Raw genomic sequence first — 57,671 nt, 5'->3', positions numbered from 1 at the left:
CAGCGGGTCCATCTCGGGGCTGATGGTGCGGAACTTGCCGGAACGCGGCTGCAGCTTGGCAACCAGGTCGGCTGCCTCCTGCTGAATCTGTGCCTTGGTCTTCTCGTCCATGATGCTCTCCTCTTTTGATTTGAACGGTTGTACCAATCGTTGGTTAATGAATCAGGTGTAAATGGGTACCGAGCGATGCGCTCGGCAAAAGATGCTTAGCCACGCGAACTAGGCGAAGAACGAAATCACCAGGGCGCAGGCAAGACCCGAAAGGCCGATGAGAGTCTCCATAACGGTCCAGGACTTGAGGGTGGTCTTCTCGTCAATCTCCAGGAACGAGAAGCACATCCAAAAACCGGCATCGTTGACGTGCGAGAGGGCCGTGGCACCGCCGCAGATAGCACGCATGGCGGCCGAGCACGCAGCCAACGACCAGGTCGTCTGTATCAAAGAGCTCTGCGACGAATCCGAGCGCCTGGCCGAGGCCGGTGAGGATTACTCCGCCGCCGACACCGCGTTCCACAATGCCATTGCCGAGAGCTCCGGAAACCTCGTCGTTCCCCGCCTGATGGGCGTGTTCAAGGCATCCGTCCCCCTCTTTATCGACGTGACCGGCAAAAAGCTCGTCGAGGAAACTATCCGCACGCACCGCGATGTGGCCGACGCCATCGCCTCACGCAATCCCACCGCCGTGCACGACGCGATGTATCTGCACCTGGTGTATAACCGCAACATGATTGCGGAGGGAGCAGAAGCAAAAGGCATTTAGGGCCCGACAATTATCTTTCTTTGGCAAAACGCAGGCGGCGGCTGCCCAACACACAGGGCAGCCGCCGCTTTTTGCAATCGATTGGTGCAAAGGGGTTGACTAGAGCTCGCAAGCAACCTTGTAGCCATCGCCGATGGCGTCGCGGATGTTGCCGCACTTGTTGGCATCGCCCAACACGTGGGTGGTAACGCCGGCTGCAGCAAGGTCGTCGGCCAACTTGGTATTGGGACGATAGCCCATGGCAAGTACCAGCGTATCGGCATCGGCGATGGTGTGGATCTCGCCGTCCTTTTCGTAGCTGATGGCATCCTCGGTAATCTCGGTCACCTTGGCCTCGGTCAGCACGTGAACGCCCTTGGAGAGCATGCGCGTGATGAGCACCGCGCGACCGGCGCCGCCCTCGTTGGCGGCGAGCGTCTTGGTCATCTCGATGACGGTGACGTCGCGGTTGGCCGGCGACAGGTCGTTGACCAGCGGGGCCAGGTAGTCGGCCGTCTCGCAACCGACGGTGCCGCCGCCGACGATGACGATCTTCTTGCCCGGGAAAGCCTTGCCACCAAGCAGGTCATCAGCCGTCATAACCTGCTTAAAGCCCTGCATAAAGGCCGGAGCGATAGGCTCGGCGCCATAAGCCAGGACAACCTCGTAACCCGCGTAGTCACGCTGAATGTCCTCGGCAGTAAGCTCGGTGCCAAATACGCACTTCACGCCGGCCTCGGCCAGGCGACGGTACTGATACTTGATCACGCGGGTGAGCTCCTGCTTTGCCGGCGGAACGGCTGCGATGCGCATCTCGCCGCCCGGCTCATCCTGCTTATCCACGAGCACCACGTTGTGGCCGCGCTTGGCGGCAATGTAGGCTGCCTCCATGCCCGCAGGACCAGCACCCACAACGAGCACGTTCTTGGCCTCGGCGGCAGGCTCGTAGCCAGCTTCGTCGCGCTCCACGTCCGGATTAACGGTGCAAGAGATGCGCTTGCCGAACATAATGCCGTTCAGGCAGCGCAGGCAGCCAATGCAGGGGCGAATATCGTCGGCGTTGCCGGCAGCGGCCTTATTGCAGAACTCGGCATCGCACAGATTGGCGCGGCCCATCATGCAGATGTCGGCAGCGCCGTCCTCGATCAGCTCCTCGGCGATCCAGGCCTCGTTGATACGTCCGACGGTGGCGACGGGAATGTTGACGTGCTTTTTGATCTCGCGCGAGCAGGCGGCATGCGAGGCCTGCTGAGTACCGGCGGCGGGAATTGCGGAACCGCGCTTGATGGTGGTACCGCCCGAGACGTGAATCATGTCGACGCCGGCCTTCTCCAAGCGACGCGAGACATAGATCATGTCGTTGAGGGTCAGGCCGCCATCGGTGTACTCGTCGCCCGAGATACGGACGTCGATGATAAAGTCCTTGCCGCAGCGCTCGCGAATCTCGGCGATGACCTCGAGCAAAAAGCGCATGCGGGCGTCGAGCGAGCCGCCGTACTCATCGGTGCGCTTGTTGTAGAGCGGAGTCAAAAAACCGCCGAGCATGCCGTGGGCGTGCGCCGCATGGACCTCGACGCCATCGACACCGGCCTTCTGCATACGCACGGCAGCGTCGCCAAACTGATGCGTGAGCTCGTGAATCTCATCGACCGTGATAGGACGCGGTGCCTCACGGGCATAGGACGGTCCCACGAAGGACGGAGCGATCAGGCGCGGCGTGCCCGGAATGTTAAAGGCCATGTAGGCGGGGTGAAAGAGCTGCGGCATGATCTTGCAGCCATACTCATGCACGGCGGCGGCGAGCTTTTCCCAGCCGGGGATAAACGTGTCGTCGTAGCAGCACATGTCACCCGGCAGATAGGTATAGGTGGGCTCGACCGTCACGACCTCGGTAATGATGAGGCCAACACCGCCCTTGGCACGGGCACGGTAATGAACGACCAAGTCATCGGTCACATAGCCATGATCGGCCAGGTTGGTGGACACCGGCGGCATAAAGACGCGGTTCTTGACCTCGGTCGTACCGACCTTGATCGGGCTAAAGAGCATCGGATAGGCGGAGGACTCCATACAGGCTTCCTTTCGTTTGAGCCGCTCGGCGGCAGTTGCTAACGTACTTATCGTATCAGTATCCGCCGCATTCGCACTCGCTCGCACTCCCCACCTTCAATCCCGACCCTCACAAAAAAGTTGCGGTGGAATACGGAGTAGATAAGGCCTTTGACAGCCAAAACAGTCCGTATTTCACCGCAACTGATGGGCGGGGTGGACTTGAGGGCTCAGATAGTCAGTCATGCCCTCATCCGCCACTCCCTCACCTACAGCGCGCCGTCCAGCATAAGGTTCACCTTGAGCACGTTGACCGTGGGCTCGCCGAACACGCCGAGGAAACGGCCCTTGGTGCACGCGGCAATGATGTCGCGCACCTCGTCCTCACTTTTGCCCGTGGCCTTGGCGAGGCGCGGGACCTGGTACTCGGCGGCATCGGGAGAGATCTCGGGGTCGAGCCCTGAGCCGGAACACGTCACCAGGTCGACGGGCACAGCGTCCATATCGGCATCGGGGTTGGCGGCGCGGATCTTCTTCACGCGCGCATCCACAAGCTGCCGATACTCCTCACTCGCCGGGGACAGGTTGGATGGGGCACCATACGCCATGAGCTCGCCATCTTCGCCTTCGAAAATTGACACGTTCTGGATGCGGCCCCACATGTGATCCTCATCCTCGAAGTTCTGGCCGATGAGCTCGGAACCCACAACCTTGCCGTCGACCGTAATGAGCGAACCGTTCGCCTGATACGGGAACGCAACCTGGGCAATGCCGGTCACGACAAGCGTATAGCCCAGGCCGCAGACAACGGTAAACAGCGCGAACACGCCCAGTGCGCGCGATGCAACACCTTTGAACATACAAACCTCCACTTACATAATGCCGCAGAACGCGAGCAGCATGTCGATGAGCTTGATGAATACGAACGGGGCAACGATGCCGCCCAGACCCCACACGAGCAGGTTGTGGGTCAGCAGCTGTCCGGACGGGACCTCGCGGTACTTAACGCCCTTCAGCGCGGCCGGGATCAGCGCGACGATAACGAGCGCGTTATAGATGATGGCCGAAAGAACCGCGGACAGCGGGCTTGCCAGACCGAGGATGTTGAGTGCGCCAAGGCCCGGGTAGATCGGCGAGAACAGGGCCGGGATGATAGCGAAGTACTTCGCCATGTCGTTGGCGACCGAGAAGGTCGTAAGCGAACCGCGGGTCATGAGCAGCTGCTTGCCGATACGCACGACCTCGATGAGCTTGGTGGGGCTGGAGTCGAGGTCGACCATGTTGCCGGCCTCCTTGGCAGCCTGGGTGCCCGTGTTCATGGCCACGGCGACATCCGCCTGCGCCAGCGCCGGCGCGTCGTTGGTGCCGTCGCCGGTCATGGCGACCAGGTGGCCCTCACGCTGGAACTCGCGGATCTTCTCGAGCTTGCCCTCAGGGGTGGCCTCGGCCAGGAAGTCGTCAACGCCGGCCTCGGCGGCGATTGCCGCGGCGGTGAGTGGGTTGTCGCCCGTCACCATGATGGTCTTGATGCCCATCTTGCGCAGGTCGGCGAACTTCTCCTTAACGCCGGACTTGATGATGTCCTTGAGGTACACAACGCCCAGCACGCGGCAGTTCTTGGTCACGACCAGCGGGGTGCCGCCGGCCTTGGCGATGCGCTCGACGGCCTCGTCGCACTCCTGGGAGAACACGCCGCCGGCTGCCTCCACATAGGTGCGCACGGAATCGGCAGCGCCCTTGCGAATCTCATTGCCCTCGTAGTTCACACCGGACATGCGGGTCGCCGCGGTGAAGGGGATGAACTCCATACCCTTATCCTCGAGTGTGCGGCCGCGCAGACCGAACTGCTCCTTGGCGAGCACGACGATGGAACGGCCTTCGGGGGTCTCGTCGGCCAGCGAGGAAAGCTGGGCGGCATCGGCCAGCTCCGCGGGATCGATGCCGTCGACCGGGATGAACTCGGCGGCTTGGCGGTTACCCAGGGTGATGGTGCCGGTCTTGTCGAGCATGAGGATGTCGACGTCGCCGGCGGCCTCGATGGCGCGGCCGGACATGGCCAGCACGTTGGCCTCGTTCAGACGGCTCATGCCGGCGATGCCGATGGCGGAAAGAAGGGCGCCGATGGTAGTAGGAGCCAGGCACACGAGCAGCGCCACGAGCGTGGTCACGGCCGTGGGGTTGTCCATGTCGTTAAGACCGACCGAGAAGCAGGAGTAACAATACAGGGCCAGCGTGACCAGGATAAAGACGATGGAGAGGGCCACCAGGAAGATCTCCAGAGCGATCTCGTTAGGGGTCTTCTTGCGCGCGGCACCCTCGACCATCGCGATCATCTTGTCCAGGAAGCTCTGGCCGGGCTCACTGGAGATCTTGACGATGATCCAGTCGGACAGCACCGTGGTACCGCCGGTAACGGCAGAGCGGTCGCCGCCGGCCTCGCGGACCACGGGGGCGGACTCGCCGGTGATGGCGGACTCGTCAACGGAAGCAGCGCCCTCGATGACGTCGCCGTCGCCGGGAATCTGCTCGCCGGCGCGTACGATCACCAGGTCGCCGCGCGTGAGCTCGGTGCCGGGAACGACGGTGAAGTGCTCCTTGTCCTCAACGGACTCGATGCGATGGGCCTCGACATCCTTCTTGGCCGCACGCAGGGAATCGGCCTGGGCTTTACCGCGGCCCTCGGCAAGCGCCTCGGCGAAGTTCGAGAACAGGTCGGTAAGCCACAGGATGACCGCGATGGCGACCACATAGTAGGTGGGCACACCCGCGTCCTGCACGCCGAAAATGGAAGCGACGGCCAGGACGGAGGTCATGACGGCGGAAAGCCACACCAGGAACATGACCGGGTTTTGAATCTGGACGCGAGGATCCAGCTTGGCAAACGAGTCGCGGACCGCGCGGCCCATCATGTCTTTTTGCATAGTCATAAATCTGCGCCCTCCTTTACGCAATCATCTGGAAGAACTCGGCAACGGGGCCAAGCGCCAGGGCCGGGAAGAAGCTCAGGGCACCGATCAGCAGAACGATGAACACGAGCAGGAATACGAACATGCCGTTAGTGGTAGACAGGGTACCGGCGCTCTCGGCGACCTTGCCCTTCTTGGCCAGCGAGCCGGCGATAGCCAGCGTACCGATGATAGGCATGAAGCGGGCGAACAGCATCTCGAGGCCGAGCATGACGTTGATCCAGGGAATGTTGCAGTTCATGCCTGCAAACGCCGAGCCGTTGTTGCCGCCGCATGAGGTGAAGGCATACAGCGCCTCGGAGAAGCCGTGCGCGCCACCATTGTTGAGCTGGTCGGCAAGACCGGGCACCATGCAGGCGATGGCCGAGCACACCAGAATGGCAAACGGAGTTGCCAAGCACAGGACAACTGCCCAGCGCATCTCGCCCGGCTCGATCTTCTTGCCCAGGAACTCAGGCGTGCGTCCGACCATGAGGCCGGCGATGAACACTGTGAGGATGGCGAAGCCGATCATGCCGTACAGGCCGCAGCCCACGCCGCCGAAGACGACCTCGCCCAGCGCTATCTGGAGCATCTGGACAAACCCGCCGAGCGGGGTGTAGGAGTCGTGCATGGAGTTGACCGAGCCGTTGGAAGCAGCCGTCGTGAAAGCGGACCAGGTGGAAGAGGAGGCGATGCCAAAGCGGCTCTCCTTGCCCTCCATGTTGCCGCCGGCCTGGCCGTCGGTCATCTCGATATTGACCGCTCCGCCATCGGCCAGCTGCGGGGTGCCCGCATGCTCGTTGACGGCAATGATGCCGGTGAAGACCACCAGCAGGATAAGCATCGCCGCGAAGATGGCCTTGCCCTGCTTGGTGTTCTTGACGCCGATACCGAAGGTGAAGCAGCAGGCGGCCGGGACCAGCAGCAGGCTGGTCATCTCGATGATGTTGGTGAAGGCACTGGGGTTCTCATACGGATGGGCGGAGTTCACGCCGAAGAAGCCGCCGCCGTTGGTGCCGGACTGCTTGATGGCGACCTGAGGAGCCGCGGGACCCTGGGGCAGGAACTGCTCGGTAACCACGCGCGCACCCTCGACAACCTTGCCGTCGACCTTGACCGTGTCGCCCTCGATCTGGGCGCCGTCGATGACGCTCCAGCCGCCGTCTGCATTAGGCTGGACAGCGACGGGCTCTACGAGCTCAGCCTTCTGAGCCGGCTGGAAGTTGGAGATGACGCCACCGGCAGCCAGGCAGATGCCGAACACGAGGTTCAGTGGAATGAGCACATACAGGACGGTGCGGGTGAGGTCGGCCCAGAAGGAACCCAAACCCTGCTCCTTGACCTGACGGAAGCCGCGGATCAGCGCGAACATGACCGCGATACCGGTGCCAGCGGAAACGAAGTTCTGCACGGTGAGGCCCATGAACTGCACAAGGTAGGACAGGGTGGTCTCACCGGAGTAGGACTGCCAGTTGGTGTTGGTTATGAAGGAAGCAGCCGTATTGAACGACAGGTCCCATGACACACCCGGCAGGTGCTGGGGATTGCCCGGCAAGAAGGACTGAAGCGTCTGGAGTGCCACAAGAACCACGAGGCCGATCCCCGAAAAGACCAGCACGCTCGCCAGATAGCGCCTACACCCCATCTGCTCTGCCGCGTCGATGCGAAGCAGACGATAGACGCCACGCTCCACAGGAGCAATCACAGGCGACAGGAACGTATGCTCACCATCCATGATATGGGCCATGAACCGACCGAGCGGAACGGCCAGGACGATGAGCACGGCAAAGTACAAGATGTACTGAATCGCAGCGTCCATAGTTTACGAATCACTCCTCATCAGAATGTAGATGTAATAGATAAGAAGTCCAATGCAGACGACTCCGATGATGGGAATGAGGATGTCCATTTACCGCCCCTTTCACGCGCGGTCCGATGTCTCGGACGCCTACCCTCGCAAGCGTCTGGGGACAGTAAACGCTTCTAGGGATTAAAGAGGCGTGAGGGCCGGGGCTCACGACCTTAAGATGCCGTAAAGATGCAGGTAGAAAGCACTATTGCGGCTGCAGTGCGCCTATACTCGACCTCGCGAGCATACAGTGGCGTCCTCGCCGCGTATGCACGCATGGACAACGCTTCAGAAAGGCTACGCTATGCAGCGCGTCGCATCGGACACTCGCGTCAATCCAGACCTCATCCTCAAGGCAATTGAGAAAGGCGAGGTCGCCGATGACGCTCGAACCAGCCGGGGACACCTCAAGATTTTCTTTGGCTACGCTGCTGGCGCAGGCAAAACCTATGCGATGCTTCAAGCCGCCCACGCCGCCAAGCGGCGGGGTGTCGACGTCGTCGCGGGATACATCGAGCCGCACGAACGTCCGGCAACTGCCCATCTTGCACAAGGGCTTGAGAACGTGCCCTGTAAACTCATCGAGCACAACGGCATTACGCTCGGCGAGTTCGATCTAGATGCGGCTATCGAACGCGCCCCTCAGCTCATCCTTGTCGACGAGCTCGCCCATACGAATGCGCCGGGGTCTCGCCACGACAAACGCTATCAAGACGTCGAGGAACTTCTACATGCGGGCATCGACGTCTATACGACCGTGAACGTTCAGCATATCGAGAGCCTAAACGACATGGTTGCATCCATCACCGGCGTTGTCGTGAGCGAACGAATCCCCGACCGTATCTTCGATGATGCCGACCAGGTCGAGCTCGTCGACATAGAGCCCGAAGACCTACTTGAGCGCCTTCGCGCCGGCCTCGTCTACCGTCCCGCACAAGCCGACCGAGCGCAACAGCATTTTTTTACCGTCGAAAACCTCACCGCACTCCGAGAAATCGCGCTGCGCCGCTGCGCCGATCGCACCGGCCACCTCACGGACGCCGCACGCGTGCTGGGAAACCGTGACTACTACACCAGGGAGCGTATCTTAGTCTGTGTCTCCCCGGCGCCGACCAATCCCCGCATCGTCCGTGCCGCCGCACGCATGGCGAAAGCGTTTCGCAGCGAGCTCGTCGCCCTGTTCGTAGAGAGCCCGCGCACGCAAGCCATGAGCGATGATGAGCGCGCCAAGCTTACAGCCAATATCGCCCTAGCCGAGCAGCTCGGAGCACATATGGAAACCGTCTATGGCGACGACATCGCGTTTCAGATCTCCGAGTTCGCGCGCCTGTCGGGTATTTCGAAGATCGTCATGGGGCGCACGGGCGAGCGCAGCAGCGTCCGTCAGGCCCTCTTCGGCCGCAAATCTCTCGTAGAACAGCTCATAACATTCGCCCCGAACCTCGACATTTACATCATTCCAGAACAGTCGACTCCGCCCTCCCGACCCAAAGGACGCCGCCATGCGCTCGCCCTGCAGCCGCCCAGCAGCCGAAACGTGCTTCGCACGCTGGCCCTCTCTCTTGCCGCCACGGCGATCGGCACGGCTTTCCGCCATCTGGGATTTGCCGATTCCAGCATCATATCCCTCTATATCCTCACGGCCCTGCTGACCGCCGTCACCACGACGGGGCGTATCTGCACGATCGTATCGAGCGTGCTCTCTGTAGTGCTTTACAACTTCTGCTTCGTCACGCCTCTGTTTTCGCTCGCCAGCTACGACCGAAGCTATCTGGTCACGTTCGGCATCATGTTCGCTACCGCTATGGTCGCTGGCGAGTTAACTGCGCGCATCGCCGACAACGCCCGTACATCCGCCGAGAACGCATTCAAAACGCGCGTACTCCTCGAAACGAACCAGCTCTTGCAGCAAGCCCATAGCGCGGAGGAGTGCGCCCGCGTCGCCATGAACCAACTCGTCAAACTGCTAAAACTCGACGTGGTCTTCTACCCCGCCGAACACGGCACGCTCGACAAGGCGCTCTATGAGTCCGCTGGCACCGAAAACCGATCCGCGTCGCTGCTCACCGACTACGAGCGCGCCGTTGCAACCTGGACCTACACCAACAACAAGCGCGCGGGCGCAAGCACGCGGACCCTGCCTGAGGCGCGCTGTCTCTACCTCGCGGTTCGCACCGGCGACAAGGTATTCGGTGTCATCGGCATCGCCCTGGAGGGGCGCGAGATCGAAGCCTTCGAGCATTCGATCGTCCTATCTATCGTAGGCGAATGCGCCTTGGCGCTCGAAAGCGACCGGGCGGCGCAAGAGCGCGAAGAGGCTGCGGTTTTGGCGAAAAACGAGCAGCTGCGCGCCAACCTTTTGCGCTCCATCGGCCACGATTTGAGGACACCCCTCACGGCTATATCCGGATCTGCGGCAATCCTTCGGAAGAGCGACGAGAAGCTCAGCCTCGAACAACGCTGCGATCTTGCCGATGCCATCTACGACGACTCCCTCTGGCTTATCGATACCGTGGAGAACCTCCTCGCCATCACACGCGTCGAGGACGGCACCATTCGCCTCAACTTAACATCCGAGCTCATCGACGAGGTCATCGAGGCCGCTCTCAGCCATGTCGCCCAAGCATCGCATGGACGTGCCGTCACCATCGAGCATACTGACAACATCCTGCTGGTACGCATCGACGTCCATCTCATCATGCAGGTGCTTACGAATCTCATCATGAACGCCTTCAAATACACGCCCGAGGACTCGACTGTCACCATTAGCGCACGTCGCGAGGGTGAGTTCATCGTGGTGGACGTCGCAGACGATGGGCCGGGTGTAGCAGACTGCGACAAGCCTCATATCTTTGAGCGCTTCTTCACCTCAAGCAATACGCGGCCCGTGGATTCGCGTCGAAGCATCGGCCTTGGGCTGTCGCTCTGCCGCTCCATCGTGGAGGCGCATGGCGGCGTCATCGAAGTTCGCGACAACCACCCCCATGGGGCCGTCTTCCGTTTTACCCTGCCTGCCGAGGAGATCGAGATTCATGAATAATGCCGCTAAGCCACGCATTCTCCTGGTCGAAGATGACCTGACCGTTCAAAACCTCGTTTCGACCGCGCTTGACCTCCACGGCTATGTCGTGAGCAAGGTTTGCGACGGCCAGGCCGCCATCATGGATGCGGTGTCGCACGGCCCCAGCCTCATCATGCTCGATCTCGGCCTTCCCGACATTGACGGTATCGAGGTCATCACGAAAATCCGAAGCTGGTCGGCAGTCCCCATTATCGTCATTTCGGCGCGCACCGAAGATTCCGACAAGATTGCAGCACTTGACGCAGGGGCAGACGACTACCTCACCAAGCCCTTTTCTGTGGATGAGTTGCTCGCGCGCGTCCGTGCGAATTTGAGGCGCTCCTCGATGGCGTCAAGCGAGTCGACAGAAGCGAGCACGTTCGACAACGGTCCGCTGCATATCGACTACGCCGCGGGATACGCGACGAAAGACGGACGCGAGCTCTCGCTTACCCCAACCGAGTACAAATTGCTCGTCCTTCTAGCGAAAAACGTCGACAAGGTGCTCACCCACACCTTCATCACCCGCGAGATATGGGGCACGAGCTGGGACAGCGATCTGGCGAGCCTGCGCGTGTTCATGCGCACCCTGCGCAAGAAGATCGAGGCAGACCCCTCTCACCCCAAGATGATTCAGACGCACATGGGTGTCGGGTACCGCATGCAGCGTCTCTAGCCCATCCCAAAAAAAGTTGCGGTGGAATACGGAGTAGATAAGGCCTTTGACAGCCAAAACAGTCCGTATTCCACCGCAACTGATTTAACGATACCCCAAAAATACTCTTCGACTCGCCGTACTCTCCCTCAAATGCACAAAGCGCCCCGCGAACGGATGCCCGCGGAGCGCTTGGATGTCCGGACCTTATTTGATACCGCGACCCAAGTCTTCGGCGATTTTGTCTACGCCCTTAAGTGCAGCGCACGTCTTTTTGTTGGAGCAATGCCCCGTGCAAACGCCACCCTGAGCGCAGTCGGCGCAGGTGCCCTTGCGGTAGATGCGCACGCACACGGCGACAAACGCAACGCCGATAACAGCCAGTACAACAATATCGATAGGTGCCATAGCAAGCCTCCTCTAGTTAACCAGCACTTACTTTACCCCATTCTCCACCTACCAAATAGGGACAGGTTTATTTTGGTCGGTTTTATCTGCGGAAACGCCACATCTTACTTCTGGAGCAAAGCAATCTGTCCCCCATTGCGTCAAAAAGCCCGAGTGTCACTGAGACACCCGGGCTCGTGGAAAGGGGTTGATCCTTATTCGGACTTAGGCGGAAACTGCAGCGGAAGCAGTGTTGGTCTCGTCCTCGTCGGTCCAAGCGTGCTTGGGCATAGGACGGAAAATCTGGAAGAGCATCGCGACCAGCAGCACGATAGCCACAACCGTCCAGAAGCCAAACTGCCCAAGGACAAGCAGGTTATAGAACTGGTTGATGAACAGGCCGATCACCCAAGCGAAGGCGCACTCGTAGCCGAGGGCAATCGCGGTCCACTTGCCGGAATCCATCTGGTTGCGGATGGTACCCATAGCGGCAAAGCACGGAGCGCACAGCAGGTTGAACGCGCCGAAGGCAACGCAGGCGCCCATGGTGGGGAACATGCCGGCAAACGCGGTCCACAGGCTCGGGTCGGTCTCGCCCGCGTCGGCGACGGACAGCAGCGAGCCGGCGGTGGCGACGACGTTCTCCTTGGCGACGAGGCCAGAGACAGTCAGCGCGGTGGCCTGCCAGGTGCTAAAGCCGAGCGGGGCGAAGATCCAAGCGACCAGGTTGCCCAGCATGGCGAGCACGGAGTAGTCCATGAACTCCTCGGGGATGCCGTCCATCGCAGGCAGGAAACCAAAGGAACCGTTGTAGCTACCAAAGTTGGAGAGGAACCAAACCACGACGGTGGACGCGAAGATGACCGTGCCGGCCTTCTTGATAAAGGCCCAGCAGCGCTCCCACACGTGCAGCGCCCAAGAGCGGATCGCCGGGAAGTGGTAGGCAGGAAGCTCCATAACAAACGGCGTCGGGCGACCGGCGAAGAGCTTGGTCTTCTTGAGCATGAGGCCCGAGGCGATGACGGCAAAGACGCCCAAGAAGTAGAAGAGCGGGCTGATCCACGCGGCGGTGGTGGAAGAATCGCCGATGATGGAGCCCATGAGCAGGGCGATGATCGGCAGCTTGGCGCCACAGGGAATGAACGTGGTGGTCATGACCGTCATGCGGCGGTCCTTCTCGTTCTCGATGGTCTTGGTGGCCATGACGCCGGGGACGCCGCAGCCCGAGGACACGAGCATGGGGATAAAGGACTTACCGGACAGGCCAAAGCGGCGGAACACGCGGTCCATGATGAAGGCGACGCGGGCCATATAGCCGCAGTCCTCCAGGAAGGACAGCATGACGAACAGCAGGAACATCTGCGGGACGAAGCCGAAGATGGCGCCCAGGCCGCCGACGATACCGTCACAGACGAGCGAATCGACCAGGCCGCCGTCCTCGGTGCCACCCGCCACAAGGGCGTCGTGCACCACGGTGGTGATACCCGGGACATAGGGGCCGTACTGTGCCGGGTCGACCGAGTCGGCATTGTCACCCGCAGCCTCGACGGCCGCGTCGTAGGCGTCGCGACCCTGGCCGAGCACATACCAACCGTCGGTACCGAAGAGCTGGTCGTTGGTGAAGTCGGTCACCGTGCCGCCCAAGGTAGAAACGGCGATGTAGTACACGCAGAACATGATGACCACAAAGATCGGCAGGCCCAGGATACGGTTGGTAACCACGCGGTCGATCTTCTCGGAGGTGCTCATCTTTGCCGGAGCCTTGGTGAGGCACTCGTCAATGATGTGGGCAATCACGCCGTAACGCTCGCCGGTGATGATGGACTCGGCGTCGTCGTCGCAGTCCTGCTCGCACTGGGCGACCAGCTGCTCCACGCGAGCGGCCTTCTCCTTGGTGAGGTTGATGAGCTTGCAGGCGTCCGCGTCGCGCTCGAACAGCTTGACGGCGTAATAGCGGCGCTTGTTGGCGGGAACGCTCGCCGGAAGGTTGTTCTCGATGTGGTCCAGAACGTCCTCGATGGAGGAGTCGAACTTGTGCTCCGGCACCTGGCCCTTGGAAGCAGCGGACTTCTTGACCTGCTCGAACAACTCCTTAATACCCTTGTTCTTAAGGGCCGAGATCATCATGACCGGGCAGCCGAGCTTCTTGGAGAGCTTGTCCGTGTCGATCTTGTCGCCGTTCTTCTCGACCAGGTCGGCCATGTTGAGGGCAACGACCACGGGCAGGCCGGTCTCGATAACCTGAAGCGCCAGATACAGGTTGCGCTCGAGGTTGGTGGCGTCGACAACCTGGACGACAACATCGGACTCGCCACTCATGAGGTAATCGCGCGAGCATTGCTCCTCGGGGCTGTAGGGGGAAAGCGAGTAGATGCCAGGGAGGTCCGTGATGGTAACGTTCTTGTCGCTTAGGAGCTTGGCCTCCTTTTTCTCAACCGTGACGCCGGGCCAGTTGCCAACGTAGCCGTTGGCGCCGGTGATCAGGTTGAAAAGCGTGGTCTTGCCGCAGTTGGGGTTACCCGCCAGCGCGACATGGATCTGAGAATCCGCCATTCAATCCTTCTTCCTTGTGTGCCCGCGCTGCTTTCTCCGCACGGGCTGGATAATGTGCTTCAAAAATGCTGCATTAAGTTAGAAATACCTAACTTTATCTGCAGAAACATACGCCGCGAGCCCTTATTGGACCTCGACGACGGCCGCCTCCTCCTTGCGGATGGAAAGCTCGTAGCCGCGCACGTTGATCTCGACCGGATCACCGAGCGGTGCAACCTTCACGACCTTGAACGAAGTGCCCTTGATGAGCCCCAGGTCCATAAGGTGGCGGCGAAGCGCACCCTCACCGTGAAGCTTGACGATGGTGGAGCTCTCGCCCACCTTAACGTCACCCAACGTCTTCATCCTCTTGTCCCCCTTTCGGTTTTTATGAAATGCTGCAGACTAACCGACGGTCATGATGTGCATGGCAACCTTGGAATCGATACCAAAGCGTGCGCCCAGCACAGTGACGATGATATTGGCGCCACTCGAGCTCACCACGTGGATTTCGCTGCCCTCGACAAAGCCGAGGTCCTTGAGGTGGTGCTTCATATCCTCATTGCCCTTTACACGAGACACGCGCACGGTTTCGCCCGCTTTTACCATCGAAAGCGGCATTGCCGGCATCTGCGGTCCGCAAGACATGAGTGGCTCCTAACGTCAGTTCGTCCTCAACATCGACGCGGTAAAAGTTAACCACGCCTATGTTCGCTTTAGTAAACTAACACGTGGTTAACTTTTTGGAAAGGGTCCCCATTCAGATTTCGAAAAAGTTTCCTATACGAAACAAAAGGGCACGGCAAAGGACCATCCTTTACCACGCCCTATCATGCTTAGAGTGAGAGATTTCTGATCGACGTAACGCAGGAAGCCTCGTCTACGCCCGAAACGCGGAAGATGATGTCCTCGCCGCACTCGCCGTAGAGAGCCATGAGTCCCATGACATCGCGGCCATTCGTGTGGCGATCGCCGATACTGACTGACACGTCGCAACGATGCTTGGCAATGATGTCATAGAGCAGCGCAACCGGGCGGGCATGTAATCCCAACGGATCATTAATCGTCTTTGTAAACTCGACCATGTCCCCTCCCACGACATCGTACATTCGGCTGGCAAACCCAGCCATGTGGTAGTTATTGTAGCGTTAGATGCTTGTCGAGGACCCTTTCGGACACCCCGTGGACAAAAAGTGGCAAATATGAGTACTGTCACAAATTTAGTAGCAGCAGAATTGAGAGCAAATTGGCCGATTTGGCCGATTTTAATGTTTTGGAAGCCATCGAATCGCGTCTATAGGGGGTTAGATAAATTGATTATGAGCCCATTTTCGCTCAGAGCAGGCCGAAAAATATGACACCTCTTTTGCAACAGTACTCATATTTGGTATTTTTTGACCACAGGGTCCAAAACCATGCTCCAAAACACAAAAGGAGGGGCCTCGTAAGGCCCCTCCTTAGGAAAGGGAATCGATTTATTCCACAGCCGTAGATTAATCCTAGCCGCTACTCCATCATGTCGAGGACGGAGGGGCGAAGCTCGTTCTCAGCAGCCTCGGGATCGGTTTCGCGCAGGCGGTTGATGTAGCGGTTGTACCACATCACGGCAAGGCCCAGGAAGACAACCACGCCGCCGACGTTGTAGACCAGCGTCAGCCACAGAGGCTGATCGAGCGGAATGGTGCCGCAGATAAGCACGAAGCAGAAGACCACAAGCAGGAATGCAGCAATGACCAGGCCAAAGGTGCGCGAACCCATGCGGAAGCCACGGGGAGCAGCGTCGAAGTTCTTGCGCAACATAAAGTAGGCAAGCAGGATCAGCAGCGGCGGGAGCAGAGCGGTGGCAGCCGTCATGTTGGTGACGATCATGAGCAGGTCGTCGAGGTTACCGGAGCCCAGGGCCGGGATGATCAGGATGGGGACGACGATGGCGAACTGCAGCCAGGCAGCGCGGGCAGGAATGCCGTGCTCGTTGAGCTCGACGATCTTGCTACCAAAGACGCCCTTGGGGATCTCGGTGAAGAAAACCTTGATGGGAGCCGAGGTCCACATCATGAGGGAGCCCAGCGTGGCAGCGAGAAGGATCAGGCCAATGACGCGCGTGGACACTTCCATGGGAATGCCAAAGTGGGCAAAGACAGCGCCGAATACGTCGAAGATGCCGGTGGAGATGGCAACGCTGCCCTCGGGGATGAACAGGTTAACCAGCAGCGAAGCGCCTGCATACAGAAGGCCGATGGTCAGGCCGGCGATAACGACGGTGCGCACGAAGGCCTTGACGCCACCCTTAAGGTCGTTAAGGAACACGCCGACAGACTCAGCGCCGCCAACGCCCTGGATGATCCAGGCAAGCGTACCGAAGAAGCCCCACGCAGTTGCGAAGTTGCTCATGTCGGGAGCCATGTTAGCGGGAGTAGGAGCCGTAGCGAACTCAACGCCGCCAAAGGCAGCAGCCAGGGACAGCAGGATGAACACGGCGGTCAGGCCGAGAGCCGCGGTCGAACCGAAGGAGGAAATGGAGCCGATCCACTTAGCGCCCTTGGTCGAAACCCACGTGGCGATAGCAAAGACGACGATCTCGATAATGGTGATCCACAGCTGCGAAAGCTCGGCGTTGGCACCAAAGAACACGTAGCTCGCGTAGATGATGACGTTGGGCAGGACGGACGCAAAGAAGAACAGGTTAACGAACCAGTAGCTAAATGCCGTCAGGAACGCCCAGCGGCCGCCCATCGAGGTCTTAACCCATGCGTACACGCCAGACTCGGAGTCCTTGTTGAGGCCGACGAACTCGGCGGTAACCAGGGTATAGGGGACAAAGTACAAAAGCGTGGCAAAGAAGAACGACGGCGCAGCTGCCAAGCCGATGGCCGCGTTGTTGTTGATGATGTTCTTGATACCGAACACGGCGGCGACCGTCATGCCCAGCAGAGCGAACGAACCAATCGTTCCTCGTTTTTCAGAGCTCATAAGCCCTCCCAATCATCTATTAAATGTCATCTAAACCCGTCCGAGCTGCAAGTGCAAACACGGACGGTGCACCTGCTAAGGGGAATGGGGAAAAGGGAGTCAACAAAGCCATCCCCCTTAACGGCGCGAAGCAAACGTCCAGGCGGACGAATACTACTTGTTGGGGAAGGAATATCCTTCAACCGTCACGTGCAGTACCACGACGCGGGGATCCGCGGCATCAGCCACGACACGGTAGGCCTCGTCGATCTCGACGACGGCAACGCCGCCGGCAGGAATCGTCACGGTCTCCCCCGCTCCCTCAAAGCGCTCACGATCGTCGATATCGCTGTAGGCGCGCGTACAGGTAAGATCGGCCTTAGAAGCCACCTCGACAGTCAGGTCGCCGTCGAGCGGGGCGAGCACGGCATGATAGCGACGGTGACCGACCAGATCGGCGGTAGCGGCCTCGTGGGCGTTCACCCACCAATACACCAACGAGTCGCCGATGGAGTAAGCCACGTCGTGCTGCAGGTCGGCAACACCATCGAGCGCCTGTCCGGTACGCATCCACTTCTTGACGGACTTCATCTGAGCATCGAAGTCGGCACGTGAGTTAAAGACATGCATGACTTATGCCTCCTTAATGGGTGCCAGCGCCTGAGCCAGATCGGCAGACGTCAGCGGTCGCAGGGACACCTCGAAACTGAAGCTCTCAAAACGGGTGCGATAGGAATCGAGCACCTCGGAACCCCAAGAGTTCGAGCCAAGGCCGAGCAGCTGGTCGTTGATGTTGACCGTGACCGTGTCGCCCTTGACAAGGTCGTAGACGTGCTTGGCATTATCAATAGCCTCGCAGCTATAGGGCCATGCCGAGAACGAGAACGGGTTGGAAGCGGCGTCGGACGGACGCGTCACCAGCACGCCGTCACCGTGGCTAGAGCGCAGGGCAACCCAGCGGGTACCCTCGCGGTTGGCACAGTCCTGAGGCATAACGTAGGGCGTGAACATGTCGTCGACCGTAGTGCGGTAATGACCGACCGGGTTGGCGCGCAGCGAGTCCGGATAGTTCTCGCCCGGGCCGTGGCCATACCACTCGACGGCACGATCGCAACCGGGGACCTCGAAGGAGATGCCGATGCGCGGGATGATATCCGAGTAATCGCCGTAGGGCTCGCCGGAAACCTTGAGGTCGACGCGACCGCTCGGAAGCACGGTGTAGACAAGCTCGACGCGCATGCCGAACGCGCGAACGGGAGGAGCGATGCGCTGGCTCACGGTAACGACGACCGCATTGCCATCCTGCTTCCAAGAAACCTTGCGGGTAGACGTCTGCATCACATCGATGAAGTTGTCCTTCCACAGGGAGTCATACTCCTGAGCGTGGTTGTCGACGAGCGGATGCCAAAAACCAACCTGGGGACCAGAGGCCATGACGTCGCGGCCGGATGCCTTCCACTCGCTCACGGTACCGTTGACTTTGCTGAAGGCCAGCTCGCCATTGAGGGAGTGAATGCGGATCTCCTGCTCGGTCTCCTCGACCGTAAGCTCAGGACGAGCGGGGGCGGAGATGGCCGGCGCCGGATGGTTGGCGATGGCAAACTGGCTTGCGCCCAGTTGGAACATCGGCTCGCACCAGACGTGAGCGGCCATGGTGTAGGCGCGCACGGTCAGCAGGGTCTCGCCTACCGCGGCCTCGTGAATCACCAGTGGCAGCTGGACGGACTCGCCGGGGGCAACCGTACCGGGCATGAGCGTCTTGCGGCAGACCACGTCGCCGTCCACCAGGGTCTCGGCCGACAGGCAAACATCCTCGAGGGTGGTAAACCAACGCTTGTTGGTGACAGTCAGCTCGCCCGCCTCGGCGTCATAAGCCATGCGAACCGGGCAGATGACCTGACCATACTCAGTGAGGCCCGGGCTCGGCTGCTGCCAAGGGAACACCATGCCATCGATGCAGAAGTTGCTGTTGTTGGGGTAATCGCCGTTGTCGCCACCGTACATATCGTAGGCAACGCCGTCCTCGGTCACAGCAGCCAAACCGTGGTCGCACCATTCCCAGATAAACTGGCCTTGGATGCAATCCCAGCGATCGAAGACCTCCTGGTACTCGGACAGGCCTCCGGGGCCATTGCCCATGGAGTGACCGTACTCGCAGTTAATGCGCGGCTTGGGGAACGGATGCTCGCCAAAGTCGTTCATCTGCGACACACGGGAATACATCGTGGAAATGACGTCGACGGTATCGGCGTTGCGGTCCTCCTCGTAATGGACCGGACGACCGTCGAGCTCGTGAGCCTTGGCGTACATCGCGCGGATGTTGCAGCCATAGCCGCTCTCGTTGCCCATCGACCACATAATGATGCAGGCGTGGTTACGCTCCTGCATCACCAGGCGCTCAATGCGGTCGACGTAGGCCGGCTCCCATGCCGGGTCGTCGGTGACCAGGGCGATATTGCCGATATTCTCGAAACCGTGGCTCTCCATGTCGGTCTCGGCGACCAGCATGATGCCATACTCATCGCACAGCTCGTAGAAGCGCGGGTCATTGGCATAGTGAGAGGTGCGCACCGCGTTGATGTTGTGCTGCTTCATGAGCTCCAGGTCGTGGCGCATGCGATCGAGGCCCACGGCGCGGCCCTTGTGATCGTCGTGATCGTGGCGGTTGACGCCATGCATCTTAAAGTAGGTGCCGTTGAGGTAGATATGATTGCCCTCAACCGTCACCTCGGCAAGACCCTGGCGATGCGGAACGTACTCGCTGACCTCGTCACCGTCGTAGACCTCAAACGTAAGGTCGTAGAGGAAGGGGTCCTCGGGATTCCAGAAGTGGGCATCGGTCACGCCGCACTCGGCATGGCCGTCGACGCACTCGCCCGCAGCCACCACGTTCTCGCCATCGCTGAGCGTAAACACAACGCGGGAAGAGCCCTCGGCAACCGTATCGAGCGTAATCAGAGCGGTATCGCCCTCGCGGTGCGTGCGGAACCTAAAGTCGACCAGGTGCGCGGCGGGACGCTGCATAAGGTACACATCGCGGAAGATGCCCGAGGCCCACCACATATCCTGGTCCTCGATATAGCTGCCATCGCTGTACTGCAGGACCTTGACCGCAAACAGGTTGTCGCCCTCGACAAGCGCGTCGGTCACGTCGAACTCGGCAGACAGGCGCGAACCCTTGGTCATGCCGATATACTGACCGTTGACGTACAGCTCGCCATAGCTCTCGATGCCGTCGAAGCGAATGATCTCGCGAGCGCCAGCAGGAACGGCGGGAAGGTTGACGATGCGCTGGTAGACGCCCGTGGGGTCGTCGGAGGGAACGAACGGCTGATCAACCGGGAACGGGAAACCCTCGTCGGTGTAGGCAAGGTTGCCATAGCCGTCCACCTGCCACAGGTGCGGAACCTCCACGTGATCCCACTCGGGCTTGTACGTGGAGAGTTCCTCGTTGGAGACGGCAGCGGGGCCCTCAAAGAGGCGGAACTGCCACGAGCCGGACAGCTGGACAAACCCGCGCGACAGCTCGCGGCTGTACGTTGCAGCGAGATCGGCGGTCTCGTAACCCATAAAGTACGCATGGGGTGCCAGGCGGTTCCTGTGGGTGAGCGCTTGGTTTTCCCAATCGTTAATGGCGTCCATGGTGATGCTCCTTCATCATCGTAGTGATTCTTGTGCAACCGGTTGTCCTTATCTTACGGGCGATGCAAAAAACTGTGCAACCGGTTGTCCGCTGAACGGTCGATTTGGCCGGGTTAACTGTGCAACCGGTTGTACAATCGCAACACTTATGTCACCCTGAGTATCGAAACTCAGCACAAGACATCGTTCTTAAGCTCGTAGGCAACCTCCACGCCCGCTGATATCTCACCCACACGAGACGTATTCGATTTCGGCTTGGTTGCAAAACGACACCGGTCACCGGATATCATGAACGCTGTTCAGGCGCACTATAGTAAGCTGTATCCGCACTAGCCCGTATCAGTGACAACATCGACCGCATTTTCCAGGAGACGCCATGACACAACCAGTTCGCACCGCACCTACGCTTGCCGAGGTTGCCGCAGCTGCCGGCGTGTCGCGCTCCACGGCATCGCGCGCCCTCAACGATTCGCCCCGCATTAGCGAGGAAACCAAAAAGCGCGTCCGCGCGGCGGCCAAGGAAGTCAATTTTGTCCCCAACGCTCGTGGCCGAGCGCTCGCTGTCGGGCGCACGGAAATCATCGCCGTGCTCGTGACCGAGCCTCTGAGTGAACTCTTCAGCGACCCCACCTATAGCGAGTTTTTGAGCGGCATTACCGAGGAACTGTCGGAGTCGTCCTATCTGCCCGTTATCTTGCAGGCGTCTTCTACGCATGAGCGCAACCGCGCACGCGAGCACTTTGAGCGCCGCTCGTTCGACGCCGTGATCGACGTCTCTCCCTACAAAGGCAGCGAGCTGCTCGAGGTGCTGCGCGAGCTGGGCGTACCCACCGTGTTGTGCGGCCAGCTCGAGGGCCACCCCTATCGCGATGTGTTCTCGACGGTCTACTCTGACGACGAAGAGGGCGGACATTTTGCGGCACTCGCCATGAAGGATCGCGGGCGCAAAGATATCGTCGCCGTGTTGGGACCGCAAGACAACCCCGCTGTTGTCGACCGCCTGCGCGGCTACCGCGCCGTCTTGGGCGAAGACCTCCCAGACGCAAACGTTATCTATACCGGCTGGAACAGCGGAGACGGCTATCAGGCCATGCACCAGATCCTCGCGCGCGAGATTGCTTTCGATGGCGTGCTCTGCGGATCGGACCGTATCGCGGCTGGCGTCATCACCGCACTCAACGAGGCAGGCCTATCCGTTCCTGCGGACGTTTCTGTCGTCGGCTTCGACGATCACGAGATTGCGGCGCGCTGCGTCCCCGCGCTCACGACCGTCCGCCAGCCCCTGCGCGAAGAAGGACACATGGCCGCCAACATTGCGCTCGACATGATCAAGGGTGCCGAGCCCACCACCACCGTCATGCACATGCAGCTCGTTCAGAGAGACTCGCTATAAGAAACTGGGGCAGGCTTTCCGCCAAACAGTTGTTGCGGAAAGCCTGTCCCGTTTGAGCGCTCATTCTGGGGCACAGTTTCCGTTAGACAGCTCAACCGGAAACTGTGCCCCATTATTTTGCCGAATACTGGGTCGCGCTTTCCCAGAGGACCCCCTTTGGGAAAGCGCGACCCCTTCTGGACGCAGATTCCGGGTTGTAGTTTCCCGGCGCACGACGGCAAGCCTCCAAACCATGACGTCACGACATAAAAAAAACGAGGGAAGGCACGCGTCCTTCCCTCGTTGCGGGCAATATGTAGCCACTCGCCTACATCAGGCGCAGGCTGACGTCCTTGAGCTGGGCGCCACTAACGGCACTCGGGGCGCCCGACATGAGGTCGGAGCCGCTGGCCGTCTTGGGGAACGCCATGACGTCGCGGATGGAGTCGGAACCGGTGAGCAGCATGCACACGCGGTCCAGGCCCAGAGCGAAACCGCCCATCGGGGGCGCACCAAACTTGAGGGCCTCCATGAGGAAGCCGAACTGCGACTCGGCGCGCTCCTCGGTAAAGCCCAGGAGCTTGAGCATGGACATCTGCATCTCGGCGTTGTGGATACGCATACCGCCACCGCCGGCCTCAAAGCCGTCCATGACAAAGTCGTAGGTGCAAGAACCGGCCGCCAGCGGGTCGGCCTCGATCTTGGCGATGTCGGTCTCGGTCGGCAGCGTGAAGGGCTGATGCTCGGCAGCGTAGGCCTTGCGGTCCTCATCCCAGTGGAACAGCGGGAAGTTGACGACCCACAGGAAGTCGTGGCCCTCACGCTTGATCTCGAGTGCGTTGGCCATGTGGGAACGCATGCCGCCCAGGATCTCGTCAGAGAGCAGGCGCGGACCGGCGGCGAACATCACAAGGTCGCCGGGCTCGACGTCCATGCGCTCGCGCAGGGCAGCCATCTCCTCGTCCGAGAAGAACTTGACGATGGGGCTGTTGATGGAGCCGTCCTCGCGGAAGGCAATCCAGGCCAAGCCCTTGGCGCCAAACGTGGAGGCCACGCCGGCAAGCTTATCGATCTTGGCACGTGCCCAGGCACCAGCGCCCTTGGCGTTGATGGCCTTGACGACAGAACCCTCCTCGTTTGCGGCGGTCGCAAAGACCTTGAACTTGGAGTTGGCAAAGATGTCGGTCAGGTCGACCAGGTGCATGCCATAGCGGGTATCGGGCTTGTCGGAGCCATAGGTGTCCATGGCCTCCCAGTAGTTCATGCGACGCAGCGGCGTGGGCATCTCGACACCCATGCGGCCGAAGGCATCGGACAGAACTTCTTCGAGCGCGCTCATGACATCGTTCTGGTCCACGAAGGACATCTCGATATCGACCTGGGTGAACTCGGGCTGACGGTCGGCACGCAGGTCCTCGTCGCGGAAGCACTTGGCAACCTGGTAGTAGCGCTCGACGCCACCGACCATGAGCAGCTGCTTCAGGAGCTGCGGGGACTGCGGCAGGGCGTAGAAGTTACCCGGCTGAATACGGCTGGGAACGATGAAGTCGCGAGCGCCCTCGGGCGTGGACTTAAACAGGGAGGGCGTCTCGACCTCCATGAACTCACGGTTGTGCAGCGCCTCGCGAATGGCAAAGGTGAAGTCGGAGCGCAGCTTGAGGTTGGCCATCATCTCGGGACGACGGAGGTCCAGATAGCGATAGCGCAGACGGGTGTCCTCGCTCGTCTCGATGCCGTCCTCGATCTGGAACGGCGGAGTGACGGACGTGTTAAGCACCTCGGCGTGGTCGGTCAGGACCTCGATCTCGCCGGTCGCGAGCTTGGTGTTGGTGGTCTCCTCGCCACGAGCGCGCACGACGCCGTGGATCTTGATGGGCCACTCGGGACGCATGGTCTCGGCAATCTTAAAGGCGTCGCCGTCGGAGTGCTCGGGGTCGAAGGTGAGCTGCGTGATGCCCTCGCGGTCGCGAAGGTCGCAGAAGATAAGGCCGCCGTGGTCGCGGCGACGGCTCACCCAACCGGTGAGGGTGACCTCTTCGCCCACGTTCTCGAAGCGAAGCTCGCCGCAGGTACGGGTGTGCATGGAATGCTCATCGATGGGACGGGTCTGGCTCATACCAGTGATCCTCCTTTATGGATCTGTGCCGCCCCGTGTCGTTCCGGGCGGCGTCGTACAGATTTGCCCAGCCTGCGTAAACCGCGCAGCCAGACATGGCGTTCTATCTTATCGCACCCGCGTCGATGTGCCGCGAAAAAGTAGCTCTTGCCCAAAGACTTGACGGAGACGAAACAATTGACGCGGCCTGGCCGTCGCCAAGGCGCGCCGCGTGCGACAATGTGCCCCAATACAACCGCACTCGGAAAGGCCCGTCATGACCGCACGCCTCCTCGTTATGGATATCGATTCCACGCTCATCAACCAAGAAGTCATCGACCTGTTGGGCGAGGAGGCCGGCGTGGGCGAGCAAGTTGCACAGATCACCGAACGCGCCATGCGCGGCGAGCTCGACTTTAAGCAGGCGCTCGAGGAGCGCGTGGGGCTGCTCGCCGACCTGGACGAGAGCGTATTCGAGCGCACCTTTGAGCGCGTGACATTTACCCCCGGCGCGCTGGAGCTTGTGCGCTCGGCACACAGCAAGGGCTGGAAGGTTGGCGTGGTAAGCGGCGGCTTTCACGAGGTCGCCGACAAGATCGTGGCCGCCGCGGGCATCGACTTTTGCCTCGCTAACCGCCTGGAGGTCGTGGACGGCAAGCTCACCGGCAAGCTGGCGGCAAACATTGTGACCAAGGAATCCAAGCTCATCCAGCTGCTGGATTGGGCAGTTGAGTGCGGTGTCGACATGGCCCACACCGTCGCGATCGGCGACGGCGCCAACGACATCCCCATGATTCAGGCCGCGGGTACGGGCATCGCGTTTTGCGCCAAGCCCAAGACGCGCGAAGCCGCCCCGTTTGCCATCGACGAGCGCAACCTGATGCTCGCCATGGACATCATCCTGCGCGACTAGCAAGTTCGCCCAACAATTGAATCAGTCTGTCCTATAGTTTCCGAACAATTTTGTCTTAGTGTTCGGAAAAATACCTTTTGAGTGCTAGACTTTGCGCCGTCGAAGGGAACATATATGGATAAGCGAGATCTTGAGCAGCTGCTGAGCGATGTTGCCGGCGGATCAGTCGCCCCTGCCGACGCGCTTACGCGCATCCAGACGGCGCCAACCGCCGATCTGGGCTTTGCGCAGCTCGATCTTTCGCGCGGAGTGCGCCAGGGAGCCGGCGAGGTCGTCTACGGCGCCGGTAAAACCGCCGAGCAGATTGCCGCCATTATCGAAGCGCTACACGATGCCGGCCAGGAGCGCATCCTGGTCACGCGCCTGGACGCCGAAAAGGCAGACCGCACCTCGGAGCTCCTCGACAACGGCATCGACCTGGGATATGTCCCGGACGCACAGCTCGCCCTCGTGGGAGGCAAGCCCTCCCCTACCGGCAACGGACGCATCGTCGTCGCCTGCGCCGGCACGAGCGACCTGCCCGTCGCCGAGGAAGCCGCATTGACGGCCGAGTTCTATGGCAACGAGGTCGACCGCCTCTACGACGTGGGTGTCGCCGGCCTGCACCGTCTGCTCGCGCATGCCGAGGAGCTTGCCCAGGCACAGGTGGTCATCGCCATTGCCGGCATGGAGGGCGCACTGGCGAGCGTTGTCGGCGGCCTGGTGAGCTGTCCGGTCATCGCCGTTCCCACCAGCGTGGGTTACGGCGCGAGCTTTGGTGGTGTAGCCGCGCTACTCGCCATGCTCAACTCCTGCGCCAGCGGCGTTTCGGTCGTCAATATCGACAACGGCTTTGGTGCCGCCTACCAGGCAAGTCTTATCAACCATCTGAGCGCCGGCACACCCCGCGCCCGTTAAGGAGCATTCCATGTCCAACCATCAGCATACGCTTATCATCGACGGCACCTCGGGCATCAGCGGCGATATGACCGTCGCGGCCCTGCTCGACCTGGGCGCCAGCGAGGAACACCTGCGCGAACAGCTCGCCACGCTGCCGGTCGACGGCTTTTCGATCGCCGTCACGCGTGCAAACAAGCATGGCATCGACGCCTGCGATTTCGACGTCCAGCTTGCAGAGGAGCTCGAGAACCACGATCACGATATGGCCTGGCTCTACGGCAACGAAGCAGCTGCCGAGCACACGCACGAGCATGAGCACCACCATCATGACCATGATGAGCACGAACACGAGCACTGCCACGAGCATGACCATGAGGGTCACCATCACGCCCACCACCATCACCACCGTTCTTTGGCGGATGTCACCGCCATCATCGATGGCTCACGGCTAAGCGATGGTGCCAAGCGTCGTGCCCTCGCCATTTTTTCCGTACTCGCTGATGCCGAGGCAAAGGCTCACGGCAAAACGCCCGACACCGTCCTGTTTCACGAGGTGGGCGCCGTCGACTCCATCGTCGACGTCTGCTCTGTCGCCATCTGCCTCGACGACCTTGGTATTGAGGACATCGTGGTCGAGTCGCTCTCCGAGGGTCACGGCACCATCCACTGTGCCCACGGCCTCATGCCCATTCCCGTCCCCGCTGTCGTCAACCTGTGCCAGGCGGGCAATATCGCCCTCACGCCTGCACCGGTCGCCGGCGAGCTCGTGACGCCGACGGGCGCCGCCATCGTCACCGCGCTGCGCACGTCCGACCAACTGCCCTCACGCTACCGCATCGAAGCCGTCGGCTACGGCGCCGGCAAACGCCCCTACGAAGGTTGCTCCGGTACGCTCCGCTGCCTGCTCGTTCACGCGGACGCATAGCCATGGATGCCCGCAAGGCAAAAAGCCGCGCTGCCATCGTTACGGCGTTCTCCGAGCTCCTGTGCGAGAAAGACTACGGCAAGATCACCGTCGGCGACATCATCGCTCGTGCCCACGTAGGTCGGGCCACGTTCTACGGGCTCTTCAAGAGCAAAGATGACCTGCTCGCTGAGCTCGTGCGCGATATCTGCACCCATGCCCTCGACGATGACGGTACGCCCCTCGATGACCCACTCGTACAGGTCGAGCATATCCTCAACAACCTCTGGAATCGTCGGCAGGGTGTACGGGCACTGGTAGCCGGCGCCGGCTCACGCGTCTTCGCCGACTGCTTACGCAAGACCATCATGTCACGAGCAGCCGAAACCGTGCCCGTCGACCCCTCAGGCCCCGCCGGCACCATGGACCGAAGCTTCCTACTACACCACATAGCCTCAAGCTTTGTAGGAATGGTCCAATGGTGGGCCTGGCACAATTTCCAAGCAGATAAAGCCGACGTAGCCAAAGACTACCTCTCAGCCATAAAGCCCCTCTTCACCTAAGTAAGAAGCTCATCCCAAATCATCGACCCAACCCAGGGCTCCGCGCACCCCAAAGTGTCACTCGCGCCTCAACGCCCCCACCAGCAACAAGCCCCTCCCATCCAAATTCTGATATATATGTTGGGTTGCTTGCTCGAGCGCAGCAAAGACCCCGCAGCCGTCCGCATGGGGTAACTTCCCAGCGCACTCCGCAGGACGAAAGAACCCCCGCCGCACGAAGTGCGCAGCGGGGGTTCTTTCATGTCCGAGGACGCGCTGGGAAGTTACCCCATGCGGACGGCGGACAACCTATGTAGCCTCAGACTAGAACATGCCCAAGAAACCATGCACAAACAGCGCAGCCAGAGCAGCGCCGACAAACGGAGCGATGCCAGGAACGAGCAGGCCGTACTTCCAGTTGTTGTCAGCCTTGTTCTTGATCGGCAGCACCTGATAGGCCATGCGAGGACCAAGGTCACGAGCCTGGTTCATGGCGAAGCCGGTGATGCCGCCCATGCCCATGCCAACGGCCCAAACGATCAGGCCGACGCAGATGGCGAGCATCAGAACGTTCTCGCCGGCGCGGTTAGCGGCAGCGAGGATGGCGCTGATGAACACAAAGGTGCAGATAGCCTCGCAGAAGAAGTTACGGGCGTAGTTCGTACCCTCGGTGGTGGGGTTGGTCGAGAAGATGTTGCGCTGGGCAATGGGGTCGACGACGCCATCGGAAGCCTTGAACTCATCGGCATACATCAACCACGCGATCACGGCGCCCGCAAAGCCGCCGAGCATATCGGCAATCATGAAGGGAATGCAGCTGCTCCACGGCACCAGGCCTACGATGCACTGGGCAAGCACCATGGCGGGGTTCATGCACACGGCGCCGCCAAAGATAAACAGAGCGACCGAGATGCCAAAAGACCAGGTGGTGATGGCAAACATGTGGCCGGAGCCCTGATACTTGGTGCCCTTAAGCACGGTATCGCAGTGTACGCCCACGCCAAAGATGATCATGAGGGCCGTTGCGCCGAATTCGCAGAGGAGTTTGGTAAGCATAAAACCTTATCTTTCTTGTCGGTTATAAACGATTCGTTTAGGCCGCGCGCTAGTGCTGAGCGACGACAACGCCCAGGCCATCGGGAATGACGGCCACCTTGGCATCGGCACCTTTCATCTCAAAGGCGAGCTTGAGCGCCTCCTCGAGGGTGTTGACCGGCGTCATGTGCATATCCTTAATCATCTGGTGATCGCACAGGTCGGTAACCATGATCACAGGGTGATGTGCCAGGATGCGGGCGAAAATCTGGCTCGTCCACTGATCGGGCAGGGTCTCGTCCTTGGGACGATCGATGCAGGCACGCTCAAACTCTGCCGGATCGTTGTCGGCGATGTTGTGATAGAAGCCCTCGCCACCGTGACCGTCGGCACAACCGGCAACGTCGATAATCACACCGCCCTCGGGAAGCGTGGCCTCGGCAGAGCACATGCCCTTCACGGCCTGGTAGATGTTCTGGTCGAGCGGGTAGCCGCCGTTGGTGGTGATGGCAATCTCGCACTCGACGGGCTCAACGCCGGCAAGGCTCTTTACGAACTCGCAGCCAGCCTCGTGTGCCTTGTGGATGTCGCCGGCGAAGGAGCCAATGACCTCGTGCTTGCCGTTGAGCACCACGTTCAGCACAAAGGCAAGGTGAGCCATCTCGGCAGCGGCAAACATGTCCTCGCTCACGTGGTTATGGCACAGGTTGCCGGCACGCGAATGGGAATCGTTCACAAACTGGCCGTTGTGGTTGTACATGATGGTCTTGTAGCTGGCGATGCCAGGCAGGACGGACTTGCGGCTGCCGGAGAAACCAGCAAAGAAGTGCGGCTCAATAAAGCCCTCGGCAAGCAGCAGATCGCAATCGACGGCAATCTTATTGATGATGCACTCGCCACCAGAAGGCAGGGTGCCGATCTTTTTCATCATGCTGTCGTCAGTCGCGACGTGCATAACGATTTCCTCGTTGGCAACAATTTCCTCGCCGTACTTGTTGACGAGCTCCTCGTGCGTCGACGGACGATGCATACCCGTAGCAACCAAAATACGCACGCGAGCCTCGGGCGCAGCGGAATGGATGTGATGCAGCAGAATAGGCATCGTCACACGCGAGGGAACGGGGCGCGTATGGTCGGAGCTAATAATGACAATATCCTTCTTGCCAGCGCAAAGCTCCTCGAGCGAAGGCGAGCCATAAGGGTTGGCAAGCGACTCCTCTACCAGCTCTTCCTGCGATTTTGTGGTCTTAAACTCGTTTTGGTGACCTTCCATCACACCCGCGAAGTTCTTATCCTCGAGCTCCAAATGCAACGTCTTGTGGTCAAACGGCAGTTCACATTCAAACAATGTCGAGCGCCCTCTTCCTTTCAACTGACACACTAGATTAACCGTTGGAAGGATACGCCGCTCACCGAAAAACTCCACCGTCCACCGACTCATTAACACAACGTTCATATTTGACCCACAACAAAACGGCCGTGATCCCAAACGGGACCGCGGCCGCCTGTCAAAGACACTATAGACAGGATGATTTACGCAGCGCCGAGGCAAACATCTAGTCCGAGACGTACGCACGTAAGCCATTTTGCATAAATTCGTTAATTAATTGCATAAGATGGCGCATGGATTTCTGGCCATAACTGGGTAGTACCCTCCGGAGCGTGCATTTTTGCGAGTATTCAGCATCGCGGGATAAGATTTTGGTGCCAAAAATCTTTCAAAAGGTAGATAGTCCTCATGACTCGACCCATCTGGATAGCATGCGGCGAGAAACCAGCCATATATGATCGTCGCCAAAGCCCAATCGTCGTGCAAAAGCATCAACAAAGGCAGCGAAAGCCGGCTATGGCCTTATGCATCAATCTTTGGCTGCTGAAAACTCCGTTTTTTGCACGTCGCCCCAAGCACCACCCTCACCCAGCGGCTGATCCGCCGAAGACCGGACATCGCAGGGCCCGCCATTAGTTTACTTTTAGGCACACTCCGCAGGACGCAAGAAGCCCTCGCCGCACTCCACGCTATGCGCGAAGCGCGCCTTATTCCCTTCAGCTTTAATCCCAGAAGACCGAGGACGAAGGGGCCCGATGGGTTTCCCTCTGAATGCATTCCGCAGCACGAAGCCCCCCTATCCACAGCTCCGAAGGAGCAGGATAAGGGGGCTTCAAGTGCGAGGACGCATTCAGAGAAAAACCCATCGGGTCCCGGTGAGAGCCACAGGGCTATCGATTACCCCGTGTTCTGCAATCCTGCCGAGACGCCGGTCACAGTCGAAAGAATCAGGCTCATGTACTCGGCCTTCTTCTCCTCGGCCATCTCGTCCTGGTTCATACGCACCTCGCGAAGGGCGCGGACCTGGGCGATGGACAGGGCGTCGACGTAGGGGTTGCGCACGCGAACGGCACAGCCAAGCACACGGCGGCGCTGCAGCGGCCACTCGTCACCGACGATGGCAAGGACCCACTTACGAGTGAGCTGCATCTCGGTGAAGACCTTCTCGGATAGATCCTGGCGGTCGCCCAGATGCAGATACATCTTGGCGATGCGCTGATCGGTCTTAGCAATCGACATCTCGATGTTGTCGATAAAGGTGCGGAAGAACGGCCACTCCTGGTAGGCAGCCTTGAGCTGGTCAAGATCGCCAAGCTGCTCGCAGGCGGTGCCCAGACCGTACCAAGCGGCCAGGTTAATGCGCGCCTGGCTCCAGCTGAAGATCCACGGGATGGTACGCAGGTCATCGAGCGACTTGGCGCCCAGACCGCGCTTGGCGGGACGCGAGCCGATCGGCAGCAGACCGACCTCGGTCAGCGGCGTCACGGTCGAGAACCACGGTGTAAAGTCCTCGGTGTTCAGCAGGTCCAGATAGCGTTCGTGGCTTGCAGTGTTGAGCTTCTCGGCCATATCCCAGAACTTCTGCGTGGTCTCGGTGTTGGTCTTCTCGACACTCGGGGCCGACTGCAAAAGCGTTGCGGCGGCAACGGACTCAACATGGCGCTGAGCCAGCGTGCGGTTGCCGTAACGGGCAAAGATGACTTCGCCCTGCTCGGTAAGCTTAAAGAAGCAGTTGACCGAACCCTTGGGCTGCGCCAGCACGGCCTTGTTGGCCGGGCCGCCGCCACGGCCCACGGCACCGCCGCGACCGTGCATGAGCACCAGGTCGATATCGTTCTTCTCTGCCCACTTGGCGATGCGCTCCTGCGCGGAGTGCAGCGCGAGCATGGCCGTGGTAGGACCGGCATCCTTGGAAGAGTCGGAATAGCCCAGCATGACCTCCATGCGGCGGTTGGTCTGGGCAAGGCGCTTTTGCACCACGGGCAGCGTAAGCATCTGATCGAGCACGTCGACGCAGCCCTCGAGGTCCTCGAGCTGCTCGAACAACGGGATCACGTCGAGCTCGGGGACATCCTCCTCGTGTGCAAAGGACAGGTGCGCCAGCTCAAAGACGTCGGCCACATGCTGAGCGCTCTTGGTAAACGAGATGATGTAGCGGTGCGCCATCTTCTTGCCGTAGCGCTTTTGGATGGAGCCGATAGCGCGGAAGGTATCGATGACCTCGCGCGTCATGGGCTGCAGGTCGCCATGGATACCGTTCTCGTGGATATCCTTAAGGGCGCGGGCATGCACCACGGAGTGCTGACGGAACTCCATCTCGACCATATGGAAGCCGAAGGACTCGACCTGCCAGATGATGGTTTGGACCGGGCCGTAGGCAGCACGGACGGCACCGCAGGCGGCCAGCGAACGCTGGACGACGCGCAGGTCATCCAGGAACTCGTCGGCGCTGTGGTACATGGTGTCGGTGATACGACGGACGGTGGCGTTCAGGCGGTCGGCCATGACGAGCATGACGGCGCGATGCGGCTCGTGCTCGGAGATCAGCTCGGCGCGGGCCGTGTAACGAGGGCTCATCTCGACCTGATGGTTCCACAGGTTAATGAGCTCGGCCGACGGCTTGCTGTAGGTAGCCTCGAGCGTGAGGTTGCGGCCGATGTGGCGGCACTTGTCCTCGAGCTTGAGCACCATGTGCGTAAAGTACTTGGCGGCGACCTCACGGCTCACCTTGGCGGTGACGTTGGGGTTACCGTCGCGGTCGGAACCGATCCAGCTGCCGGGATGGAAGAACGCCGGGCACAGCGGCGGCACAGTACCGGCCTTGTCGCCCAGCACCCAATCGTCAAAACGACGATAGATAACGGGGATAACGTCGAACAGCGTGTTATCGAAGATGTCGATGATGGTATCGGCTTCCTCGACCGGCGTGGGCTTCTTGAGCGCGATGGGACTCGTACGCACCAGGGCGTCGATCTCCTGCAGCATATGGCGCTCGTTCTCCACCAGGTCGGAGCCGCCCAGACGCGGACGCTCCTCCAGCAGGTTGGAGATACGGCGGATCTTGCCCTCGACGGCCTTACGACGGGCCTCGGTGGGATGTGCGGTAAAGACAGGGTGGAACTCGAGCTTGTCGAGCAGCTCGTTGGCACCCTCGACACCCAGCTCATTCACCAGCTGGTGATAGGCAACGGTAAGCTCGTTGGCAGGATCGACCTCGGTATCGGTCGACGCACCGGCCTCGCGCTCGCGCAGCTGCGCCACACGGTAGTTCTCCTCCGACAGGTTTGCCAGATGGAAAAAGCTCGTAAAGGCGCGAACGATGACCTGCTGCTTATCGAGCGGCAGGCTGTCGATCAAATCGACGACCTCACGAAATGCCACGGCAGTGGGCTCGTCGGCGGTGGGCACGCCCTGCTCGTCGACGGCTTCGTCGGCAGCGCAGGTACCGGGGTTGCCGGCATTGACCACAATCTCGGCTGTCAAAATCTTGTCGAACAGGTCCGCGATCTCGGGATCATACTCGCTAAGCACACGGCGCTCCAGGCGCAAGAACAGCGCCAGATTGTCGCGCAGCTCCTCGGGGATCTCGATCTCGGCGAGACGCTCCCTGGACTCGGCATTCGAGCCGATTCGGTTAACGAGGCGGTTGACCACGGCAGCGACGCGCGCCGCGGCTTCGGGTACAGACTGGTTGCTTAGGTTCTCAGCCACGTTTCCTCCCATTCCTCCTTCTATGCACGTAACATGCGGTATTCATTATAGGCGCTTGAGAAATACTTTCGACACTGATTGCGCTTTACCACACAAAAGTATTTTCTGCATTGCAAAGGTTTTTGCCCTAAATGGTCGTATTTCTCGGTGGGCGGCATACGTAAACGGGGGCATTCCGCATAAAAGCGAAACACCCCCGTAACAATCGCTCTCCATGAGCAGGGCACGTTAGCAGGCCCGAAGCTCAAAAAGATGCGCTACAGGCGCTCGCGAACCGCCTCGACGACGTTGTCCAGATCGGCGAGCACCTCGTCATGGCTCTGCATGTCGCGCACTTTGACCTTGCCGGCGGCAAGCTCGTCGCCACCCAGGACCAAGATGAGCTTGGCGCCTACCTTATCGGCTTGCTTAAACTGGGCCTTGAGCGAACGACCCTGATAGTCGGCCTCGGTCACGATACCTGCGGCGCGAAGCTCCTGCGTAATGGCAAAGACGTTCTGACGCAGCTCCTTGCCGGCGTTGGCGACATAGACGCACGGGGCCTCATCGGCACCCAAATCGCTGCCAAAGGCCTGCAGGGCCAGCAGGGCGCGCTCAAAACCGACAGCAAAGCCGACGCCCGCCGTGGGCTTGCCACCCTCGAGCTCGACCAGGCCATCGTAGCGGCCGCCGCCGCCGATGGAGCCGACGCCGGCGCCAGGGGCCTCGACCTCAAAGACAGTACGGGTGTAGTAGTCCAGGCCGCGCACCAAGGTGGGATCCTCGACATACTCGATACCGGCGGCATCCAGATAGCGCTTGACCTGCTCGTAGTGCTCGCGGCACTCATCGCACAGGTTGTCACCCATCAGCGGAGCCTCGGCCATGATCTCGCGGCAGTGGTCGTTCTTGCAGTCGAAGGCACGCAGCGGGTTGAGCTCGGCGCGCTCGCGGCACTCATCGCACATCTCGTCGGCGTGATCGAGGATGAACTGCTTAACCTGCTCGCGATAAGCCGGACGGCACTGGGCGTCACCCATCGAGTTGATGAGCAGACGAAGCTTGGAAAGATCGAAGCCCAGGCGCTTGTAGAACTCCATGAGCATGATGATGCACTCGGCGTCTGCCGCCGGATCGGGAGCGCCGAGCCACTCGATGCCCACCTGGTGGAACTGGCGCAGGCGGCCCTTCTGGGGACGCTCGCCGCGGAACATGGCCTCGGCGTAGTAAGCCTTAAACGGCGTGGAGCCCTGGGGCACCAGATTGTTCTCGACGACGGCGCGCACCACGCCGGCCGTGCCCTCGGGGCGAAGTGCCAGGCGCTGCTTGGGCTTGAGTTTGGTGTCGGTGCCCTCGGTAAAGACGCGCTCCAGGTTGGCACCGCTGAACACGCGGAACATTTCCTTGCGCACGACGTCGGTCGACTGGCCGATACCGTGGACAAACACGTCAACCTGCTCGATCGCGGGCGTCTCGATGGGTTTAAAACCAAACGGCTCGAACACGCCGGCCGCAATCTGCTGCATCTTTTGCCAGGCGCGCATCTCGGCGCCGATAAGGTCGCGGGTTCCCTCCGCCTTCTGTGCCTGCATGGGCAAACACCTTTCTTTTGTATCGCGTCATAGGTAGTGGACATTATACGGCACAAAGCAGCAACGCGGCGGCGCGCCTGACCGAACGAGGGTATGGGGACTCGTTCGGCCAGACGCGCCGCCGCGGACGAAGCGGACAAGCGGCGATGCGCTTTGGCCTACCTACTCCCCCGCCACGCTCGCGCGCAGCTTGGCGGCGATGGGCTCGGATGCCAGCAGGAACACGAGCATGACCACGGAGCACGCCAGGCACACGATCCAGGTGCTCGCAAAGGAGCCCGTGGCATCGAACAGCACGCCCGAGACAATGGCGCCCACGGTGCCGCCGACCATCTCGAGCGAGGTAATGGTGCCCGTGACCTTACCGAGGTCGGCCATGCCAAACTGCTCGGACGCGGCGATGGTAGGCGTGATGGTGCCCATGCACGTTCCGATACCAAAGCTCACGGCAGCCACGATGGAACCAAGATCGGTCGCGGGGAAGCACAGGGCGACGCAGGCGATAATGCACGCAATGGAGCCAAGGATATTGCCAAAGCGCAGACCAAAGCGGTCATAGATCGCACCGAGCGAAATCTTGGCGATAACGACGGTGACCATGTAGGCCGAAAGCACGGTACCTGCCCACATGGGATCGTGGCCGCCCGTGACGATCTTGGCGCCGTTGACGGTAACACTCGTCATGTTGGTGACCTGGTTGGGCAAGATGGCGCCGTTAACGAGACCCATAAAGAGGAAGGCGACGACGAGCAGCCAAAACGCCGGGCTCTTCTTGATACGAGACCAGCCGACGCTAACCTCGGGCGCCGTGTGCTCGTCCTTATCGCCAGCCGTCGAGACGGACGGATCGCCCGGGTTCTCGCCGAGCGGCTTAAGGCCGATCTCGGAAGGCTTGGTGCGGAAGGAGTAAGCCGTGATGGGCAGTGCCGCCACCATGCAGACGGCAGCGAGTACCAGGAACGCAGAGCGCCAGCCCACACTCACGATAAGAGAGCTCACGATCGGCGAGAGAATGGCTCCGCCAAAGCCCGAGCCCGAAAGTGCGATGGAAATGGCAAGGCCGCGTTTAGCGGTAAACCAGTTGGCGGTCACAAGGCTAATGAGCAGACGGGTCGAGGCCACAGCGAAGCAGCCCGAAACGGCAAAGAGCACGTAGACCTGCCACAGCTCACCGACAAAGCTCATGCCGGCAAGCACCGCCGAGGTAGCGATAACGGTAAGCGAGCCCAATACGCGGCCACTCACCTTATCGGCAACATGGCCGATAACGAGCGAACCCACGACACTCACCACGGTGGAGATGGCATTGGAGACGTTGTACTGCGCAAGGGAAATACCCAGGTCGCTGACGATCAGCGGCTGGAACAGGCTCATGCAGTTGACGAAAATCGTGTAGCACGTGGCCATGATCACAAAGCCGGAGGTCACCACGAGCCAGCCGGGGAAGAATTTGCGTTGCTGGGACATACCGCTCCTTTTAAAAAACGAATAGCCTGCGCCGGGCGCCGGTAGTGCCCAAGATTGCCTTGAAAGACAAGGGCATAGGCCTTATGGCCATGCCCGCAGGCTTGAAAGGCAAGGTTGGGTGCTACCGGTGGTCGGCGATATAGCCCAAAGCGACGGCGGCATAGGCCGCGGCGCCGAGAGGAAGCTCGGCATCGTTAAAACGTGCCTTGGGATGGTGCTGGGCAAAGCGTTCGTCCGTATCGGTTACGGCCGCGCCCACGGTAAAGTACGCACTCGGAATCTTGCTCGAGATAAGCGCGAAGTCCTCACTCGCCATGGCATGGAAAAGCGGCAAGAAAGCCGCCTTGGGCAGCACTGCGCCCACGTAGCCAAGCGACGCCTGAGTCATATCGCTGTCGAGCACGAGCGGCGGAACGTCCGAAAGCGTCTCGATGGTTGCCGGCGTACGATATGTTGCGGCAACGCCGTTGACGACCTCCGCGATGCGGGTCTTAAGGTGAGCCATGAGCTCGACATCGAAGCCGCGCAACGTTCCCTCGAGCACGCAGGTGTCGGGGATGACGTTGGCCGCCAAGCCGCCAGCGAACTTACCAACGGTAAGTGCGACTTCCTTGGCCGCCGGCACCTCGCGGGAGATAAGCTCCTGGAGCGCCAGGTGCACGTGGACGCCGGCCGTGATGGGGTCGATGCAGATCTCGGGGCTGGAACCGTGGCCGCCCTTGCCCTGGAGCGTGATGCGGAAACCGTACACACCCGAGAGCGCCGGGCTGCCGTAGAGCACCAGGCCAAGCGGCGACTGGCTGTTGACATGCATGGCAAAGGCCGCCTGAGGGCGCGGGTTCTCGAGCAAGCCGTCGGCGATGGCAGCGCGTGCTCCCTCAAAGGTCTCCTCGCCCGGCTGGAACAGCAACTTGACGGTAGCGTTGGCCTCCACAAGCTCGGCCTCGCGGGCCTTGAGCAGGCGCGCCGCACCAAGCAGGGCCGTCGCGTGCATATCGTGACCGCAAGCATGCATGCAGCCATTGGTGGATGCAAAGGGCTCGCCGGATTCCTCGACAACGGGAAGGGCATCCATATCGCCTCGGAGCATGACGACCGTTCCGGCCTGCTCGTCCTTGCACGTGCCATTGCCCTGAGCGGCCGCACCGGCACCGATCAGGCCAACGACGCAGGAACCGTCGACTAGCGTGGTATGGGGGATGTCCATCTCGTCCAGACGTGCCTGGATATAGGCAGACGTCTGCGGAAGATTGTTACCCAGCTCGGGCATCTGGTGTAGATCGTGTCGCCATGCAGCGAGCTCGTCTGCAAAAGCCTGAGCTTCTGCGACAAGACCGTCACCGATAGCGGCCTGCGCCGCCGCGGTGGCCTGGGGCGCTGGTTGCGGTTGAAAATCGGACAGAGCTGATGCCATAGAAGCCCTCCAGTAACGTTTTTGCAGCACGCACTTTGATAGCGTAAAGTGCAAGGTACAACTGTAAGGGCATGACATAAAAATGCCGCCCTGGGAGGGCGGCGCAACAAGTTGTTTACAATTGCGGGTGTGATTTTCGGCGCAAGAAATCGAAATGCGTCTCGCTCAAGATAATCGAAAGAAAGATGAGCGCAAAGCCGGCGAGCAGGCGCGAGGTGAGCGCCTCCCCCATCAGCAGCACCGAGAACAGCACGCCCGAAGGCGACTCCATCGAAAGGAGCAGTGAGCCCGTCGAGGCCGAGACATGCGCCAAGCCGACGTTTTGGATGAGCAGAGCCGCGCATGTGCAACCAACCGAGAGAAACGCCATCGCGCTGATAAAGCTCGGCGTCCACACGGACAGAGGCGCTTGGGTCTCGAATAGCAGCGACGTTGCCAGGCTCAGCACGCCGTTGCCCACAAACATCCAAAACGTGATGACGTTGATGCCCATTTTGCGACCGTACTTGGCAGTCACCGCCATCTGGATGGCGAAAAAGACCGCACCCGCCAGCGTAATGACATCACCGATGTTGAATTCAACGCTATCGAGCGCCACCAAGCCAATGCCCGCCAAGCACAGCAGCGCCGCGCCCAGGTTATAGCGGGTGAGTTTTTCGCCGCTCAGAAAATAGCTCGCGAACGGCACAACGATGCAATACGTGCCCGTCAAAAAAGCATTCTTGCCCGCCGTAGTATGTGCCAGACCGACCGTCTGCAACGCATAGGCCGCCCACATGAGCACGCCCATACTCAGGCCAACGATCAGGTTGCGAGCGTTGAGGTGCGCGATGATGCGTTTGTGGAAGACGGCAAACATGACCAACGCCGCGGGCAGAAAGCGTACATAGAGCAGCTCGAACACCGGAATGGTGTCGAGCGCGTCCTTCATAGTGGTAAAGGAGTAGCCCCAGATGACCGCCACCGAAAGGAGCAGAACCTTCCAGAACAGCGGAGAGCGTGCGCCGGCGCCGCGGAAGGTGCCGCCCGCGCCCAGGTCTTCACGGGCTACAGGGCTATCGGGCAAGTTTTCGATTTCGTTGGCAGCATATTGGGCCATGGAACATCCTCGCACTCAATCTGGGCGTGGTGTCCGCACGCGTATGGCTGCGTGCCGCCTCATGGTCAAATAAAAACAGGGCGCACCGGACCCCCGGCACGCCCCGCTACTGTAGCAACAACCAAGCAGCCCGTGCAATTCACTACGCTAAAGCATCGGGTTGGAAGATCTCGATGTTCCGACGGCGTTTACGTTGCTGAACTAAATCAATTTGGTTGACTCCAGTTTTTCGATGATCCAGTCGTTGGCTTTGATGACCGGGCGGCGGAAGACGACGCCCAGTGCCAGCGACGGAATCAGATAGCTCGCCAGAATGCCTAGCTCAATCCAGTACTCCATGTGGTACGCACCGGCCATGGCGGCATGCATGGCGTTGATGCCGTGGGTGAACGGCAGGAACGGATAGATCGCCTGGAACACGGGGCCGGTCATCTCGATGGGGAACGTGCCGCCCGAACCGCCGACCTGCATGACCAGCAGCACGACGGCCAAAGCCTTGCCGATATCGCCAAACGACACCGTAAGCGTGTAGACGATATTGGAGAACACGAGACTCGCGACCCAGCCCGCCAGCACAAACTGCAGTGGGTTGTCGCACTGGATGCCAAAGAACAGGATGTCGCCCGCGCATACGAGTGTCGCCTGCAGCAGTGCCAGACCGCCAAAGAACAGGTAACGGCCCAGGTAGATCTCGTGCAGGCGCACGGGGATCAGCTCGTTGATGAGTTCGTCGTCAACCGACACCTTCATCATGGCCGCCAGCACGATCGAGCCCACCCACAGCGACAGAATCGTGTAGAACGGCGCCATGGCCGAACCGTAGTTGCGGATCGGATAGACCGGCTTGCGGTCGAGCGCGACGGGGCCGGAAAGCGACACGGCCAGACCCTCGGGGTCATTGCCGATCATCGTCTTGATCGCAGCGAGGTCATCCGACATCAAGGCGCCGTCGAGCTCATCCTTAAACGCACTGATCTTGTCCGACGCCTCACCCAGCTGATCGGAAGCCTTGTTGACCAGCTTTGCAGCCTTGGAGAGGCCCTTTGCCAGCGAACCGGATGCGTCGGTCAGGCCATCTACGGCGCTATCCAGATCGCCCGAGATGCTGTTCAGCGAGTCCAGAATGCCCGAAACCGTCTTCTTGAGCTCCTTGGCCTTAACCGAGAACGTGGAATCATAGTCGGACTTGGCACCCGAGATACCCGCCTTGGCATCGGCGATGGCCTGGTCGACCTCGGCACGAGTGCTGTTGACCTCTGCCATGCTGTCAGAGAGAGACTTCGCGGTGGCCGTCAAGTCCTTGGCGTTGTTGCGATACTCCACAGCAATCCTGCTCAGCGATGTTGCCACAGACTTGAGGCTGTCCTGGAGTTTTTCGTCAGTCACCTGATCGGCAAGGCTGCGGAGCTGATCGGCCATCGCATCGATATCCTTGGCGCGCGCATTGAGGGCCGCAGCGGCATCGTTGAGTTGGGACACCGTAAGGTCGACATGCTGGTTTGCGGTGTCGAACGCCTTCGCGAGCTCGGCAGACACATTGTCGAACGAACCCGCACTTCCATCGATTGCGGCATCGGTGGCATCGTTTGCCGCCTTAAGCGCTTCTTTGGAATCATCGATGCCGCTTTTGGCATGTTCCATGAGCTGCTTTGTCGACTCATCGACGGCACCGGTCTGCTTGAGCATGCCGCTCGCCGACGTCAGCGAATCGGACGTGGAGCTCAAAATGCCCGCCAGCGACGAAGCATTTGCCTGAACGTCTCGCAGGTCCTCAATCGAATCGCCAAGCGTCGAGGACAGGTTGGCGATAAAGTTGCTGACCTGGTCGGTGCTCATGTAATCGAGCAGGCTGGACACCGTCTTAAGACCGATGGTCGTGATGGTCTTGGTAAAGGTCTCGTTAACCTGGCCCTGAACGGCGCTCGAGCCCTTCTCGGTCACGATCTGGGCAATGGCGTTGGCCTTCTGGTTCTCGTAAAACTCGATATCGGCGTGCTTCACGTCGGTCGAGAAAAGCGTCATCATGTCAGCGCTAAACGTTTTGGGGATAACGACGGCAGCATAGTACGCGCCCGACTTAACGCCCTCGATAGCCTTTTCGCGATTGTTGAGCACGACCCAGTCGAAGTTCTCGTTGCCGCGCAGGGTGGCGGTTACGTTTTCGCCCACGTTAACCTCGACGGGGATCAAATCGCTCTCGTAACCCTCATCGGTGTTGACTACGGCGATCTTAAGATTGCCGGTGTTGCCGTACGGATCCCAGCTGCCGGCGATGTTAAACCACGCGTACAGACACGGCACGATAATGAGGCCCATCACGACAATCAAGCCGATCACGGAGCGAGACACGTTTTGGACATCGCGCTTAAACAGATGCAGGATGTTCTTCATTTATGCCTCACCTCCTTTGGAGTGCCTGCCAAGCGCGGTGGTATCTCCATCATTTGTGGCTGTGCTGTCGCTGCCCTGAGATTTATGGTGCGAGCCTATATGCGGCAAGCGGCCCGTGGACTGATCGCCGCCCTTGGCACCACGCTCGCTGGCGTTGAGGCCAAACATGTGGCGGGCGGCAGGAATGGCGGCCGTGTGTTCGCGCATCTCGCGACGCAGGTCCTCATCCGAAAGCGCCGAGATGCGCATCTGGGTATTGAGGCTCGCGCGGATATATTCGATATTGATAAGCCAGCCGCAGATGGCAATAACCGAGATGATCCAAATGACAAGCAGGATGATCTTGCCGTTATTGTCGATATCGAGAACCGTCGACAGGACAAAGAGCAGGACCTGAACGCCCACCACGGCGGCAAAACCGCCCTTGATGTAGTACGGGTAGCGATGTTCAAAGGCGACCGCATGATCGAGCAGTTCGCGACGGTACGAATCGGAATCGAGCATGACACGCATAGCCGTGCGCAGCGAGTAGCGCTGGCGCGGCAGGTCGTTGGACTCGCAAATCATCATACCGGTCGTGGAAAGCTGTTTATCAAAGAGCAGGTTAAGGTTGAGCAGCAGCGGACGCAGCTGCAGGCCGATAAAGAGCGCCACGATCAAGAACACGCCCAGAATGCACAGGTTAAACAGGTAGTTGAACGAATACATACCGCCGACCGTCTCGCGCAGCAGATTGATGCCGTAGGTAAAGGGCAGCAGCGGGTGCAGCCACTGGAAGAAGCCTGGCATCATCTCGATGGGGTACATGCCCGACGAACCCGGGATCTGCACGATAACCAGAATGACGCCGATAGCCTTGCCGATATGCTTAAACGTGGTGGACAGCGCATAGATGATATTGACGTAGGTGAACGAGATGGCGATGCCGCCCAGCACGAACAGCAGCGGGCTGACGCACTGCACGCCGATCACCAGATCGCCTACCGTAACGATGATGGCCTGCAACGCGCCCAGGATCACCAGGAGCAACCAGCGGCCAAAGTAGCCCTGACGCGCGGTAAAGCTGCCGATGCCTTCGCGGTCGACCTCGAGCTTGTAGATAGCGATAAGCACGTAGCCGCCCACCCACAGCGCCAGATTGGTATAGAACGGGGCAATGCCCGAACCAAAGCTCTTGACCGGGTAAATTGACTTTGAGGTCAGCTCGACCGGAGATGCCATGAAGTCTGCAACATCATCGACGTCGACGCCCATCAGGCCGGCCAGCTCGCCCATGGACTCGGAGGTCTGTAGCGCCGCGATGTCGTTGGCGGCGGTTGCGAGCTTGTCCTGGACCTTGGCAAGCGAGGCATCGGTCTGGGACAGCGTGGTCTTGGCCTGACCGAGCGTGGCGTTGAGTTGCGAAAGTGTACCGCGCGCACTTGCAATAGTAGGCGTGAGGCCAGACACGATTCCCGTCAGATCACCCGAGACGGCGGCAAACGAATCAAGTGCGCTCGAGACCTTCGGCAGCGCGTTTTGACCCAAGTCCGTCTGAGCCTGGCCAAGGTTGGTCGCACCGGTCTGAATTGCATTATTGATAGCGTCGCTGGCACCCGAGACAGCCGCAGCGTCATTCGCCATGGCGCTCGACTGCGCAGACAGACCGTCCTTGATGCTCTGAAGCTTTTCATTCTGCTCGCGGAGCAAATCGATGATCGATACAATGCGCGCGTCAATTTCCTTGGAACCTGTCGACGTGTCATTGACGAGAATTTCCAAGTGCCCGATAACGGCCTTATTGTGGTCGATCGTCGCTTGGAGAGACTCAAGCGAGTTGTCGATACGGGTAGTCGTAGATGCGACCGTGCCCGTCAGCTTGCCAATCGCAGCGTTTGCGGAGACTGACGTCTTGGTGAGCGCAAGGCTGCCTTCCGAGAGCGCCTTGGAGAGCGAGGCGACAGAGTTGCCCGCCGTGGCGCGAGCCTCGCCCAGCAGGTCATTGCCCTGGGAGATCGCCTGCGTCAGCGACGGCGCCTGACCCTGCAGACCGGCAAGTGCCGCATCTGCCGAGGCAATGGAACCACTCGTCTTATCGATGGCGGCATTCATGTCGCCAATCGAATCACGCACTTCGCCCAACGTATCGGAAGCCTCTGATACCGAACCGGCCAACGAATCCTGAGTCTGGGTTGCCTTGTCCTTTAAATCGACTCCGGCATCCTTGGCAATACTGGCAACGGTCTCGCCCACCGTGGAGACAAATTCCGAGTTGATCTGCTCCTCGATGGTGCTTGCGCCGGTGTCGGTAACCTTGGGCGCAATAGCGCTCTTCTTCTCATTGACGTAGTACGTAAGCTTGGGCTGATGGTAGTTGCCATCGAGCATCGAAACCAGGTTATCCGAGAAGTTCTTGGGGATTACGATGGCCGCATAGTACTCACCGCTCTCGACGCCCTCCTTGGCATCGGCCGCCGAGTCAACGAAGGTCCAGCCCAGCTGATCGTTCTCTTTGAGCTGGTCGACAACCTTGTCGCCCGCATTGAGCTCGCCCACCAGGTCGTTTTGAGTTCCTTGGTCATTGTTGGCGATGGCAATCTTGATGCCCTGGGTGTTTCCGTACGGATCCCAGTTTGCCACGATGTTGTACCAGGCATATAGCGAGGGAATGACACACACGCCCAGGGTAACCACCAAGGCAACGGGGTTCATAAGCAATCGCTTAATGTCGCGCTTAAAGATCGCAAAGGAGACCTTTGCGTTGGATAGTTTGCTGCCGAGACTCACGCTTGGACCATCCATCCTGTCGTTGAATCGAATCGTACTATCGACAACCATTGTACGTAGGCGCTTTAGTGCCTCGCGGCACAATGGTGCTGAGTTTTGCGGATAGCAATATACTACGAAGATAAGTTAACGTACAGTTGTACAGTATCTTTAATTTCAGCAGGTCACAAAACCACAACCCGCACAAATAAATGATCCCTTGGGGACGGAGGGATCATTCAAAAGGAAACGAGAGTGGAAAATCTCTCACTTCAAGCCCGCATTCGAGCCAAAAGTGGGAGATTATCCACTCTCGTTCTAATCTAGTTACGGTGCCGTATCCCCGAACTACATCAAGTTGCAAACAGCCGCCGCGAAGGCTACGGGATCCTCGGGGAGGATGCCCTCGACCAGCAGGGCCTGGTCATAGAGCAAACCGGAGTACTGCTTGATCTTGTCGGCGTCGCCCGCCTTCTGAGCGGCGACGAGCTTGGAAAAGACCGGGTGCTTGGCGTTGAGCTCGAGCACGCGCTGGCTCTTGGGCATACCGTCGGGCGCGCCCTCGGGACCCTTCTGGAGCACCTTCTCCATCTCGAGCGAAAGCGGGCCCTCGGTGGTGATGCACGCGGGAGCATCGGTCAGGCGCGCAGAGACGGCAACCTTCTCGACCTTGTCGCCGAGTGCCTCCTTCATGGCGTTAAAGAGGTCCTCGTTCTCCTTGGTGGCGTCCTCGGCCTCCTTTTTCTCGTCCTCGGTCGCCAGGTCAAGATCACCGGTTGCGACGTTCTTGAGCTCCAGGTGACGATCCTCAACCGCGGGCTCGGCACCATCGGCCACGGCCTTCTCGGCAGCCTCGCGGGCGGCATCGTCCTCGTAGATCTTGGGCATATCGGCGGCAACGTACTCACGCATAGCCTGGAAGGTGAACTCATCCACGTCCTGCGTCAGCAGCAGCACGTCATAGCCGCGGTCGAGCACGCCCTTTACCACGGGCATCTTGGCCAAGCGCTCACGCGAGTCGCCGGCGGCGTAGTAGATGGCCTTCTGATCCTCGGGCATGCCCTTGGCATACTCGGCCAGGGTAATCATCTTCTGTTCCTTGGCAGACCAGAACAGCAACAGATCGGCGAGCTCATCGGCCTTCATGCCATAGCTCGAGTAGATGCCGTACTTAAGACCGCGGCCAAAGTTCTCAAAGAACTTCTCGTAGGCCTCGCGGTCGTTGTCACGCATATCCTCAAGGTCGGCGGTGATCTTCTTTTCCACACGCTTGGCGATGGCCTTGAGCTGACGGTTCTGCTGCAGCGTCTCACGCGAGATGTTGAGCGACACATCGGCGGAATCCACGACGCCGCGGACAAAGTTGTAGTAGTCGGGCAGCAGGTCGTCGCACTTCTCCATGATCAGGACGTTGGAGCTGTAGAGTGCCAGACCCTTCTCGTAATCCTTGCTGTACAGATCGAACGGCGCGCGGCCCGGCACAAACAGCAGGGCATCGTACTCGAGCGTGCCCTCGGCATGGAAGCTGATGGTGCGCGCAGGATCGTCAAAGTCGTGGAACGTGGACTTGTAGAACTCGTCGTAGTCCTTCTGCTCGACATCGGAGCTGCGCTTCTTCCAGATCGGTGTCATGGAATTGACGGTCTCGAGCTCCTGGTAGTCCTCGTACTCGGGCTTGTAATCGTCGCCGGCGTCCTCGGGCTTGGGTTTCTGGCGGCTCTTGGACACCATCATCTGAATCGGGTAGCGCACATAGTTGCTGTACTGCTGAATCAGGCTCTTGAGACCCCACTCGGTCAGGAAGCGATCGTAGGTCTCGGCCTCGCCGTCGGCATCGAGCTTCTCGTTCTCGCGCAGCGTCAGGATGACATCGGTACCGTGCTCGGCGCGCTCACCGTCCTCGATGGTGTAGCCCTCAAGACCGTCGGATTCCCACACATGGGCGACATCCTCGCCATAGGCGCGGCTGACGACCTTCACATGGCTGGCAACCATAAAGGCAGAGTAGAAGCCCACGCCAAACTGGCCGATGATGTCGACATCGGAGCCCTGCTGCTCGGCGTTCTCGGTCTTAAACTCCTCGGAGCCGGAATGGGCGATGGTGCCCAGATTGCGCTCGAGCTCCTCGGCGGTCATGCCAATGCCGTTATCCGAGATGGTAATGGTGCGGGCGTCTTTATCAAAGGAGACGCGAATGGCCAGGTCGCCCTGGTTGATCTTGACGCTCGGATCCTGCAGGCTCTTAAAGTTGAGCTTGTCGACGGCGTCGCTCGCGTTAGAGATAAGCTCGCGCAGGAAGATTTCCTTATTGGTGTAGATGGAGTTGATCATGAGGTCGAGCAGTTTTTTGCTCTCGGTCTTAAATTGACGCATGTGCAGTCCTTTCGCGCTACCCCCGTCCGCAAAAACGGCCCGGTTGCCCGAGCCGCATCGCAGACCTGCTATGTTCAGACTTAGATTTTATAACCCAATAGCGCGCATATATACATACGGAATCGAAAAACTGTATGTCCGAGCGCTCCAATGCGTCAATTGCCAAGGAGTGTCCCCAGCTGCCGGCAGAAAAGGAACGTCCCTATCTGCCATCTACGCGCTTGGCCATCCAGACATGGGGCTGGCCCTCGTCTTCGTAATCTACCGGGGCAATTTGCGTGTAGCCCGCCTTTACATAGAGCGGCAGCACGTATTCCTGCGCATGCAGCTTAATAAGCTTGGCGCCGGCATCGCGTGCACACGAAGCACTGGTCTCCACGATCGCACTCGCCAGTCCGCGACGACGCATAGCCGGCAGCACGGCGACGCGCCCCATAATGTAGGTCTCCCCCGCCGCAACGCCTTCGTCCATGTCGCATGCCGGCAACACCGGGGCCTCTGCGTCAGCCACGCGCTCAAGCTCTTCGGGAAACACGCGCGAGCAACCGGCAAGCTCGCCGTCTACATAGAGCGTCACATGAATGCAGTTTGGATCCTCGTCGATAGCGTCGAACTCATTCTCGTAGCCCTGCTCGTCCATAAAAACGACGCGGCGCACCAACGCCGCGTCATCAAAGCATCCCGTCTTAAGTTGGATATCCATGGCTGCCCTTTCATTCAATGCGAACGTTAGGGACAGATTTTAGCGAAAATGAGCTCCGCGTACGCTAAACTTCGCGCGAGCCTTCGCCAGGCAGTCGTAATGACCCACGTTATGGGCATCGCTCGCGATGAAGCTGTACAGGTTCTGATCGAACAGGCGCTGTGCCGGCTTTTTCTCGCGACCAAAGCGACCGCCGGCAATAAAGTCCGCCGAAGCCTGCAGCTTGCAGCCCATATCGACCAGACGCTCCGCCACGCTTACATCCTTTTGAACCGCACGATAGCGCTCAGGATGAGCGATGATCACCTGGTAGCCACGGCACTGCAAATCGTAAATCGTGTTCTCGTACTCTCTAAACGCATACGCATCGGCATGCGTCGAAAGTTCGAGCAGAAACTCGTTGGTCCCATCGAAATGCAAGTGCTCCGCGGCATCGATACCAAGCTCAACGAGCTTTCGATGGTTGACCTCGAAGCCCATCTGGAGCGGAAAACCGTCAGCGTTATCACGCAGCAGCTCAAAGGCATCCCACATCTTGTCGTAATCAAAATAGGGATCACGGCAGTGAGGAGTGCAAACGATTCTGGTTACACCGGCCCGCTTGGCAGCCTCGAGCATCGCCAAGCTCTCATCGAGATCGGCGGCGCCGTCGTCTACACCCGGCAAGATATGGCAATGAATGTCACGCATAGGTCAGCCTTAATCAACTAAACGTTTGCTCGGTTGGTGAAGATGCCCTTTTTGGAAGTCCCCTGATCGTCGGAGCCCTTCTTAACCTTCTTACCGTCCTTGGTGTAGTAGGAGTAGTAGTACTCGCTGGTCTCGGTCTCGCAGTAGTTCATAACGGTACCGATGAGCTTGACCTTCTCGGACTTCTTAAGCTGACCGATGGCGTTGAGCGCCTCCTCGCGCTTGGTGAAGTCCTCGCGCACCACGAACAGCGTGCCGTCGGTCAGGCTGGCAATCTCGGCAGCATCGATGAAGGTGCCGACCGGGGGAGCGTCGAAGATGACGTACTGGAACTTAGCAGACAGTGCCTTTACCAGCTTGGCAAAGCGGTGAGAGACGATGATGTCGGCAGGATTGGGAATATGCGGCTCGGCATCAAGGAAGTAGAAGTTCTTCTGACCCGTCTCGACAATTGCCTGGTCAATGGAGATCTGCTCGGAAAGAACCGCATAGAGTCCGCCGCGCGAACGAACGCCGAGCATATCGGAAAGGGACCTGCGGCGCATATCGGCCTCAACCAGGAGCACGGACTTGCCACTCGTGGCAATTGCCTGAGCAAGGTTAATGGAAACCGTAGACTTGCCCTCGTTGGGAATCGAGGAGGTAACGGTGATGGTGCGAATGGGGTCGTCCACGCTCGCAAAGCGGATGTTGGCCAGAAGGGTCTTGGCGGCATTCTGTACAACGAGCTTATCGGTGTTCTTTGCCTTAGCCATGCCTATTTACCACCTTTCATAGCCGGAATTCGGCCAACAACGGGAATGCCCAGGAGCTCTTCTGCCTCTTCGGCACCGCGGATGCGGGTGTTGAGCATGTCTGCCAAAACGACATAGGCAACTGCGATAAAGATGCCCGCGAGGAACGCGACAGCAACGTACAGCATACGCTTGGGGCCGCTGGGGGCTTCGGGGGTCTTAGCCTCGTCGATAACGTTGATGCTCTGGGCAGCGCCGACGTTCTGAGCGACCGTACTCACCGAGCTAGCTATGGCCTTTGCGACCTTAGCCGTCTCCTTGGCATCGGTGCCGGTAACCGAAAGCGTAATGACACGCGTGGTGGTCTCGGAGGAAACAGACACCTTGTAGTCATCCAGATCGGTGAGGCCCAGTTCATTGGCTGCGCCGCTCTTAACGCTATCGCTATCCAGCAGCGTGGCGATATCGTTGGAAAGCATCTGACTCGCCGAGAGATCGTTGTAGCTCATCTGACCGCTATCGTCGGTCTTGGCGAGAATGTACATGCTCGTCGTCGCGGTATAGGTGTTGTCCATCGCAACGAAGGACACGATGCCCATGGCGATCGCGCAGACCACCGGAAGGGTGATGACCAGCTGAAGGTGCTTCTTCAGCAGCTGGAACAGTTCGAGAAGGGTCATGCAGCTTGCCTTTCATTTCCCCAGTTCGGATTGACAAAACTGTCCGTATGTTATCGCATCTTTTTACCGAGACCAAACTCTATACATAAGAAACAGGCTCTCCTGTAAAAATGTCGGAAGCAATCGTAAAATTGCACAACAACGCCGCACCCGAAAGTCAAATGCGGCGTCTACATCAATATCTATGTTGTATCGCTATGCGAATGGCTCGTCCTGCTGTATGGGAAACGTCACCGTAATGGTGGTTCCCACGCCCAACTCGCTCGACAGATCGAGCGTGGCGTGATGATACAGGGCCGCATGCTTGACAATGGCAAGCCCCAGACCGGTTCCGCCGCGTGCCTTGGACCTGCTCTTGTCCACGCGATAGAACCGCTCAAATACCTTGCCCTGTTCTTCAGGCGCGATACCGATTCCCGTGTCGGCGACCGCAAGGAACGGATGGCCTTCGTCGTTGGTGCCGCACTGCAGCGTAACCGTACCGCCGGGTCGATTGTAGCGGATGGCGTTGCTTGCCAAATTATAGATGAGCTCGTCAATCAAGCGCGACACGCCCTCGATGACCACAGACTTGGTCTCATGACTTATCGTCACATTCGCCTGACGGGCGACCTGTTCAAGACGCTGCTCGACCGCGTAGATGGCACGCGAGAGCTCAATAGGCTCCGTGGACCCAATGGGCACCGCCTCGCCCTCAGCTGCACGCTCGGCCTCGTCCAAGTTAGACAGCGTAAGGATATCGTTGACAAGCGCTGCCAAGCGGCCCGCCTCACGATAGATGCGACCGCCAAAGTTGCGCAGGTCGCCCTCGCCCTCGACCATGCCGTTTGCGATGAGCTCGGCATAGCCCGAAATCGCCGTAAGCGGCGTCTTGAGCTCATGGGTGATATTCGCCGTGAACTCGCGGCGCATACGGTCGTTGTCCGCTAGCACCGCCATTTGGCGCTTGAGTTCCTGGCGCTGCGACTCGATACGCTCAAGCATGGGGACCATCTCGGCATAGGCGTGCTCATAGCTACGGCGTGGGTGGTCCAAATCCACCTCTTGCAACGGCGCGATGATGGCACGGGACTCGCGGCGCGCCATAAAAAACGAGAGTACCGCACCCGCTGCTGCGATAAGCAGCATCGGCGCCACCATCGACAGCAAAATCGCCGCAACGCCAGGCTGGGCCTGCGCCAAGCGGACAACCTGGCCGTTATCAAGGGCGACGGCGCGATACAGCATAATCTCGTCGAGCGTAGAGCTTGCGCGCTCCGCGGAACCCAAACCACTCTCAAAGGCCTCGATGACCTCGGGGCGATCGCCATGGTTGGGCAGTGTGGAAGGCGACGCCTCGTTGTCGTAGGCAACCGATCCATCCTTGTTAATCAGCGTGATGCGCAAGTCCTCGCGATCGAGACTACGCAAGAACGGGATGGGCTCCTGCTGTTCGTCGAGAGCGGCAGCAATGAGCTCGGTTTCCTGCGCCAGATTGGCACTCGTGGCATCCGCCAAGGTGTTTTGCACAAAGAACGCACCCAGCACCGTAAACGCCACGATAACCGCCATGGCGCAGACAAAGATCGTCACAAAAACGCGGTGCGACAGCGTATGTTTTCCCTGGGGGGCGAAGACCACGGGTTACTCCTCCGATGCGGTGGCCGCGGTGTCGTCACCTTCGGCACCATCACCGGCAGAAGGCTCGGCCAAGCGGTAGCCCACGCCGCGCACGGTCTCGATGGCGCTGGCATGCTCGCCCAGTTTTTGGCGAAGCGTCTGCACGTGCACGTCAACGGTGCGCGAACCGCCGTCGAAGTCCCAGCCCCACACGCTCTGCAGCAACGACTCGCGGGTAAAGACCACGCCGGGCTTGCGCATGAGGTACTCGAGCAGGTCGAACTCGCGCAGGGTGAGCTTAAGCGACTCGTCGGCAACAGTCACCTCACGATGGCTGGGCGAGAGCACAATGTCGCCCACGCTGAGCACATCGCTTGCCTGTTTGACCATGCCGCCGCGACGCAGCAGTGCGCGGCAGCGGCTGGCGAGCTCCATGAGCGAAAACGGCTTAGTCAGGTAATCGTCGGCACCGCCATCGAGCGCCATCACCTTGTCGAGCTCGGTATCCTTGGCGGTAAGCATCATGATGGGCACCGTCGCCGTCAGGCGATCGGCACGCAGTCGACGCATAATCGCCAAGCCATCGGTATCGGGCAGCATGATGTCGAGCAGGACGGCATCGGGTACCCGTCGCGCCACGGCAGCCTTAAACTCACCGTCGCACGAAAAGCCTTCGGCCTCAATCCCCTGCTTGCGCAGCGCATAGACCGTCAAATCCCTGATGTTGTCATCGTCCTCGACGTAATAGATCATGTTGAACCCCTTTGCGGCCGGCATGACCGCATCTTAACCCTAAAGGTACCTTTACTAGATGGTATCAGCCAAAACGCCCCGTCAAATAATCCGCCGTGCGCGGATCGGTCGGATTCTTGAAGAGTTGCGCGGTGGGCGCGTGCTCCACCAGCTCACCCAGCAAAAAGAATGCGACCGAATCGGAGATACGCGCCGCCTGCTGCATATTGTGCGTAACGACCACGAGCGTGCAGGTCTCTTTGAGCTCGCAGGCCAGCTGCTCCACCACCAGCGTCGACACAGGGTCGAGTGCCGAGGTCGGCTCGTCCATCAGCAGAATGTCGGGCTGCACGGCAAGTGCGCGGGCGATGCACAGACGCTGCTGCTGGCCGCCCGAAAGACCCAGACCCGACTCTTTGAGCTTGTCCTTGACCTCATCCCACAGGGCGGCACGGCGCAGGGAGTCCTCAACCAGCTCGTCGAGCACGGTGCGGTCTCGCACCCCCATGCCGCGAGGGCCATAGGCGACGTTGTCGTAAATGCTCATGGGAAACGGGTTGGGGCGCTGGAACACCATACCCACGCGCTGGCGCAGGCGGCAGATGTCGCAATCGCCCAGGATATCCTGACCGTCGAGTGCAATCCTGCCCTCGATGCGGCAATCCTTGATGCCATCGTTCATGCGGTTAAAGCAACGCAGCAGCGTTGACTTGCCGCAGCCCGAAGGGCCGATAAACGAGGTGATCTGCTTGTCGCGGATCTTGATATTCACGTCCTTGAGCGCATGATGGTCGCCATAGAACAGGTCGAGGCCCTCGACATCGATGCGCGTCGGCGAGGCGGCAAGATCCTCTGCCGTGGGGCGAGTCGCATCCCCAACCTCGCGCTCGCGCGCGGCCTCGGCCTGCGCTTTCATGAGTTCTTCAAGCTCCGTGGGCTCCACAGCCGCAGCAGCCGTCATACCGCATACCTCCACATCGATATCAATTCAGCAGTATCGATAGTAGGAATCGCGGCTCATATGCACGTGAGCGCATTGTCAAGTGTTTGTAAGGGCACACTGGCTATGCGGCGGGCAGCTCGATGGTGAATATCGTGTGTTCGGGCGTCGATTCACATGCAACGGTACCGCCGTGCGCGCATACGATCTCCTTGGCGATGGCAAGCCCCAGTCCAGCGCCGCCGCGATTGGTCGCACGCGCCGCATCCAGGCGATAGAACTTCTCAAAGATCTCCTTGAGCTTTGCCTCAGGGATGGGATCGCCCTGATTGATAAAGCGCACGCGCACGCCACCGCCGTCCCGGCGTCTGGCCTCGATCGTGATGGTCGAGCCCTCATAGCTATAGGCAACGGCGTTTTTCATGATGTTGTTGAACACGCGAGCCATCTTGTCGCCATCCACGAGCACCGTCAGGTCCTCGCGAATATCAACTTGGGCTTCCTTATGCTGCTCGTTGAGGATGGGATAGAACTCGTCAGCCACCTGAGCCAGCAGCAACCCCAGATCAACATAGCCGCGCGTGAGCACGATATCGTGGAAGTCAAAGCGCGTGATATCGAAGAACTCTTCGATGAGCGCATCGAGCCGGTGCGCTTTGTCGAGAGCCACGCCCGTAAAGTGCGCACGTTGCTCAACCGGCAGCTCGGGAGCCTCTTGCAGCAGCGAAAGATAGCCCACCACACTGGCAAGCGGGGTGCGTAGGTCATGTGCCAAGTACGTGACCAGATCGTCCTTGCGATGAGATTCGTCACGCAAGGCCTGTTGCACCTTGCGCTCACGGTCACGCACGCGGTTAAGGGCGCCCTCGACCTCCAAGAAGTCGCCGTCGATGTTGTCCCAGGTGTCGGGGTGATCGATCAGGCGATCTTGAATACGAGCAGCCAGCACACAATCGGCATGCTGCTCGCCCTGCTCGTAGCCCTGGTAGTACAGGGCGCGGCCGCACAAGAACAGCACGCACGCGGCAAGCGCCAGCACAAAGCCAAGCATGTTGAATACAAAGCCGGCATCGAACAACACCGGCCCTTCGATGCCGCCGAGCGCCATGGCGCCAATCGCCAACGTCATGGCCCACGCGGCGCCGCCAATCACCATGCAGCGGCGCACGATCTCAAATCGATCGATCAGCAAAAAGCCGGCAAGCAGCACCGTCAAGATTCCGGCGATGTTGTCGATGCCAATCAGCAGCAGGCTCAGCAAAAAGAGCAGCACCGTTGCAAGTGCGCGGTTGTCGACGACTGACCTCACGTATTCAAAGAGTCGATCGGGCACCTCGAACGCTTGCCTATCGTCTTTTGTCATATCAAGATCCTCACAAGCGAAAAGCGTTATTCGATGATGTAGCCGACGCCCCAGACGTTTTTGATAAAGCGCGGCTTTTGTGCGTCGTCGCCGATCTTTTCGCGCAAGTGGCGAATGTGCACCATCACCGTATTGTTGGAGCCGGGCATAAAGTCCTCGTTCCATACCGCGCGGAACAGGTCCTCCACGGCCACCACGCTGCCGCGATGCTCGACCAGATACAGCAAGATTGAATACTCGGTGGGTGTGAGGCGTACCGGTGAACCGTCCACCGTTACGGAACGAGCATCGCGGTTGATCTCCAAGCCGTCGAGCTGAATGGTCGGCGACTCAGCCGCCTGTGCACGGCTACCGTAGCTGGTGTAGCGGCGAAGCTGAGCGTGCACGCGCGCGATGAGCTCCAGCGGACGGAACGGCTTAACCACGTAATCGTCCGCGCCAAGCGAAAGGCCCCCGATCTTGTCTTGCTGGGCATCGCGCGCCGTCAGCATGATCACGGGATAGGTATGGCTGGAACGGATCGTACGCAGCAGCTCAAACCCATCGATATCGGGCAGCATGACATCAAGCAGCGCCAGATCGAACTCCTGCTCCAAAATCGCCTTGGCAGCATCGGCCCCGCTATAGGCAATCTGGACATCAAAGCCCTCTTTTGTAAGGTAGATGCCAACCAAGTCGGCGATGGCCTTCTCGTCATCAACTACCAAAATGCGCTCGTTCATGCGTGCTCCTCTCGCGCTCCATTATGCCTGAGGCGACGCACGCCACACACAACAAGCGTGGGTGATTAAGTCGGCCTTAAGCACCCTTGTGCCCGTTCGGGTGCGGATGTGGGCCAAGCGCGCACGCGATGATCGCCGACGCCGGCAAACGATATACTCTAGTTTCAGAAGAGACCATCCCGTCGAAAGCGAAATCTGTGAAGTCCCTCACCTCTTTTGCAAAGCGCTCAGCCCAGCTTGCCGCCGGCTTTGTCTGCGCTATCGCCCTTGCCGCTGGCGCGCCCACCGTCGCCGGCGCCCAAGTGCTCACGACCGACAATGTTTGCGGCAAAACCGCCGATGCGCGCGGCATCACGGCCGAAAACCTGCCCGATATCGATGCGACCAATGCCCTCGTCATGGGCAAAGACGGCACCGTCTACTATGGGCGCGGCGCCGATGAGCAGGTCAAGATTGCCTCGATCACCAAGGTCATGACCGCAATCCTAACCGTCGAGAATTGCAAGATGGACGAGAAGGTCACGGTGAGCAACGCCGCAGCCACTGTGGGTAATTCGACCGCCGGCTTGCTCGAAGGCGACGAGCTTACCGTGGAGCAGGCACTGCGCGGCCTGATGATTCCCTCGGGCAACGACGCCGCCATCGTGCTCGCCGAATATGTGGGCAAGAAAATCGACCCTAAGACCAAAGACGCCGAGGCCACATTTGTGAAGGCCATGAACGAGCGCGCTAAGAAGCTCGGCTGCACCGGTACGCTTTTTGAAAACCCGCATGGTCTGGACTTTGATGAGTGGGCTGGCAATATGCACTCAACCGCACACGACGTAGCGCTGATGATGCAGGAGGCCATGAAAAACGACACGATCCGCGAGGTCGTAGCGAGCGAGGATTCCTGGATCGAAGTCACGGGCGCCGACGGCACCGACCATTCGCATTCCATGGACACGCATAACTATTTGCTGGGCCAAGATGGCAACATCGGCGGCAAGACCGGCACCACCGACGACGCGGGCTATTGCTTTACGAGCGCCTACAACCGCGACGGCGACGAGATCTACACCGTTATTTTGAACTCCACCACCACCGATCAGCGCTTTACCGATACCGCCACCCTTGCCAACTGGTACTACGACCACAAGGTGACGGTCGCAATCGCCAACACGCAAGAAAAGACCGTCAACGGCAACCCGCTTATGGCGCGCATTAGTCAAACCGACTGGACGGATAAGACAATCGACGCCACGCTCGCCGATCCCACGGCGCAAGCGACCGTGTTTTCTCTTGCCGGCGAGGTGACCGAAAAGGTTAGCTACGACGATCTTTCGGGCACGGTGCATGTGGGCGACAAGGTGGGCAGCGTTACACTCAAGCAGGACGGCACCAAGATTGCCGTCGTGGATTTGGTTGCCGACGAGGAAGGCTCGGGGCCGAATCCCATTGAATGGCTCCTTGTGAAGCTCGACCGCCTGGGCCGCCGCATCGACAACCGCCCGCTCACGGCAGAGAGCGAGACCGTAGCCAAGGCGCCCGAGGTGTAGGGCTGAGGGAACATTACATTTGCGATTGGAGAGGCGTCCAACGGGGCGCCTCTTTTTTAATACCTCTTAAACGGAATGCGTCAGAATCACCAAAGCGACATTGCTAGCCGTTTACCTTCGCTATGTCTTTTCGGACCTTGAAAACGGGTCGCCGGGCATGCTAGTAAATCCTTTCGACCTCCTTGGTCAAGGCCCTGAACAGATCCCCGGCTGAGGGGTCTGCCCCAGGACACAGCGATTGCCAGGCACCCGTTTCTCCGATGGTGCCCGCACTCGTCATAACAAGATCGTCGCTCCGCCTGCGAATGGAGACACTAACGGAGCTGCCATTATGGAACCCATGGATATCGACTTTATTTATGCGCCCATCAGCTAGATAGCTGATCATGACATTGATGCTGTCACCATACTCCGGCAATTCGAAGCCGTGGGAATCCATCAATAGCTTCACGTCCTGATGGTAAATGCGGGCCTCGACGACATTCTTGGGCATTTTCCCCGTCTTTGTTGGAGAGCAAAAGCTGATGCTTGGCTCCTCTTCGCTCATGCCTCGGCCAAACCTAAGCATGCACGGGCATACCGACTCAATGGTTCGCAAGGCGTCCGCCGCGACCTTTTCCTCGGTAAACATCTCCACATCGATGCCGTTTTCTTCCATATAGGCACGGTTTTTACGTTGAAGCTCTAGCCGAGCCGCAGCCTCCCCATCTCCACGCTGTTCCCAATTTCCGGAGTCGGCGACATTTCGATCGAATGTAGAATCAGCGGAACATGGCGCTTGCTGTTGAGTCGGATCACTGTCGCCGAGACGCCTTAGCTCGGAGCGTCTCATCAGTAGTGTCACAATATCAAACAGCCAACCAAATCCAAAAAGGCCAAAGGTAAAGAGATATAGAAAGAAGCTACCCCACATCCGTGCATACGCCCTATGAGCGCCCGACCACCCAAGAAGGAAGCATAGCAAAAGCGCCTTGTTTGCCCTGTCAACCGACGTAATCTCTCGAGTGAGAGATTTCTGTTCAGGCTTCGCCAAAGGTGTAATTTCATGCGATGAAACAGTAATTGAGGACGTCCTTGACGCCGAGCTCCGAGCGCCTGATTTAGCAACGGCGCGAGCGACATCCCCAACTCCGACGGTCGTTCTGCTGTATACGGCATTGTAAGCAGCCTTCTTCGGATTTTTGATCCACCCCATGCCCTTCTTACCATAGCCGGGGATTATCGCCCGCTTTACCGCGCGCTGTTAGCGCCGGGCGATTTTAGCCGCTAATAGTCAAACTATTTTGACCAATCCCGGTCACCGAATAATGGCCACCGT

44 protein-coding genes (1 of these 44 running past the window's edge) are annotated in these 57,671 nt (G+C 59.6%); 9 read left to right on the top strand and 35 right to left on the bottom strand.

Translation table 11 applies throughout. The features are described 5' to 3' along the window. Both ilvD and I1969_RS07160 read right to left on the bottom strand, forming a co-directional pair. Window positions 1–111 carry the 5' portion of a dihydroxy-acid dehydratase gene (gene ilvD, locus I1969_RS07165; RefSeq protein WP_229028317.1) on the bottom strand. The gene continues 1,668 nt to the left of window position 1, outside the view, so 111 of the gene's 1,779 nt are visible here — the first part of the coding sequence; its start codon is at window positions 109–111; the stop codon falls past the left edge of the window. Between the two features lie 108 nt (window positions 112–219). Further along, complete coding sequence (locus tag I1969_RS07160) at window positions 220–420, bottom strand: GntT/GntP/DsdX family permease (protein ID WP_324248652.1); 201 nt, start codon at window positions 418–420, stop codon at window positions 220–222. On the opposite strand from I1969_RS07160, the gene I1969_RS07155 reads away from it, so the two are divergent. Next, complete coding sequence (locus I1969_RS07155; protein ID WP_229028316.1) at window positions 398–760, top strand: FadR/GntR family transcriptional regulator; 363 nt, start codon at window positions 398–400, stop codon at window positions 758–760. The two genes, I1969_RS07160 and I1969_RS07155, sit on opposite strands and share 23 nt — an antisense overlap. A 99-nt stretch (window positions 761–859) precedes the next feature. Here the strand turns inward: I1969_RS07155 and I1969_RS07150 are convergent, their stop codons facing one another. The 4 genes from I1969_RS07150 to kdpA all read right to left on the bottom strand — a co-directional run bounded on the left by I1969_RS07150 (window position 860) and on the right by kdpA (window position 7,555). Next, window positions 860–2,809: an NAD(P)/FAD-dependent oxidoreductase gene (locus I1969_RS07150; RefSeq protein ID WP_195234175.1), complete on the bottom strand. Its 1,950-nt coding sequence runs from the start codon at window positions 2,807–2,809 to the stop codon at window positions 860–862. 248 nt (window positions 2,810–3,057) lie between these two features. After that, window positions 3,058–3,648 (bottom strand): potassium-transporting ATPase subunit KdpC, encoded by a 591-nt coding sequence (kdpC, locus tag I1969_RS07145; protein ID WP_161115485.1) that lies wholly within the window; start codon window positions 3,646–3,648, stop codon window positions 3,058–3,060. A 12-nt stretch (window positions 3,649–3,660) separates the two neighbouring features. Then, window positions 3,661–5,715, bottom strand: coding sequence for a potassium-transporting ATPase subunit KdpB (gene kdpB / locus I1969_RS07140; RefSeq protein WP_195234174.1), 2,055 nt, complete (start codon window positions 5,713–5,715; stop codon window positions 3,661–3,663). 16 nt (window positions 5,716–5,731) lie between these two features. Continuing rightward, window positions 5,732–7,555: a potassium-transporting ATPase subunit KdpA gene (gene kdpA, locus I1969_RS07135; protein WP_195234173.1), complete on the bottom strand. Its 1,824-nt coding sequence runs from the start codon at window positions 7,553–7,555 to the stop codon at window positions 5,732–5,734. Window positions 7,556–7,889: 334 nt separating this feature from the next. Between kdpA and I1969_RS07130 the strand changes: the two genes are divergently transcribed. After that, the gene (locus I1969_RS07130; RefSeq protein WP_195234172.1) at window positions 7,890–10,625 is read left to right on the top strand and encodes a sensor histidine kinase; all 2,736 of its coding nucleotides are present in this window, start codon (window positions 7,890–7,892) and stop codon (window positions 10,623–10,625) included. Beyond that, window positions 10,618–11,322, top strand: coding sequence for a response regulator (locus I1969_RS07125; protein ID WP_117647985.1), 705 nt, complete (start codon window positions 10,618–10,620; stop codon window positions 11,320–11,322). Before I1969_RS07130 ends, I1969_RS07125 begins: the two co-directional genes overlap by 8 nt. Window positions 11,323–11,508: 186 nt before the next feature. On the opposite strand, the gene I1969_RS07120 is transcribed toward I1969_RS07125, so the two are convergent. The 8 genes from I1969_RS07120 to I1969_RS07085 all read right to left on the bottom strand — a co-directional run bounded on the left by I1969_RS07120 (window position 11,509) and on the right by I1969_RS07085 (window position 20,811). Then, entirely contained in the window at window positions 11,509–11,709 is a 201-nt protein-coding gene (locus tag I1969_RS07120) for a hypothetical protein (RefSeq protein ID WP_006234772.1), read from the bottom strand. 204 nt (window positions 11,710–11,913) lie between these two features. Then, entirely contained in the window at window positions 11,914–14,241 is a 2,328-nt protein-coding gene (feoB, locus tag I1969_RS07115; RefSeq protein ID WP_195234171.1) for a ferrous iron transporter B, read from the bottom strand. 123 nt (window positions 14,242–14,364) lie between these two features. Beyond that, window positions 14,365–14,586: a FeoA family protein gene (locus tag I1969_RS07110; protein WP_006234774.1), complete on the bottom strand. Its 222-nt coding sequence runs from the start codon at window positions 14,584–14,586 to the stop codon at window positions 14,365–14,367. A 39-nt stretch (window positions 14,587–14,625) separates the two neighbouring features. After that, a complete protein-coding gene (locus I1969_RS07105; RefSeq protein WP_040358815.1) occupies window positions 14,626–14,868 on the bottom strand; it encodes a FeoA family protein in 243 nt (80 codons plus the stop codon). Between the two features lie 188 nt (window positions 14,869–15,056). Continuing rightward, the gene (locus I1969_RS07100; RefSeq protein WP_195234170.1) at window positions 15,057–15,305 is read right to left on the bottom strand and encodes an HPr family phosphocarrier protein; all 249 of its coding nucleotides are present in this window, start codon (window positions 15,303–15,305) and stop codon (window positions 15,057–15,059) included. 421 nt (window positions 15,306–15,726) lie between these two features. Next, window positions 15,727–17,190, bottom strand: coding sequence for an amino acid permease (locus I1969_RS07095; RefSeq protein ID WP_195234169.1), 1,464 nt, complete (start codon window positions 17,188–17,190; stop codon window positions 15,727–15,729). Window positions 17,191–17,343: 153 nt separating this feature from the next. Then, entirely contained in the window at window positions 17,344–17,799 is a 456-nt protein-coding gene (locus I1969_RS07090) for a hypothetical protein (RefSeq protein ID WP_195234168.1), read from the bottom strand. 3 nt (window positions 17,800–17,802) lie between these two features. Further along, window positions 17,803–20,811 (bottom strand): glycoside hydrolase family 2 TIM barrel-domain containing protein, encoded by a 3,009-nt coding sequence (locus I1969_RS07085; RefSeq protein WP_195234167.1) that lies wholly within the window; start codon window positions 20,809–20,811, stop codon window positions 17,803–17,805. Between the two features lie 376 nt (window positions 20,812–21,187). Here I1969_RS07085 and I1969_RS07080 point away from each other — a divergent pair, with 376 nt between their 5' ends. Next, complete coding sequence (locus I1969_RS07080; protein ID WP_195234166.1) at window positions 21,188–22,204, top strand: LacI family DNA-binding transcriptional regulator; 1,017 nt, start codon at window positions 21,188–21,190, stop codon at window positions 22,202–22,204. Between the two features lie 307 nt (window positions 22,205–22,511). On the opposite strand, the gene aspS is transcribed toward I1969_RS07080, so the two are convergent. After that, on the bottom strand, window positions 22,512–24,299 hold the full coding sequence (aspS, locus tag I1969_RS07075) for an aspartate--tRNA ligase (protein ID WP_161115468.1): 1,788 nt from the start codon (window positions 24,297–24,299) through the stop codon (window positions 22,512–22,514). Window positions 24,300–24,555: 256 nt separating this feature from the next. Between aspS and serB the strand changes: the two genes are divergently transcribed. The 4 genes from serB to I1969_RS07055 all read left to right on the top strand — a co-directional run bounded on the left by serB (window position 24,556) and on the right by I1969_RS07055 (window position 27,537). Continuing rightward, window positions 24,556–25,191, top strand: a complete 636-nt coding sequence (gene serB / locus I1969_RS07070) for a phosphoserine phosphatase SerB (RefSeq protein ID WP_195234165.1) — start codon at window positions 24,556–24,558, stop codon at window positions 25,189–25,191. Window positions 25,192–25,305: 114 nt separating this feature from the next. Further along, complete coding sequence (gene larB, locus I1969_RS07065; protein WP_195234164.1) at window positions 25,306–26,088, top strand: nickel pincer cofactor biosynthesis protein LarB; 783 nt, start codon at window positions 25,306–25,308, stop codon at window positions 26,086–26,088. A 10-nt stretch (window positions 26,089–26,098) separates the two neighbouring features. Next, complete coding sequence (gene larC, locus I1969_RS07060; protein ID WP_195234159.1) at window positions 26,099–26,995, top strand: nickel pincer cofactor biosynthesis protein LarC; 897 nt, start codon at window positions 26,099–26,101, stop codon at window positions 26,993–26,995. A gap of 2 nt (window positions 26,996–26,997) precedes the next feature. Continuing rightward, complete coding sequence (locus tag I1969_RS07055) at window positions 26,998–27,537, top strand: TetR/AcrR family transcriptional regulator (RefSeq protein WP_195234157.1); 540 nt, start codon at window positions 26,998–27,000, stop codon at window positions 27,535–27,537. A 303-nt stretch (window positions 27,538–27,840) separates the two neighbouring features. On the opposite strand, the gene larD is transcribed toward I1969_RS07055, so the two are convergent. The 19 genes from larD to I1969_RS06960 form a co-directional block, all read right to left on the bottom strand. Further along, a complete protein-coding gene (gene larD, locus I1969_RS07050) occupies window positions 27,841–28,572 on the bottom strand; it encodes a D/L-lactic acid transporter LarD (RefSeq protein WP_195234155.1) in 732 nt (243 codons plus the stop codon). Between the two features lie 49 nt (window positions 28,573–28,621). After that, on the bottom strand, window positions 28,622–29,899 hold the full coding sequence (larA, locus tag I1969_RS07045; protein WP_195234153.1) for a nickel-dependent lactate racemase: 1,278 nt from the start codon (window positions 29,897–29,899) through the stop codon (window positions 28,622–28,624). 879 nt (window positions 29,900–30,778) lie between these two features. Then, the gene (locus I1969_RS07040) at window positions 30,779–33,604 is read right to left on the bottom strand and encodes a phosphoenolpyruvate carboxylase (RefSeq protein ID WP_117745661.1); all 2,826 of its coding nucleotides are present in this window, start codon (window positions 33,602–33,604) and stop codon (window positions 30,779–30,781) included. A 245-nt stretch (window positions 33,605–33,849) separates the two neighbouring features. Beyond that, window positions 33,850–35,163, bottom strand: a complete 1,314-nt coding sequence (gene hisS / locus I1969_RS07035) for a histidine--tRNA ligase (RefSeq protein WP_117640032.1) — start codon at window positions 35,161–35,163, stop codon at window positions 33,850–33,852. 162 nt (window positions 35,164–35,325) lie between these two features. Beyond that, window positions 35,326–36,630 (bottom strand): MFS transporter, encoded by a 1,305-nt coding sequence (locus I1969_RS07030; protein WP_195234151.1) that lies wholly within the window; start codon window positions 36,628–36,630, stop codon window positions 35,326–35,328. A gap of 121 nt (window positions 36,631–36,751) precedes the next feature. Further along, window positions 36,752–38,044, bottom strand: coding sequence for a M20 family metallopeptidase (locus I1969_RS07025; RefSeq protein ID WP_195234149.1), 1,293 nt, complete (start codon window positions 38,042–38,044; stop codon window positions 36,752–36,754). Window positions 38,045–38,159: 115 nt separating this feature from the next. Then, window positions 38,160–39,143: a DMT family transporter gene (locus I1969_RS07020; RefSeq protein ID WP_195234147.1), complete on the bottom strand. Its 984-nt coding sequence runs from the start codon at window positions 39,141–39,143 to the stop codon at window positions 38,160–38,162. A gap of 201 nt (window positions 39,144–39,344) precedes the next feature. Further along, window positions 39,345–41,534, bottom strand: coding sequence for a YhgE/Pip domain-containing protein (locus tag I1969_RS07015; protein ID WP_195234146.1), 2,190 nt, complete (start codon window positions 41,532–41,534; stop codon window positions 39,345–39,347). After that, a complete protein-coding gene (locus tag I1969_RS07010) occupies window positions 41,535–44,300 on the bottom strand; it encodes a YhgE/Pip domain-containing protein (RefSeq protein ID WP_271748035.1) in 2,766 nt (921 codons plus the stop codon). Between the two features lie 327 nt (window positions 44,301–44,627). Continuing rightward, window positions 44,628–46,652, bottom strand: coding sequence for a molecular chaperone HtpG (htpG, locus tag I1969_RS07005; protein ID WP_195234142.1), 2,025 nt, complete (start codon window positions 46,650–46,652; stop codon window positions 44,628–44,630). 202 nt (window positions 46,653–46,854) lie between these two features. Continuing rightward, window positions 46,855–47,355 carry a GNAT family N-acetyltransferase gene (locus I1969_RS07000; RefSeq protein ID WP_117786114.1) on the bottom strand — a complete coding sequence of 167 codons (501 nt, stop codon included), beginning with the start codon at window positions 47,353–47,355 and terminating at the stop codon, window positions 46,855–46,857. A 39-nt stretch (window positions 47,356–47,394) separates the two neighbouring features. Then, window positions 47,395–48,045 (bottom strand): tyrosine-protein phosphatase, encoded by a 651-nt coding sequence (locus tag I1969_RS06995; RefSeq protein ID WP_022094060.1) that lies wholly within the window; start codon window positions 48,043–48,045, stop codon window positions 47,395–47,397. A gap of 17 nt (window positions 48,046–48,062) precedes the next feature. Then, window positions 48,063–48,800: a CpsD/CapB family tyrosine-protein kinase gene (locus I1969_RS06990; RefSeq protein ID WP_055309657.1), complete on the bottom strand. Its 738-nt coding sequence runs from the start codon at window positions 48,798–48,800 to the stop codon at window positions 48,063–48,065. Between the two features lie 2 nt (window positions 48,801–48,802). Beyond that, window positions 48,803–49,459: a YveK family protein gene (locus I1969_RS06985; protein ID WP_117786113.1), complete on the bottom strand. Its 657-nt coding sequence runs from the start codon at window positions 49,457–49,459 to the stop codon at window positions 48,803–48,805. Between the two features lie 195 nt (window positions 49,460–49,654). Next, entirely contained in the window at window positions 49,655–51,079 is a 1,425-nt protein-coding gene (locus I1969_RS06980; RefSeq protein WP_271748034.1) for a sensor histidine kinase, read from the bottom strand. A gap of 3 nt (window positions 51,080–51,082) precedes the next feature. Further along, window positions 51,083–51,811 (bottom strand): response regulator transcription factor, encoded by a 729-nt coding sequence (locus I1969_RS06975; protein WP_195234140.1) that lies wholly within the window; start codon window positions 51,809–51,811, stop codon window positions 51,083–51,085. Between the two features lie 64 nt (window positions 51,812–51,875). Beyond that, window positions 51,876–52,751 (bottom strand): phosphate ABC transporter ATP-binding protein PstB, encoded by an 876-nt coding sequence (gene pstB / locus I1969_RS06970; protein ID WP_229028315.1) that lies wholly within the window; start codon window positions 52,749–52,751, stop codon window positions 51,876–51,878. A 103-nt stretch (window positions 52,752–52,854) separates the two neighbouring features. Continuing rightward, window positions 52,855–54,093, bottom strand: coding sequence for a sensor histidine kinase (locus I1969_RS06965; protein WP_195234138.1), 1,239 nt, complete (start codon window positions 54,091–54,093; stop codon window positions 52,855–52,857). 26 nt (window positions 54,094–54,119) lie between these two features. Further along, the gene (locus tag I1969_RS06960) at window positions 54,120–54,815 is read right to left on the bottom strand and encodes a response regulator transcription factor (protein WP_006234805.1); all 696 of its coding nucleotides are present in this window, start codon (window positions 54,813–54,815) and stop codon (window positions 54,120–54,122) included. A 197-nt stretch (window positions 54,816–55,012) separates the two neighbouring features. Here I1969_RS06960 and I1969_RS06955 point away from each other — a divergent pair, with 197 nt between their 5' ends. Then, window positions 55,013–56,353: a D-alanyl-D-alanine carboxypeptidase family protein gene (locus I1969_RS06955; RefSeq protein WP_195234136.1), complete on the top strand. Its 1,341-nt coding sequence runs from the start codon at window positions 55,013–55,015 to the stop codon at window positions 56,351–56,353. Window positions 56,354–56,513: 160 nt separating this feature from the next. Here the strand turns inward: I1969_RS06955 and I1969_RS06950 are convergent, their stop codons facing one another. Then, window positions 56,514–57,548 (bottom strand): NINE protein, encoded by a 1,035-nt coding sequence (locus I1969_RS06950; protein ID WP_195234134.1) that lies wholly within the window; start codon window positions 57,546–57,548, stop codon window positions 56,514–56,516. Between the last annotated feature and the right edge of the window lie 123 nt (window positions 57,549–57,671).

The organism is Collinsella aerofaciens (assembly GCF_015548375.1).
Taxonomy (GTDB): domain Bacteria; phylum Actinomycetota; class Coriobacteriia; order Coriobacteriales; family Coriobacteriaceae; genus Collinsella; species Collinsella aerofaciens_AB.
This window is presented reverse-complemented; position numbering and strand designations above follow the sequence as displayed.

What these genes read in the sequence shown, in the direction of transcription:
- larB (WP_195234164.1), top strand. Translation starts at nt 25,306, where the DNA reads ATGGATAAGCGAGATCTTGAGCAGCTGCTGAGCGATGTTGCCGGCGGA.
- serB (WP_195234165.1), top strand. Translation starts at nt 24,556, where the DNA reads ATGACCGCACGCCTCCTCGTTATGGATATCGATTCCACGCTCATCAAC.
- I1969_RS07105 (WP_040358815.1), bottom strand. Translation starts at nt 14,868, where the DNA reads ATGTCTTGCGGACCGCAGATGCCGGCAATGCCGCTTTCGATGGTAAAA.
- I1969_RS07025 (WP_195234149.1), bottom strand. Translation starts at nt 38,044, where the DNA reads ATGGCATCAGCTCTGTCCGATTTTCAACCGCAACCAGCGCCCCAGGCC.
- I1969_RS06960 (WP_006234805.1), bottom strand. Translation starts at nt 54,815, where the DNA reads ATGAACGAGCGCATTTTGGTAGTTGATGACGAGAAGGCCATCGCCGAC.
- I1969_RS07155 (WP_229028316.1), top strand. Translation starts at nt 398, where the DNA reads ATGGCGGCCGAGCACGCAGCCAACGACCAGGTCGTCTGTATCAAAGAG.
- I1969_RS07110 (WP_006234774.1), bottom strand. Translation starts at nt 14,586, where the DNA reads ATGAAGACGTTGGGTGACGTTAAGGTGGGCGAGAGCTCCACCATCGTC.
- aspS (WP_161115468.1), bottom strand. Translation starts at nt 24,299, where the DNA reads ATGAGCCAGACCCGTCCCATCGATGAGCATTCCATGCACACCCGTACC.
- I1969_RS07100 (WP_195234170.1), bottom strand. Translation starts at nt 15,305, where the DNA reads ATGGTCGAGTTTACAAAGACGATTAATGATCCGTTGGGATTACATGCC.
- I1969_RS07020 (WP_195234147.1), bottom strand. Translation starts at nt 39,143, where the DNA reads ATGGCCCAATATGCTGCCAACGAAATCGAAAACTTGCCCGATAGCCCT.
- I1969_RS07015 (WP_195234146.1), bottom strand. Translation starts at nt 41,534, where the DNA reads ATGAAGAACATCCTGCATCTGTTTAAGCGCGATGTCCAAAACGTGTCT.
- I1969_RS06995 (WP_022094060.1), bottom strand. Translation starts at nt 48,045, where the DNA reads ATGCGTGACATTCATTGCCATATCTTGCCGGGTGTAGACGACGGCGCC.
- I1969_RS07085 (WP_195234167.1), bottom strand. Translation starts at nt 20,811, where the DNA reads ATGGACGCCATTAACGATTGGGAAAACCAAGCGCTCACCCACAGGAAC.
- I1969_RS06950 (WP_195234134.1), bottom strand. Translation starts at nt 57,548, where the DNA reads ATGGGGTGGATCAAAAATCCGAAGAAGGCTGCTTACAATGCCGTATAC.
- I1969_RS06985 (WP_117786113.1), bottom strand. Translation starts at nt 49,459, where the DNA reads ATGACCCTTCTCGAACTGTTCCAGCTGCTGAAGAAGCACCTTCAGCTG.
- I1969_RS07040 (WP_117745661.1), bottom strand. Translation starts at nt 33,604, where the DNA reads ATGGGAGGAAACGTGGCTGAGAACCTAAGCAACCAGTCTGTACCCGAA.
- I1969_RS07000 (WP_117786114.1), bottom strand. Translation starts at nt 47,355, where the DNA reads ATGGATATCCAACTTAAGACGGGATGCTTTGATGACGCGGCGTTGGTG.
- kdpA (WP_195234173.1), bottom strand. Translation starts at nt 7,555, where the DNA reads ATGGACGCTGCGATTCAGTACATCTTGTACTTTGCCGTGCTCATCGTC.
- I1969_RS06975 (WP_195234140.1), bottom strand. Translation starts at nt 51,811, where the DNA reads ATGATCTATTACGTCGAGGACGATGACAACATCAGGGATTTGACGGTC.
- htpG (WP_195234142.1), bottom strand. Translation starts at nt 46,652, where the DNA reads ATGCGTCAATTTAAGACCGAGAGCAAAAAACTGCTCGACCTCATGATC.
- feoB (WP_195234171.1), bottom strand. Translation starts at nt 14,241, where the DNA reads ATGGCGGATTCTCAGATCCATGTCGCGCTGGCGGGTAACCCCAACTGC.
- I1969_RS06965 (WP_195234138.1), bottom strand. Translation starts at nt 54,093, where the DNA reads ATGACAAAAGACGATAGGCAAGCGTTCGAGGTGCCCGATCGACTCTTT.
- I1969_RS07150 (WP_195234175.1), bottom strand. Translation starts at nt 2,809, where the DNA reads ATGGAGTCCTCCGCCTATCCGATGCTCTTTAGCCCGATCAAGGTCGGT.
- larD (WP_195234155.1), bottom strand. Translation starts at nt 28,572, where the DNA reads ATGCTTACCAAACTCCTCTGCGAATTCGGCGCAACGGCCCTCATGATC.
- kdpC (WP_161115485.1), bottom strand. Translation starts at nt 3,648, where the DNA reads ATGTTCAAAGGTGTTGCATCGCGCGCACTGGGCGTGTTCGCGCTGTTT.
- I1969_RS07080 (WP_195234166.1), top strand. Translation starts at nt 21,188, where the DNA reads ATGACACAACCAGTTCGCACCGCACCTACGCTTGCCGAGGTTGCCGCA.
- I1969_RS06990 (WP_055309657.1), bottom strand. Translation starts at nt 48,800, where the DNA reads ATGGCTAAGGCAAAGAACACCGATAAGCTCGTTGTACAGAATGCCGCC.
- hisS (WP_117640032.1), bottom strand. Translation starts at nt 35,163, where the DNA reads ATGCAGGCACAGAAGGCGGAGGGAACCCGCGACCTTATCGGCGCCGAG.
- I1969_RS07090 (WP_195234168.1), bottom strand. Translation starts at nt 17,799, where the DNA reads ATGCATGTCTTTAACTCACGTGCCGACTTCGATGCTCAGATGAAGTCC.
- I1969_RS07120 (WP_006234772.1), bottom strand. Translation starts at nt 11,709, where the DNA reads ATGGCACCTATCGATATTGTTGTACTGGCTGTTATCGGCGTTGCGTTT.
- I1969_RS07055 (WP_195234157.1), top strand. Translation starts at nt 26,998, where the DNA reads ATGGATGCCCGCAAGGCAAAAAGCCGCGCTGCCATCGTTACGGCGTTC.
- larC (WP_195234159.1), top strand. Translation starts at nt 26,099, where the DNA reads ATGTCCAACCATCAGCATACGCTTATCATCGACGGCACCTCGGGCATC.
- I1969_RS07125 (WP_117647985.1), top strand. Translation starts at nt 10,618, where the DNA reads ATGAATAATGCCGCTAAGCCACGCATTCTCCTGGTCGAAGATGACCTG.
- I1969_RS07095 (WP_195234169.1), bottom strand. Translation starts at nt 17,190, where the DNA reads ATGAGCTCTGAAAAACGAGGAACGATTGGTTCGTTCGCTCTGCTGGGC.
- I1969_RS07030 (WP_195234151.1), bottom strand. Translation starts at nt 36,630, where the DNA reads ATGTCCCAGCAACGCAAATTCTTCCCCGGCTGGCTCGTGGTGACCTCC.
- pstB (WP_229028315.1), bottom strand. Translation starts at nt 52,751, where the DNA reads ATGACGGCTGCTGCGGCTGTGGAGCCCACGGAGCTTGAAGAACTCATG.
- I1969_RS07130 (WP_195234172.1), top strand. Translation starts at nt 7,890, where the DNA reads ATGCAGCGCGTCGCATCGGACACTCGCGTCAATCCAGACCTCATCCTC.
- kdpB (WP_195234174.1), bottom strand. Translation starts at nt 5,715, where the DNA reads ATGACTATGCAAAAAGACATGATGGGCCGCGCGGTCCGCGACTCGTTT.